Raw genomic sequence first — 57,671 nt, 5'->3', positions numbered from 1 at the left:
GTGCGCGGGGACTGCTCCGCAGCCGGGGAAGGCGCAGCCGTGGTCGCGGGCGATCAACGCCCTGCGCTGCTTCTTCGACACTGTTCTGCTCGTGCGGCCCAGGTTCAGCGGCACACCATCGTCCATGACGATGGGGGTGAGGTGGCAGTCGCAGGCGAGTCGTCGTGCGGTGGCGATCGAGAGCGGTCCCAGGTGGGGCATCCGTGCGATGTCTTTGTCGCCGAACAGGTCCGGATCGCCGTCCGAGCCCGTCCACTCGTGATCCGCTCCGGTACGGGCGAGATCGCTGGCGTTCACATGCAAGGAGAGGTGCGGTCGTTCCCCGCCTTCGATGGGTGCGTCTCCGGAGTCGAGGTAGCGGCGCAGGATTTCGGCGAATGCGTCCGCCCGCTGCCTGGCTGGCGTTCGGGCGCCGGCGGGGTCGTCCATCGGATTCCGCGGCTTCGTCAACGACGACAGCGCGGTCAACAGCATCTCACCGGTCACCGCGTCGAGATCGCCCTTGACGGCGACGCGTCCGTTCAAGGTTTTCGACGCGTGGAATTCGTTGCGTTCGGTGTCCTCGCTGGGTGGCAGTTCGTCGGATTCGAAGATCCGCTCGAGCCGGGAGATGCAGGTGCGCACGGTCATGGTGGTTGCAGTGGATCCGGTAGCGCTGTCCAGCAACACTTTTCGACACGCATCCAACGCCTCGATCGGCATGCCCTGCGGTGGAGTCTCACAGAACTTCCCGATCAACGCGGCATGCTCGGCCGAAATATCGCCTACGTTGTACGCGTCGGCGATCTCGGGTTGCCGGCCGAGCATCCGGCCCAACGCGAGGATTCGTCCCGCGGTCGACACTTCCAACAGGCTGTTCGCGGCCAGCCACATCTTCACGCTTCGAAACCCGAGGGTGTCGAACGAAACTGCCCGCTCGTCGATTTCGGCGACCATCGCGACCCGCAATGCTTCGAGGCGTTCGATCTCGCGGGTGACGTCGATCGTGTTCTGCAGCAACGCGATTTCGGTGAGAAGGCGCACGTCGTCAGGCTGCAGCGCGGTGGCTGCGATTCCCGAATTGTTGAGTCCCCCCGGATTCATGCCCCGACTTTAGTTCGAACCTATGTTCGAGTCAAGGCCTGAGAATCAGTGGCTTCCCGGGATTGGCGAACCTTCAGGACGGATGTCGTATCGAGGTTCGCGGGGCTGCCGGTCGAGCTTGTGGGTTGCAAATCCGAGATGGGTAGGCCGTGCTCGTCGACGAGGGTGGAGTGCTCCTCGGTCGATGTGAAGGCGTGCCGTTCACCCCACTGGCGCAACGCAACGACGACGGTGAACAAGTCCCGCCCGGCGGGAGTGAGTGTGTAGATGTGCCGCCTGCCTGACGGGGCAGGTTTCCGTTCGACGATGCCGTTTTGGACGAGTCGCCGTAGTCGGTCCGTAAGGATGTTGCGCGCGATTCCAGTGGACTGCTGGAAGTCGCCGAATGCTCGTGCGCCGTCCATGGCATCGCGAACGATCAGCAAGCTCCAGCGGTCGCCGACGATGTCGAGCGTTCGTGCAACCGGACATGCCGGGTCGGTCCAATCGGTGTCGGCAGTCATCGGTTCGGTCATCGCGGGCTCCCACAACGGTTGCAGTTTGAAACCATTATGCCGTAGCGTCCAAACGGTTGCATATTGCTACTGATTTGGAGGCTCGGCATTGATGTCTCTCGGTCGACGCCTGCTGTTCGCCACGGTCTGCGCGGTTTCCGTCGCAACCATCTATTCGGCCCAGCCCGTCCTCACTCAGATCGGCAACGACCTCGATGTATCGGGTGCTGCCCTGGGGTGGATCGTCACTGCGGGGCAGCTCGGCTACCTGGCAGGGTTGGTCCTTCTCGTCCCGTTGGGGGACATGATGGACCGGCGCAAACTCATCGTCGGGCACCTGCTCCTCACTGCGGTGGGTGTCGTGATTGCGGCAAGCGCCACTCGCGCGTGGGTGATGCTTGCCGGGGTAGCCGTCGCCGGCCTGTTCGCTGTCGTGGTGCAGACGACGGTCGCCTATGCCGCGGCTGTGTCGGCGCCGCAGGAACGCGGACGCACGTTGGGCTTGGTGACTTCCGGGGTCGTCATCGGCATTCTCGGTGCGCGGGTCGTTGGTGGCGCTCTGGCTGCGGTCTGGGGCTGGCGCAGTGTTTACGTCGTTTGGGCAGTCCTTCTCATCGTGCTGGCGTTCCTCGTTCTGAGGCTCCTACCGACCGACGCGCGTGCTGATCGTGCCGAGTATCGGCAGGTGCTGAATGCGTCGCGCAGGCTGTTCGGCGAACAACTGTTCCTCTCGCGGGGGCTGATCGCCCTCTTCTTGTTCGCCTCCTTCGGCGCGCTCTGGAGCGGCTTGGCGCTGCCTCTCGAGGCATCGCCGTGGCATCTCAGTACTGCCCAGGTCGGCTTGTTCGGGATCGCCGGGTTGGCGGGTGCACTGGGCGCAGGCAGGGCGGGGCGTTGGGCGGATGACGGTTTCGCGAGCACGGTCACTGGGGCGGCACTCGTACTCTTGGCTGTCTCGTGGCTGGCAACGGCGCAGGGATCGTGGTCGTTGTGGCTGCTCGTCGTCGGCGTGATCGTGCTCGATTTCGCCGTGCAAGCCGTACATGTCAGCAACCAGCACCTACTCACCGCGGGGCATCCGGATCGGACCAGCAGCGTCATCGGCAGCTACATGCTCTTCTACTCCGTGGGCTCGGCGCTCGGCGCAGTCACCACCACCGCCGTGTACTCCGTCGCCGGATGGGCCGGGTCCAGCGTTCTCGGCGCTGCGTTCGCGATCGGTGCGCTGGTGGTTTGGGCGACCAGTCGCCGCGTGGCGCAACCCTCCGTGATTACCGCGGAGTCGGCTGTGCGGGTTCCACCTCGCGCGCCGCTCGGACGCCGACCCAAGCCCCGGACAGTGTGAACCCCAGTAGGCAGGCGGCACCGATTCCGCCGAGCATCGTGAGCATCGACTCCGGCATCGGGACCAGCGCGCCGAGGCCGGCGACGATCGACAGTCCGCCGCCGATGTCGGTCCACGGTCTGCTCGCTCGATGCGCGGCAGTCCAGGTCTCGTCGCTGTGCATCGTCGTCGGAGTGCGAATGCCTGCGTACGAGTTTCGGCCCAGTCGGCCGCTCGCTGCCGCCCGTGAGGTCCACGCGATCGCAATCCCGGCGATCACGAACGTCAGGCACAGGGCTATCCGCAAGCCGATCGAGTCCATGCCCCCACGCTAGGCGAAGTGCCGTCGAATCGGGCGATTCGACGCAGGGCGGTGGTCAGGACTCCGCCGGGAGCTTCGTGAAGTCGGCAGGTCGCCCCTCGGTGAACGCTGCGAGCGCCTCCGCGTTCGCCGGCCCGCCCAGCATCTCGCGGAAGCACGCGTTCTCCCGTTCCCGCGCGTCCGCGATCGCGGCGCGCAGCGGTTCGGTCATCGTACGTTTGACCGCGACGAGGCTCGAGATCGGCTTGGAAGCAAGGGTTTCCGCGTGTTCGCGGGCTGTCTTCACGAGCTCGTCGGGCTCGCACACCTGCCAGGCCAACCCCATCACCTTGGCCTGTTCGGCGTCGATCCACTCCGAACTCATCAACGCCCACGCCGCGTTCTGACGGCCGATCAGTGCCGGCATCAGGTAGCTCGCCGCGGCCTCGGGGACGACGCCGAGGTTGGTGAACGGATACCGGAGGCGGGCGGTGCTGGACATGAACGTCAGGTCCGCGAACCCCAGGATCGTCGCGCCGGCGCCCAGCGCGACCCCGTTGACAGCACAGATCAGCGGCTTGGGGAAGGCGGCCAGCGCGTCGACGAGGCCGTTGAAGCCCTGCTTGCCGCGCTGGTAGTTCGGATCGGTGTTGAGCGCCTGCATCTCCCGGAGGTCGGTGCCGGCGCTGAAGGCGCGACCGTTGCCGGTGAGCAGCACGACCGCGACGTTCGGGTCGTCGGCCGCGTCCAGGAAGGCCTCGGTGGCGGCGTCGTACAGGACTTCGTTGAACGCGTTGAGCGCCTCGGGACGGTCGAGCGTGATGGTGCGGACGCGGGCGCTGTCCTCGACAAGGATGCTCATGCTCGAAGACTAGAACGAATTCCAGGCTGTGGGGAAGGTCTTCTCGCAGTGTCGGCCGTTTGCTCAAAAAGTGATATCACTTTAATATCTGTTTCGACGGAGCGTGAGGAGCTCCGCTGACGAGGAGGCGCGATGACGGCGGTAACCGAACCGACCCCCGGTGGTGCGATCGAGGCGACCGGGGTGGTGGAGCGTCTGGGCTGGTCGGCCAACGGGTGGCCCGTCGCGATCGGTGGGTTGCTCGCGGTGCTCGCGGGTGCCGGGGTCATCGCGGCCGGGGTGCTGTTGTGGTCGGATGTGAACATCCCGCTGATCGTGGCCGGAGCGCTGGTCGTCGTCGCGGCGCTGGTCTCCCTCGTCGGACTCGTGCTCGTCGAACCCGGCCAGGCTCGGGTCCTGCAGCTTCTGCAGGGCTCGTATGCCGGCACGCTTCGGGAGGACGGACTGCGCTGGATCAATCCGCTCAACACCCGGCGGGCCATCTCCACGCGAATCCGTAACCACGACACTGGTAAGGCCAAGGTGAACGACGCCGACGGCAACCCGATCGAGATCTCCGCGGTCATCGTGTGGCAGGTGCGCGACACCGCCCGTGCGACGTTCGACGTGGACGACTTCGAAGAGTTCGTGGCCGTCCAGACCGAGGCCGCGGTGCGGCACATCGCCGGCAGCTACCCGTACGACGGCGACGGCACGTCGATCTCGTTGCGGCAGAACGCCGACGAGATCACCTCCCGGCTGTCGGACGAGGTGGGGGAGCGGGTGCGCTCGGCGGGTGTGCAGGTGATCGAGTCTCGCATCAACCAGCTCGCGTACGCCCCGGAGATCGCGCAGGCGATGCTGCGGCGGCAGCAGGCCGGTGCCGTCATCGCTGCCCGCGAGCAGATCGTCCACGGCGCGGTCGGCATGGTCGCGTCGGCGCTCGAGCGGCTCGAACGCGAGCACACCGTCGAACTCGACGAGGAGCGCAAGGCCGCGATGGTGTCGAATCTGCTGGTGGTTCTGTGTGGCGACCAGAGCGCCCAGCCGATCGTCAACACCGGCACCCTCTACCAGTAGGCTGAGCCGTCATGGTCGAACGCAAGAAGGTGCTGTTGCGCCTCGACCCCGCGGTGCACGATGCGCTCGCGCGCTGGGCCTCCGACGAATTGCGAAGCACCAACGCACAGATCGAGTTCCTGCTGCGGCGCGCGCTCGACGATGCGGGACGGGCGCCGTCGAACGCGGAGCGGATGCGTGGTCCGGGGCGTCCCCGTAAGGACGAGGAATAGCGATGGGGCCCGGCGGTGAAAACCGCCGGGCCCCAGTCGTATCCGATCAGTTGCGAGCGAACCGCGCCGGTTCGCTGCCGGGTACCTCGGCGACCTGGCCACGGGCGACGAGGTGCCGCAGGTGAGCGGCGGCCTCGGACAGTGCCATGCCCTTGGCCATGGGGTGGAACTTGTCCCACGGCCGGTACCACTTCATCCGCTCGGCCACCTGCCACACCGTGATCTCGTCGTCGGCGAACGCGCCGTAGAGGTGGTCGAGGCGCTCCTCGTGGTGCTCGATCAGTTCGCCGGCGCGACCCGCGACGTCGACGATGGGAACACCGTGCGCGCCCAGACCTCGGGTGACATCCATCTTCTGCACCCGCCGCAGCGAATCCATGAACTCGGCGAGAGCGTCACGCTCCTCGAGCGGGTACACGAAGTTGCCGACGTGCGGGGTGGTCTTCTGCAGCACGTGGTCGCCGGTGAACATCACGTTGGCGTCCTCTAGGTAGAAGCACACGTGTCCGGGTGTGTGGCCCGGTGTGTACACCGCCCGCAGGTTCCGTCCGGTCAGCGCGATCAGCTCGTCGTCGACGAGGATCCGGTCCGGGGCCGATTCCGGTCCGACCGGAGAGTCACCCTGCGCGGCCTTCTGGAACGCCTCTCGGTCCGCGGCCGGGGCGCCGGCCCGTTCCAGGTTGGACAGCTGGAAGTCCATCCACTCCTCGTCCCGACCCGACGACATCTTCTCGAACATGTCGTGGTCGGCCTCGTGCATCGCGATCCAGGCGCCCGACGCTTCCCGGACCCGACCGCACAGCCCCGTGTGGTCGGGATGGAAATGGGTGAGCACGACGCCCTCGATCTCGGACACCGAGTGCCCCACCGATTCGAGGCCCGCGGTCAGTCCGTCCCAGCCCTCGTCGCCGTCCCAGCCGGCGTCGACGAGGATCAGCCCGCCCGGCGACTCCATGGCGTAGACGAGCGTGCTGCCCAGCGGATTGTGGGACATGGGGACCGTAATTTGGAAGATGCCATCTCCGATGGCCGAAGCATCACTCATGCGCGCAACCTCGTTGACTAGTTGAAACCCGTTCTAACTATGTCTCCATAGTTACCCCGTGGCGCGCGGCCGCGGTGAGGCAGGTCCCACTCGACGGAAAACCGGGCTAGGCGACCAGGTCGGCGTACTCGGGATGGGACTGGACGTACTTCGCGACGTACGAGCACGACGGCACGATCTTGAGGCCCTGCTCGCGGGTGGTGTCGAGGGCCGCCTTGACGACCTGCCCGGCGATGCCCTGACCGCGGAAGTCCGGTTCGGTGACGGTGTGCCCGAAGTCGCGGACCCCGTGCGCCTCGACGTAGTCGGCGTAGCCGGCGAGGGCGTCGTCGACGTAGATCTCGAAGCGGCTCTGGCCCGCGTTGTGCTCGATTCTGTTCGCCACGGCCGGGCTCCTTTCGTTTTGCGTACGATCGCACGTTACCTCGGTACAAAGCCGGATCCCGCCCGGTCTATTCCCGCTGGACCGGCTTGGCCGAACACCACTTCGACGCCGCGTGTCGGTGAGATACTGATGGCGACCGACAGCGCAGCAGCGTGGCTCTTCCGTCTGAAGTTCTTCAGTTCGAGGAATCGAGGTCGTGCGGTGGACGACAAACAGTTGAACGGTTCGGAATTCGACGAACTCGGCCCCATCGACTACGCGGTGGTGGAGTTCCCGGAGGGACGTAATCCGGACGGCTCCGCGTTGCCGATCCTGATCGACCTGGTGGAACGGGGCATCATCCGCGTTCTCGATCTGGTGTTCGTCCGCAAGGACGCCGACGGCTCGGTGGTCGGCCTCGCGATCGAGGACTTCGGCTTCGGGGGCGAGATCGACATCACGCTGTTCGCGGAGGCGTCGTCGGGGTTGCTCGACCGCTCCGACCTGGACGAGGCCGCTGTTGCGCTCGAACCCGGCCGATCCGGGGCAATTCTGGTCTACGAGAACCTGTGGGCGGCACCCTTCGCGACGGCGCTGCGGCGTCAGGGCGCGCAACTCGTGGCGTCCGGCCGCATTCCGGTGCAGGGCGTTCTGTCGGCGCTCGATGCGCTCGACGCTTCCAGCTGACAATCGAGGAGCAATCATGCCGGGACTTCTCCGAGGGGTGGCCCGCACCGCCGTGGTCGCAGGCACCGCCACCGCGGTCTCCAACCGGGTGTCGCGCAGGCAGGGCCAGCGGTGGGCCGCGCAGCAACCCGAGCCCCAGTACGAGCCCGCGCCACGGTACGAGGCGGCCCCTCCACCACCCCCACCTCCGCCGCCGGCGCCTGCCGGAGGCGTCGACCGGATCAGCGCGCTCAAACAGCTCGGCGAACTCAAGGCGCAGGGCGTCCTCACCGAGGAGGAGTTCGCCGCGGAGAAGGCCAGAATTCTGGCGTCGTAACCGGCACCGAGGAGGAGTCGAGGTATGGACAGCTTCTGGAGCGTCGTCGCGGTGATCCTCGCCTGCTTCATCTTCGGCGCGTACCTCATCGTGCTGTTCGCGGTGTTCGCCGATCTGTTCCGCGACCACAAGACGTCGGGTGTCGCGAAGGCGTTGTGGATCCTCTTCCTGATCTTCGTCCCGTTCGCGTCGACCCTGGTCTACGTGATCTTGAAGGGCGACGAGATGGCGCACCGGGCGCGGCACGACTTCGAGCGGGTCGAACACGCCGAGCAGCAGTACGTCGAGCGGATCACGCGGGGATCCCGGGCCCACCAGATTCATGAGGCGAAGCAGATGCTGGACGCCGGACTCATCGACGACGCCGAGTTCCAGGAACGGAAGCAGCGGGCGCTCAGCTGAGTCGTCCTGCCGGGTTCGGCCCGTTCCGCCTGGAATAGTGCATGGGCATGGAATCTGTTGTGGCGCTGACGGTGGACGACGCTGGTGAGTTATTGACGCTGCAGCGTGCGGCCTACGTGAGCGAGGCGCAGGCTCATGACGATCTGCGCCTTCCTCCGTTGACCCAGTCGTTGGACGAACTCGTCGACGAATTGTCTCAGCCGACTGTGGCCGCTACGGGGCTGCGTGATGCGGGAGGCCGCCTCGTTGCGGCTGTTCGTGTGTGCGTCGGACCTGAGGATGAGTGCACCGCTGAACTCGGCCGGTTGGTGGTGGCCCCGGACCTGCAGGGGCGTGGGCGGGGGTCGCGACTGCTCCGAGTGGCAGAGGACCGGCTTCCAGCACAGGTCAGGTCGCTACGGCTGTTCACGGGCGAGCGCAGCGCCGGGAACCTGCGGCTGTACAACCGGTTCGGCTACCGGGAAACCCACCGAACGCCGACACCCGGTGGATACGAGCTTGTGCATCTCACGAAAGAGATTGCCCAAACACCGAAGCCGGTGGGCTGAGCTACCTACGTCGGCGACGACTCGTACGGCGGTGTCTCGGTGGCGATCCGGCCGACGTCGCTGCTGCTGGCGCTCGTGTATCCCGTCGCGGGTGCTGTGCTCGGCTGGCTGTCGGCGCTCGTCGCGATCCGGTTCGGTTGGAAGCTCTCACGTGGAGACTCGTAGATCTGCTGAATCAGGGTGTTCCCCGATGCGCCGAATCGGCTCCGGCCGCGATGATCGAAGGATGAACATTGCGGACTGGTGGCCGAAGCTCAGCGGTGAGGTGCAGGACTGGCTGGTCGAGCACAACGGCGAGCCGTTGGATCCGCGGGTGAGAGCCGAGATCGAGGCCGTGAACGACGGTGTGCTGGAACCCGGCTGGTCGTCCGGAGAGTCGGTCGACGGGCAGTCGGAGCTGACCGACGAGGCCGTCGACTGGATCGACACATGGGCGAACGGGGAGAACCGCGACCGCTGACGACCGTAATGTCCGGGTCGGGCGCGTCCGATCGGCGGTGGTGTGCCGGTGGGTTAGGTTGCCGCGATGAGGACTCTCGCGTCGGCGTCGGTCGTGTCCGTCTTGTGTGGGGTATCGGTTTGGCTCTTCGTGGCGCCGCAGCTGGTGAGCTCGGGGATGGTCGAACCTGGTCCGCTCATCGGGTTGATGGTGGTGATTCCGACGCCGATCGGGTTGATCGCCGCACTGGCCGGGGCAGTGGCCGGCATCGTCCTTCTGGTGCGCAGGCGCCGGCAGGCCGGCGTCGGTGCCCTGTTGATGACGCTCGGACAGTTCGTGACTGTGGGTCTTGGCGTGTGGATCGTCGTGTGGGCATTCGGGTTCGGCACGACCGGGTGGGAACTGATCGCACTGCCCTCGTCGCTGCTCGTCGGCCAGCTCGTCGTCGGGGCGGGGCTGCTCACCACCGTCGTCACCGGCCGCCGACGGTTGCGTGCGCGGCGAGCGGCCGTCGAGCAGTGAATCAGGTTGTCGAGGAGGCCTCGTCGGACTCCGTCGTCTTCTCGGTGTCGTCGCTGTCGACCCCGCCACGGGTCGGTCGTGCCAGGATCTCGAGCACCAGGAGCGCGAGCACCGCGCCGAGGACGATCCAGAACACGACCAGGCCGGTGGGGTAGCGCCAGAAGACCAGGAGCAGTGCGGCGATACCGATGATCGTGCAGCGCAGCGGGACCCGGAGCTGGTGCGCCCATCGCTCGACGCTGTTCGGGGTGTGGCCGTGGACGGGGCGGTTGACCACGGTGACGGCACGGCCGAAACCTCGGCGCACTGCCATGGCCGACGAGGATCCGCCGACGAGGTACGCGCCGATCGCAACCACCAGGGCCACGACCGCGACGGCGCGCAGGCTCGTACGCAGCGGCACCAGCACGGTGTCGACCACGGCTGCCGCGGCATCGGGCGACAGGACGTCGGCCGGGATGTCGTCGAGGTAGATCGCCCGGGCCACCAGTACCGCGAGTGCGAGGACGAGCATGCCCAGCGCCACCGACAGTCCGGCGAGGGACAGCGTGCGCAGGCGCCGTCCGCTCGGTGCGAGCGCGACCGCCCCGGCGATGCACGCAATGCCCAGCCACGGGAGTATCGCGGACGCCTTGTCGAGCGCGTTGACCGCGCGCTGGGCCTTCACCAGATTCGGGGACTTGAACAGTACGAACTGTTTGTCGACCGACGGGATGTTCTGGGCGATCGTGAAACCGCGGTCGGTCAATGCGGTCTTCACGTTGTCGATGATCGTTGCCAGCGAGATGCTCACGGTGCCGCTCTGATCGACCTCCACGGAACTGATCCCGTAGTTGCCGGTGACCACCGACACCAGTGCGCTGTGGGCACGGCGGTTCGCCTGGATCCACAGATCCTCGAACTGTTGCGACTGGACGAACGTCGCAACCGTGTCCTCGACGAAGCCCTTCGCCTGACTCGCGAGGACGGGCGAGAGCCCCACCACGAGTTGGCTCACGCGAGGCGCGTTCTCGGCGAGGTTCGCGCCCTGCGAGATCGCGGTGAGCGCCTCCGCCGTAAGCGATTCGATATCGACACGGGCGAAGATCTCGTCGGTGATCTGGTTGGTGACCTCGGCCTGGACCGCCGGATCTTCGCCGAGTGGCGCGACGGTGGTGATGTACCGGTCGGTGTCGAGGATCTGGCTGCGCACGAAGCGGGACGTCACCGACACGATCGCCAGCACGGCGACGAGTACGAGCAGTACGGTCACACCGATCCAGCGCAGGGTGTGCCGCGGCGGGCGAGCGGGTGCCACAGCGGCGGAACCCGGTTCGGCGACCTGGGCGCGCAGCGTCGATACCTCGCCGCGGAGGCGTTGCAGTTCCGCCCGCTCGTCGTTGTCGAGCGGGCCACCGGCGGTGTCGTGCGTCATGGTTGGGAAGTCTCCTCGGGATTCCAGGTGGCCACCGCCCATATCACCACGGCGTTCAGCGCGATGATCGAGATCGCCCACATCGGGTAGTTCGGCAACCACAGGAAGTTGACGAGAATCGACAGTCCGCAGATCACCATTGCGGACACCCGCGCCCAGGTCCTGCCGGTGAACAGTGCGGCGCCGGCGGCCGCGACGAACACGCCGAGCACGACGTGGACCCATCCCCATCCGGTCTCGCCCAACTGGAATCGGTAGTCGGCGTCGAGGTCCAGAACCTTGTCCCCGGCGACCGCGGACAGCCCCTGGAACGCCTCGAGCAGGCCGACCGTGACGAGCAGGACCGCGCCTCCGAGCGCCGTTCCCTTTGCCACGGCCTGTTCGACCACCGTGTCGCCGGCAAACGAGTCGCCGGGTGTGTGGTCGTCGGGCGAGCGCTCGGACATGGCTGCCCCTTCCGTCGGCGCCGAAGTATCCACGGAACCTGATTGTGCTCCGATCCGGAGCAGCCGGGACCGAGTTTGCCGAGGTTGCCGGGTCCGTCAGCGGCGGATGGGACCCTCGGCGACCGCGAGAAGGTCCGTCATTCGGCACCTTTCGGTTCGTGGTCGGACGGGCCGAACGAGTTAGGCGCGTCGTCGTCGAACTCGTCGTCCGGCGGATCGTCGACGATGCGGGCGCCGCCGAACCGGGCGGCGAAGGCGGCGTCGACGGAGGTCGCGAAGCGACTCAGTTGGTCGAGGGCATCCGCGAGATGGCGCGGCACGAATGGATTGGCGGACACGTCGACCGACGCGTTCAACCGGTCCTCGTCGAGCGTGAACCGGATCGCGGGCCAGCGCCGGGTGAGGTCGCAGATCATTTCCGCGGCGCGGGTCCGGCCGGTGATCGAGTGCAGCAACGGCATCCACGCCCGCACCAGTGGCTGCTCGGGATGCGCGATCACGAACACCGGATGGTCGTCGAGTGTGAGGACGACGTCGCCGTCCTGGTCGAGTCGGGGTGTGAACCCGAGCGCCAGTTCGACGGCCCGCGCGATCAGGTCGCGTAGTTGTTGCGGATCGTCGGGCACGATCGCAACAGTGTCGTCCACGGGTGGGTGCCCGGGCTCGTCGGTCGCTGTCTCCAGAAGATCGGTCCCGGCGAGCGTGCCGACGATCTCCGGCCGCAGGAAACTTGGATGCGGCACGCTCCACACCTCGCGCAGCGTCGTCACCGTCAGGGCGGCGCATTGGTCGGCCCACCGCTGCTCACGGTCGGTGAAGAACGCCGACGACCCCTCGTCGGGATCCTCGTCGGGCCCGTGGGTCGGTGCGGACCAGCCCAGATTGCGCAGGATGTTCTCGGCCGCGGGTGCCAGCTGGTGGCGCGGTGCGAGGTAGCCGTTGGACGACACCTCCCCGCGCAGCATGACGTCGTCCCAGACGAGGAACTGCACCCACGGGGCGAAACCCTCCACCGTGGATTCCTCGGCCCACTCGAGGACGAGGACGTCGTCGTTGCGCATCGCGGCGAGGTGGTCGGCGAGCCGGCGCTGGAAGAGGTTCCAGGACCGGTCGATTGCTGCGTCGAAGGTTTCGGAATCGAACATGTGCCCCCTGTCATTCCGGATGGAGCCTCACTGCGGGGCCGGAATCGGGCGTCCGCGTGATGTCGTGATCAAGGTAGCGCGGACCCCCGACAGGATCGGGGACGGCAACTCCGGCGTGTGGTTGCTCAGCCCGCGAGCAGCGCCGCGGCACCGGCGGGAAGTTCGGCGCCGGTGCGCCGGAAGACCTCGGCGGGCCGTCCGGCGCCTCCGCTCCGGGTTCGACCGGTGGTCTCCAGCGCGTCGACGACGAGCCGTCGGAACGTGTCCTTCGGAAGCGAACGGCCGTAGACCGCCTCGTACAGCCGGCGGAGTTCGAGCACGGTGAACTCGTCGGGCAGCAGCCCCGACGGATCGACGTGCCGGGCGTAGCGGGCCCGCAGGTCGTCGACCGCGCGGGACACCATCGCGGCGTGGTCGAAGGCCAGCGGCTCGTCGGCCGTCCGGTCCTCGATGTGAACGAGCCGGACGTCGTGGGGGAGCCGGTCGCTCGGAAGCGCCGCCCCGTGCGCCATCGACAGCACCCACCCGCGGTCGTCGCGGTCGGGTGCGTCGAACATCGCGAGTTGGTGGAAGTCGGTTCCGGTGAGCCCGGCCTTCGTATTCAGTGCCCGCTCGGCGGCGTCGGACAGGCGTTCGCCCGGATGCAGGAACGTGCCCGGAAGCGCGAGCCCGCGCGGGCCGTCGACCACCACGACGCCGAGCCCGCGGTCGTCGACGGTGAGGACCGCGACGTCCACGGCGACCGACGGACGGGGGTAGTCGGTGAGGGGCTTCTGATTCACGCTTGCAGATTAGCGCACAGATGAGCTAATCTTTAGCGCAGAATTGATCTAAAGGGGGTTCCTGTGGAACTGAACGAGGTTCGCGCCGACCGGGTCGCGGGTGTGCTGCTGGCCACCGCGGCCGGTGACGCGCTCGGCGCGGGATACGAATTCACCACGCCGCGTCCGGATACCGTCATCGACATGATCGGTGGTGGAATCGGGCCCTTCGCACCGGGGGAGTGGACCGACGACACGTCGATGGCCCTCGCCGTCGCCGAGGTGGCCGCCACCGGCCTCGATATCTCGACCGAACCGGGCCTGGATGCCGTGGCCGCCCAGTTCGTTCGGTGGTACGACGCGGATCCCGCGGACATCGGGAATCAGACGCGCGCGGTGCTGTCCGCGCGGCCGGAGAGCGCCGCCGCGATGCGGGCCCGAGCGTCGGCGGTGCCGGGCCGCAAGGGCGGCAACGGCTCGCTCATGCGCACGGCGCCGGTGGCCCTGGCGTTCCTCGACGACGAGGCGCGCTGTCTCGGTACGGCACGGGCGATCGGAGTACTCACCCACGACGACCAGCGGGCCGTCGAGGCGTGCGAGATGTGGACCTACGCCATCCGGCACGCGGTGCTGCACGGCACGTTCGACGGCGTCCGCGGCTATCTCGAGGTGGCCGAGCAAGGCACCCGCGAGTACTGGTCCCCGCTGCTCGACGTCGCCGAACGCGGCACGCCCGCCGAGTTCCCGAACAACGGCTGGGTGGTCGACGCGCTGCTCACGGCATGGTGGGCAATCACTGGTACCCCGGAGTCCGGGCCCGAGCAGTTGCCCGCGGCGCTCGAGCGTGCGGTCCGCGCCGGCCACGACACCGACACCACCGCCGCGATCGCGGGCGGGCTGCTGGGCGCCCGGTGGGGCGCGTCCGCGGTGCCGGAACGCTGGCGCGGGATGCTGCACGGCTGGCCGGGTTACCGCGGCGAGGACCTCGTCCGGATCGGCCTCGACATCGCGTCACGAACGGCCGTGACCAACACCGTGAACGGAGAATCCGCATGACCATCATCGACGTTGCCGAGGGCGACATCACCACCTTCCGCGTCGACGCGATCGTCAACGCCGCCAACTCCACGCTGCTCGGTGGCGGCGGGGTGGACGGCGCCATCCACCGCCGCGGCGGTCCGGCGATCCTCGACGAATGCCGGACACTGCGGTCGACGACGCTGCCCGACGGCCTCGCGGAGGGGGCGGCGGTCGCGACGACTGCCGGAAACCTGCACGCGTCGTGGGTGATCCACACCGTCGGCCCGCGCTTCTCCCGACACGAGGACCGCTCCGCCGTGCTGCGCTCCTGCTACACCCGCAGTCTCGCGGTCGCGGACGGACTCGGTGCGACGACCGTGGCGTTCCCGCTGATCTCGGCGGGTGCGTTCGGTTGGCCGACGGAAGATGCTGTGAAGCAAGCAGTCTCGGCGATCCGGACGGCGCGGACCGCGGTCGATGTGGTCACGCTCGTCGCGTTCGAATCCCACGTCGCGAACCTGATGCGGCGCGCCGTGGGGTGAGCGGCGCTCACGCGTCGCTGCGGACGCCCTCGTAGTAGCCGCGGATGTGGTCGACGATCCGCTGCTGCGCGAGGGCGGCGTCGCCGTTCGTGACGGCGTCGACCAGGCCGCGGTGCTCGTGCCGCAGCCGCGTGCACGTGCTGGGCCAGGCGATGCGGTCCACGCCGCCCACCACGTACGACTCGATCGAGGCGCGCAGCCCGGCCATCATCGCGGCGATCACCTGGTTGCCGGCGGCGTCGGCCATCGCGACGTGGAACTGGGCGTCGAGCACGAGGAACTCGTCGGAGGTCAGGGACGGTTCGTCCATCGAGTCGAGCAGTTCGACGGCGGTGGACAGGTCGACCGTCGGCTGGTCGGCGAGCGTCCGCATCACCTCCGACTCGAGCACGAGGCGGGTCTGCACGACGTCGGAGACCGGGAACCCGTGCGCCGCGACCTGCATGCGCATCAGCATCGTCATGCCGCCGGTGGGGCGGGAGACGATCATGGCGCCCGCGTTGGGCCCGGATCCGGTCTGCGCCTTGAGGAGCCCGAGGGCCTCCATGACGCGCAGCGCCTCCCGGACGGACGACCTGCCGACGCCGAGATCGGCGGCGAGGGTCCGTTCGCCCGGGAGGCGCTGACCGGGGGAGAGCTCGCCCGAGACCATCATCTCCTCGACCTTGCTGAGCACGTGCTCCCACGCGCGCGGGTGCGCGGTGATCACGAGGTCGGCGGGAGTGGGTTCGGACGACATGACACGTCAGCCTAGGCGGTGTCGATCGTGCGCGGTCACGGCAGCATCCAGCTGAGAACCGGCGTGGACTGCAGGTAGACCAGCGTGCACAGGATCACCAGCATGCCGAGGCTGTACCCGATGACCTTCCGCAGCAGGATCGGCTCGCTGCCCGCCTGCCCCACAGCGGTTGCCGCAATGGTGAGGTTCTGCGGGCTCACCAGCTTGCCCACGACGCCGCCGGAGGTGTTGGCGGCCACCAGCAGGGTCGGGTCGATGCCGGCTGTCTGTCCGGCGGTCTGCTGCAGCTTCGCGAACAGGGCGTTCGCCGACGTGTCGGACCCGGTGACCGCGGTACCGATCCAGCCGAGGATCGGGGAGAAGAAGGCGAAGGCGGCGCCGGTCGCGGCGAGCCACGTGCCGATCGCGACGGTCTGGCCGGACTGGTTCATCACGTAACTCAGGCCGAGGACGGTCGCGACGGTCGCGATCGCGAGTCGCATCTTCACCAGCGTCACGCCGAGGGTCACCGCCGACATCCGCGGCGTGAGGGGGAAGCGTCCGTTGTCCGTCCACAGCGCGTAGACGATCGTGACGATGACGCCGCAGATCAGCAGCAGGCTGCCGGGGTTGGACAGCCACGAGAAGGTGTAGACCGCGCTCGACGCGGGGTCGCCGCTGCCGGTCAGCAGGTTGCCGTACAGGCCGGGCCACTCCACCTTGTGGTCGGTGCCGGACAGCCACTTCGGGATGTCGACGCCGAGCGTCCACAGCTTGGCGATGCCGAAGACGACGACCACGAGGAGATAGGGGAACAGTGCCATGAACACGCGCGACGGACCGAGGCGCTCGGCCTCGACGTGCGAGCGCTGGTCGTCGGGGGTCTTCGGTGCCCAGAAGCGCAGCATGATCACCGCGGCGGCCAGGCCGGCGAGCGCGGCGACGACGTCGGTCAGTTCGTACGAGAAGTGCGCCGAGCACCAGAACTGCGCGAGCGCGAAGACGGCGCCGGTGACGAGGGCGATCGGCCAGACCTGCTTCATGCCGCGGCGGCCGTCGACCAGAAACAGCAGCAGCAGCGGCACGAACAGGGCCAGGATCGGGGTCTGGCGTCCGACGACGGCCGCGATCTCCGTCGGGGGGATGTCGGTGAGATTGCCCGCGGTGGTGATCGGAATCGCCATGGCGCCGAAGGCGACCGGGGCGGTGTTGGCGACCAGGACGGTTACCGCGGCGCGGATCGCGGGCATGCCGAGTGCGATCAGCATGGCGCCGGTGATCGCGACGGGCGCGCCGAAACCGGCGAGGGCCTCCAGCATGCCGCCGAAGCAGAAGGCGATCAGCATGGCCTGCACGCGCATGTCGCCGCGGCCGATCGAGTTGAACACCCGGCGCAGGTCCTCGAAGCGTCCGCTGACGACGGTCAGTTCGTAGAACCAGATCGCGGTGACAACGATCCACATCACCGGGAACAGTCCGAACGCGATGCCCTGCAGCGCGGACAGTCCGGTGAGGGAAGCGGGCATGTCGAAGCCGATGATCGCGACCAGGGCCGCGGCGGCGAGGGCGCCCAGGCCGGCGTACCAGGCCTTGAGCTTGAAGCCCGCCAGCAGCACGAAGAACGTGGCCAGCGGGACGAGGCCGACCAGCGCCGAGGCGGTGAGGCTGCCGCCGACGGCGTCGGTCGCGGGGGTGAAGGTCACCGCGAGGATCTCGGTTTCCACATGAAACTCCTGGATTGCGCCGCGGGGATGACGGCGTTCGGGGGCAGGCCGGATATGACCGCTGTGTGGTCAGACCACAGGACCGTACACCATGACCGCGATCACATTCGAGGCCTGCACGAAACTTGGTGCAGATATTTTTCTTAGCTTGCATAACGGCCCTGACCATGCGTTACTGTGGTCAGACCACACCGACGATCGCCTGGAGAATCGCATGCGAATCGCGCTGTTCGCGACGTGCATGGGGGACACGATGTTCCCGAATGCCGCCAAGTCCACCGCGCTGCTGTTGACCCGGCTGGGGCACGAGGTCGTGTTCCCGCCCGGGCAGACGTGCTGCGGCCAGATGCACGTCAACACCGGCTACCAGCCCGACGCGCTCCCGCTGGTCGCGAACTACGCCGACAACTTCGGCGACACCTCGATCGACGCGGTCGTCGCGCCGTCGGGGTCGTGCGTCGGGTCGGTGCGGCACCAGCACGAGATCGTCGCCTCCCGCTACGGCAGCGCCGCGCTGTGCGGACAGGTCGAGACCGTGAAGGCGAAGACGTACGAGCTGTCGGAGCTGCTCGTCGACGTCCTCGGCGTCACCGACGTCGGCGCGTACTACCCGCACCGCGTCACCTACCACCCCACCTGCCACTCGCTGCGGATGCTCGGTGTGGGCGACAAGCCGCTGCAGCTGCTGCGCGCGGTCCGCGAGATCGACCTCGTCGAGCTGCCCGAGGCCGACTCGTGCTGCGGCTTCGGTGGCACGTTCGCGATCAAGAACGCCGAGACGTCGACGGCAATGCTGGCGGACAAGATCCGCAACATCGGCGACACCGGCGCCGAATACTGTTGCGCCAGCGACTCATCCTGTCTCATGCACATCGGCGGCGGGATGTCGCGGTTGCAGATGGGCACCCGGACGGTGCATCTCGCCGAGATCCTCGCGTCGGTCGAGTCGAACGTGGAGGTGAGCGCATGAGCGGCATCGCACTCGGTCTGCCGGCCTTCCCGCCGCGCGCACCCAGGGGCGTCGGCTTCCTGCGCGGCACCGAGAAGTTCCCGGCGGCCGCGCACCACGAACTCGCGAACACGCAGCTGCGCAGCAACATCGGCAAGGCCACCCACACGATTCGGGCCAAGCGCCTCGCCGTCACCGGGGAGCTGCCGGACTGGGAAGAGCTGCGCGACGCCGGATCCGCGATCAAGACCGACGTGATGAACCGGCTGCCGGAACTGCTCGAACAGCTCGAGGCGGCGGTCGTCGCGCGCGGCGGCGTCGTGCACTGGGCCGCGGATGCGAACGAGGCCAACGAGATCGTCACCCGACTCGTGCGCGAGACCGGGTCCGACGAGGTCATCAAGGTCAAGTCGATGGCCACGCAGGAGATCGAGCTCAACGAGCACCTCGAGGCCAACGGCATCCACGCGTACGAGACCGACCTGGCGGAGCTCATCGTCCAGCTCGGCCACGACAAGCCGTCGCACATCCTGGTGCCGGCGATCCACCGCAACCGCTCGGAGATCCGGGAGATCTTCCTGCGCGAGATGGACGGCGTCGATCCCGCACTCGACGACCAGCCCAAGCACCTCGCGGCCGCCGCGCGGAAGTTCCTACGGCACAAGTTCATGACCGTGCCCGTCGCGATCTCCGGCGCCAACTTCGGCATCGCGGAGACCGGGACGCTCGGCGTCGTCGAGTCCGAGGGCAACGGTCGGATGTGCCTGACGCTGCCGCAGACGCTGATCACGGTGATGGGCATCGAGAAAGTGATCCCCACATACCGGGATCTCGAGGTGTTCCTGCAGCTGTTGCCGCGCTCGTCCACCGGTGAGCGGATGAATCCGTACACGTCGATGTGGACCGGTGTCACCCCCGACGACGGCCCGCAGAACTTCCACCTGGTGCTCCTCGACAACGGCCGCACCGCCGCGCTCGCCGACAGCATCGGTCGGCAGGCGCTCAACTGCATCCGCTGCTCGGCGTGCCTCAACGTGTGCCCGGTGTACGAGCGGACCGGAGGCCACGCCTACGGCTCGACCTATCCGGGTCCGATCGGTGCGGTGCTCACCCCGCAGCTCGCGGGCATGGACGGCAAGGACGACCCGAACTCGACGCTGCCGTTCGCGTCCAGCCTGTGCGGTGCGTGCTTCGACGCGTGCCCCGTGAAGATCGACATCCCGTCGCTGCTCGTCGAGCTGCGGCACCAGAAGGTGGAGAAGTCCGGCTTCGGCGCAGAGGCCGCCGCGATGAAGGCGGCGTCGGTGGTGATGTCGTCGGCCAAGCGATTCACGTTGGCGCAGAAGGCCGCCGGACTCGGACGTGTCGTGGCGGGGAAGAAGGGCAAGATCTCGACGCTGCCACCGCCGTTGAGTGGATGGACCGATGCCCGGGACATCCCGGCGCCGCCGAAGCAGACGTTACGGCAGTGGTGGGATTCCGCAGAGGGCCGCGCGGCCATCGCCGACGCACGGAAGGACGGTCAGCGATGAGCTCGCGTGACGTGATCATGGGACGCATCCGCGACGCGCTGACGCTGGCGCCGCCGACCGAGGTCGAGATTCCTCGGGCCTATCGGACCGGTCGCACGATGCCCGACGCCGAGCGTGTGGAGTTGCTGGTCGATCGGCTGGTGGACTACAAGGCCGTGGTGCATCGCAGCTCGGTCGCGGAGTTGCCCGACGTGCTCGCCCGCGTCTTGAGTGAGGCCGGTGTGAGGTATGTCGGTGTGCCTGCCGGACTGGATGATTCGTGGCTGGCGCGGTTCGACGGTGCGGTGGTCGTGGATTCGCCGTCGGTGCCCGCGCCCGAGCTGGGGGCCCTGGACGGTGTCGTCACGGCGTCGGCGGTGTCGTGCGCGGAGACCGGCACCATCTTCCTCGACGGCAGCCCCGATCAGGGCCGCCGCGCGTTGACTCTGGTGCCGGACCTGCACGTGTGTGTCGTGACCGTCGACAGCATCGAGGTGGGCGTGCCCGAGGCCATGGCGCGACTGGTGCCGGAGCGGCCCACCACGATGATCAGCGGGCCCTCGGCGACCTCGGACATCGAGCTCGAGCGGGTCGAGGGCGTCCACGGGCCGCGGAACCTGCATGTGGTGATCGTGGGCTGACCAGACGGACCTGCCTTGAATGGCCTGCTTCGAATCGGGCGAATCCTGCAGATATGTCGGTGCCAGATGTTCTCATGGGTTCTCGCCTATCGAACCGTCTGAGGAGTTGCATGCCGATCGAATCGACTGTCGCTGTAGTCGCGACCGGAATCGAGGAGGCACCGTCGGCGTTCGCGCGACTCCTCGACGACCTCGTACTTCTCGCACAGTGGCGCAGGATTCGTGGGCGAGAGGGGGAGGCGCTGCTCTCGGTCGACATCGAGGATGGTGCACCGGAGGAGCTTCAGGATCTGGCTCTGCGAATCGCTGCGATCAGGCCTGCGGATGTACCGGGGGAACTGTCCGAGATAAGCGCAGCGGATGAGCTGGAGCAGCTGATCGAGACGTTCGACGATCGTGAGAGAGGAGTGCTCCGCGGGCGCTTCATGGCGGTCGAACCAATGACATTGCAGGAACTCGGCAACCAATTCGGGGTCACCCGTGAGCGGGCCCGACAGATCGAGGTCAAGGTCAAGAAGCGGCTGATCGGTGAGTTCGGGTTCGGGACGGCAGTCGGTAATCTCCTGGCGAGCATGAGAATCGAGATTCAGCCCGTCGCTCCACTCGACAGGCTCATTGCACTGAGCCCTGAGCTGTCCTCGGACGTTCCCAGTCTTGGCGTGCCCCTCTGGCTTGCGCTCGATCGTCTCGACGACTACTTCGAGGTCACCGACGGGTGGGCAGCGGCACCTGGCGTCGACGAGGCACGTGACCGCACCCGCAGCCTGTTGGAAGAGTTCGCTTCGGATCACGGTGTGGTCGAGTTTGCGGTATTCGCCGAATCGTCTGGACAGCCACACGACGAGATGGTGCGGTGGCTCGAATGGTGCGGCTACCAGCTCATCGAATCGCGGATCATCACCAGGCTCCGCAACGCGGGCGATCATGCCGCGTCCATCCTCGAAGTCGTCGGCGAACCCATGCCCGTCGATGACATCGTCGCGCGGATGAACGTCGATCGGAACGCTCGGTCGGTCGCCAACGTGCTCGGGTCGGACGATCGCTTCGTACGAACCGACCGAGCGCTGTGGGCGCTGGCGGAATGGGGTGTCGAGGAATACACCACCATTCGGAACATGATGGCGCGGGCTATCGATGCCAACGATGGACAGATCTCGCTCGTCGACCTCGTCGAACAGGTTGCCGGGCGGTACGACGTGTCCCCGGCCAGCGTGCAGACCTACGCGGCGAGCGGTGAGTTCGAACTCAAGCAGGGAGTCGTCCGCCGCCGTAGAGGGCCAGGGACCGTGCAGAAGACACCGGCTCGGACGCGCCGGCTATATCGGCACGGCGACGTCTGGAGACTGGCCGTGAAGGTCACCCATGAGCACCTTCGAGGTTCGGGGTTCACGGTCCCGGCAGCCCTCGCCGGGCTGGTCGGCTGCGGATACGGCGAGTCCGTCAGTTACCGAAGCAGGCTCGGGGACCAGTTGATTCGGTGGAAGAGCAATCAGCCCATCAGTGCGACGATACGTCGGTTCCTCGAGGACCTCGGTTCCGCAGAGGGGGACTGGGTATACCTCGAGTTCCATCCGGATCGCCGCTTCGATGTGGTCCGTAGCAAAGTGGTCGGACGTGACGCCGATCCGCTGCGCAGAGCCCTGGCCTTGGTGGGCCGACCAGACGCCGACACGATCCCCGACATCGGGGTTGCCTCGGCGCTTGCCGACGCGGTCGGTCTCGACAGCGAGGATCGGCCGCGGCGGATCCTGAGTGCGTATCGGGCGCGCGGAGAGGAGGAGATCACGGAGCTGCTCGAGCGGGCATGGGTCGGCGGTGCTTGATCAGCCTCCCCGTGAGCGGTGTGTGATAGTTCTAGGCCGAAAGTTGTGGATGCGATGACGCCGATCGAGGCGCCGGTAGGGGGCACGAATTGCTGACACTGCACCGCGCTGAGAGTGCCGCCACGCTTGCGGAGGCGCTCGCTCAGGTGCTGGTCAGGCCACTTGCCGACCCGTTCCAGCGCGAGGTGATCGCGGTCCCGGCCAAGGGCGTCGAACGCTGGCTCACGCAGCGCCTGTCACACGTGCTGGGTGCGGGTGATTCCGGCCACGACGGCGTCGCCGCCAACATCGATTTCCCGTCGCCCACCCGGCTGATCGACCAGGCGCTCGCAGCCGCCACCGGGTACGACGTCGACGACGACTCCTGGCACCCGTCGCGGATGCTGTGGACGCTGCTGCAGGTGATCGACGACTGCCTGGCCGAGCCGTGGTGCACCGTCCTCGCCCGACATCTCGGTCACGGTGCCGACGACCATCGCGCCGGCCGCCGCTACGGCACCGCCGCGCACCTAGCCGACCTGTTCCGCGCCTACGGCTCGCAGCGCCCGGCGATGCTCGTCGACTGGGCCGCCGGCCGCGACACCGACGGCACGTCGCCGCTCGACGACGATCTGCTGTGGCAGGCCCAGCTGTGGCGGCGACTGCGTGACCGGATCGGCAGCCCCAGCCCCGCTGAGCGCCTCGATGGCGCCTGCGCGCGGCTGCGCGACGAGCCGTCCCTCCTCGACCTGCCCGAACGACTGTCACTGTTCGGTCCGACGCGGCTGGGTACCGACCAGATCGCGGTGCTGTCCGCAATCGGCGCCAATCGCGATGTGCACGTATGGATTCCGCATCCGAGCATCGAGATGTGGGGTGAGCTCGCCGACACCGACCCGCCGCGTCGCAGGGCCGACGACGTGCGCGCGCTCGACGTCGCGCACCCACTGCTGGCGAGTCTCGCCCGCGACGTGCGCGAGCTGCAGTCGCGGCTCGGCGCCGTCGGGATGGTCGACGTGCACCACCCGGGGCCGTCGCGCCCGTCGACGCTGCTCGGGCAGCTGCAGTCCGACATCGCCGCGGACCGGCAGCCGTCGTCGTGGCCGGTCGACGACACCGTCGAGATCCACTCCTGCCACGGCCCGGCCCGGCAGGTGGAGGCGCTGCGGGAACGGCTGCTGCACCTGTTCCAGGACGACCCGACGCTCGAACCGCGCGACGTCGTAGTGATGTGCCCGGACGTCGAGACGTACGCACCGCTGGTTCGCGCCGCGTTCGGGCAGGGCGTCCAGGGCCCGCTCACCCATCCCGGTCACCGGCTGCGGGTGCGACTGGCGGATCGTGCACTGCACCAGACCAATCCGGTCCTCGGGGTGGTCGCGACACTCCTCGACCTCGCGGACTCCCGCGTCACCGTCAGCCAGGTCCTCGATCTGGCCGCGACCGCACCGGTGCGCCGACGGTTCCGGTTCGACGACGACAACCTCGAACGCATGCGGGAGTGGACCGTCGCCGCGGGTGCGCGGTGGGGGATCGGCCGTCGCGAGCGCGGCGCGTTCGGGCTCGGCGAGTTCGAACAGAACACCCTCAAGTCCGCGCTCGACCGAATCCTGCTGGGCGCCGCGGCCGACGATGCCGACGGCGAATGGCTCTCGCTCGCTCTGCCGCTCGACGACGTCGAGAGCAACGACATCGACCTCACCGGACGCATCGCCGAGTACGTGGACCGGCTCGACGTCTCGCTGCGCGGACTCACCGGACCGCAGTCGGCCGAGCAGTGGTCGGCGGCGCTGGCCCGGGCGCTGGACCTGCTCGTGGACGTCACCGAGGCCGACGCGTGGCAGCTGGGGCAGGCGCGCCGCGAGCTGGCCGCGGCCGTCGAGCACGGCGGGGACACGCTGCTGCGGCTCGCGGACGTGCGGGCGATGCTGCGCTCGCGGCTCGCGGGCCGGCCCACCCGCGCCAATTTCCGTACCGGCGAGCTGACGGTGTGCACGATGGTGCCGATGCGCTCGGTGCCGCACCGGGTGGTGGTGCTGCTCGGGCTCGACGACGACGTCTTCCCCCGCGGCACCGACGTCGATGGCGACGACGTGCTGGCGCGCGATCCGCTACTGGGGGAACGAGATCCGCGCAGCGAGGACCGGCAGCTGCTGCTGGACGCGATCATGTCCGCCAGCGAGCGGTTGTTGCTGTTCTACACCGGCAACGACCCGATCAACGGCAAGGAGTTGCCGCCCGCGGTGCCGCTGAGTGAGCTACGGGACGTCCTCGTCGCGATGAGCGGATCGGACGCCGCCGTGACGCGACACCCGTTGCAGCCGTTCGACCCACGCAACTTCGACGCGGCCGCGCCCAAGAGCTTCGATGCCGCGGCGCTCGCGGGCGCGCGAGCGATACAGCAGCCATTGACCGCGGTCCCGGAATTCCTGCCCGAGCCGTTGCCACCCCGGGAACCTGGTGACGTGGGCCTTGCCGATCTGGTGGCCTTCCTCGGAAATCCGACCCAGGGCTTCCTCAAGCAGCGGCTTGGCTTCAGGGTGCCCGACCTCGACGAGGACGTCGCCGACGCCCTTGACCTCGAGCTGGAGCCGTTGGCGCGGTGGGGGATCGGCGATCGCATGCTCACCACGCGGCTCGCCGGCGTAGACGGATCCGTGATTCGTGGGGCGGAATGGCGACGCGGAAGCCTGCCCCCCGCAAACTTGGGCCAGGCGGTGCTGCGAAAGGTTGAGGACCAGGTCGAGCCCCTCGTTCGGGTCGCGGCGCCCTTTTATATCGCGAGTGCCGAGAGTGTCGACATCGCGATTGATCTCGGAGCTGGTCGTCGTTTGGTTGGAACCGTCAGCGGCATCCGCGATGGGATTCTCGTTCGAACTCTGTTCTCGAAGCTCTCTGCGAAGTATCGGATCTCGTCATGGGTCGAGCTGCTGGCAGTCGCCGCGACCGGACGCTTCGATCGGGTATCTGCGGTCACGACGGGACGTGGCGGGGGTTCGACGCCGGTACTGAGGTCCACGCTCACCGCCCCATCGAACCCTGTTGAGGTGCTGCGAGCTCTCGTTGCGATGCGCGATCGTGGAATGTCAGAGCCGCTTCCAGTGGCGACAGCCGCGAGTGAGGCCTATGCGAAGAAGCGTAAGGCAGGGCGGTCATTCGATGTGGCCATTGGTGATGCTCAACGGGCCTGGGATGGGGGATTCGACGATAAGAAGAACCTGCAGGTGCAGTTCGTTTACGGAGCGGACCCTACGCTCGACCAACTCACCGCCCTATCCACTCCAGAGTTGGCGGGTTCGTCTTGGTTCGACGCCGAAGCCGCCGTCCTGTGGGGTCCGCTGTTGGACGCCGAAACGCTGGGAGAGCCGTGACAATCGAGACCATGTCGACCAGTACCGCGTTCGACTTGCGCGGCGATCTGCCGACTGGGACCACGGTCCTGGAGGCCAGTGCCGGCACTGGGAAGACCTACACCATCGTCGGTCTCGCGACTCGATACGTGGCCGAGGCCGGCGTCAGCCTATCTGAACTGCTGTTGGTCACGTTCAGCCGTGCCGCGACGAAAGAGCTTCGGGAGCGTACCCGTGCGCGCTTCGTCTCCGTGGCACAGGCACTGGCAGACCCGATATCCGCACGCTGCAGCACAGACAACCTCGTTGCGCAGCTCGCAGACACCACCGACGACGAGGTGGCGTTGCGGCGGCGACGCCTTCGGCAGGCGCTGTCGGAATTCGATGCAGGCACCATCGTCACGACCCACAGCTATTGTCAGCGGATGCTCGATGGACTCGGCATCGGGGGTGATCGTGACCCTTGTGCCGTCCTCGTGGAAGAAGCCACCGACCTGCGCGATGAGGTAGTCGCGGACCTGTATGTGCGGGACTTCGCTCGCCGTGAGAATCGCCAGCTGGACCCGTCGGCGGCGTGGAGCGCTGCCAAGGAAGGGATCTTCGACCGCTCAGCCGATCTGGTGCCTGAAGGCGTCGACGGCACGCGGGCCGGGGACGCGGTCGCGTTCGCCGCGGCAGCACGGGCGGAACTGAACCGGCGCAAGCGCGCTGCCGGCATCCGGGACTTCGACGACCTCCCCGAATTGCTGCACGACGTCCTAACAGACCCTGACCACGGGGAGGCCGCCTGTCGGCGGGTACGAGAGCTGTACCGGGTGGTGCTCGTGGACGAGTTCCAGGACACCGATCCCCGGCAATGGGGCATCTTGCGCACCGCGTTCCACGGGCACTGCACGCTAATCGTGGTCGGCGACCCCAAGCAGGCGATCTACGGGTTCCGTGGCGCCGAGGTGCGCGCTTACCTTGCGGCGGTCGAGGAAGCAGACCACTACTACGAGCTGGCGACGAATTGGCGCAGCGACGCCGGCCTGCTCGACGCACTACACCGACTGCACGGCGGTGTGGCCCTCGGAGACCCCCGCATCGTCGTTCACCCCGTGACGGCGAGTAGTGGGGGCTCCCGGATCAGCGGTACCGCTCCGGTGCGCTTACGTTACCTGTCGCGCACTGGAGCCGGAAAGCTGAACAAATCTGGATATCCGTCCGTCGGCGCACAGCGGGACCGAGTGGCTGCCGACGTCGCAGCTGACATCGTGCGACTGCTCGATGGTGAAGTCACGATTGACATCGACGGGATCCGGCGGCCTGTCGAACCGGGAGACATCGCTGTTCTGTCTCGAACCAACAAGAGCAACGAACTGGTGCAAGCCGAACTGGCCAAGCGGGGGGTACCGGCGGTCCTGACCGGTGGGACCAGTGTTTTCGCGACTGACGCTGCCCACGACTGGCTGCGAGTGCTGCAGGCGCTCGAGCAGCCACACCGCGGCGATCGTGTGCGTCTGGCTTCCCTCACCTCGCTGTTCGGTAGGACCGTAATGGACCTGGGTGTCCGCGGCGAAGAGGTGGTGACCGTCGTCGGTGGGCAGTTGCGGGAGCTTGCTGCCATACTCACCGAATCCGGGTTCGCCGCGATGTTCGAGCGACTTGCGGTGCATGGCAGGCTGGAGGAGCGGTTGCTGGGCCGTATAGGGGGTGAACGGCTCCTGACTGATCTGCGTCACCTCGCGCAGGTACTCGGCAGCGAGGCAGTGCTCGCGTCCCGCGGGTTGACCGCACTCACTGTGTGGTTGGCGGGCCGGATCAACGATCCGAAGTCCGGTGGCGACGGTCGAAGTCGGCGCCTCGATCGTGAAGCTGCATCGGTCCAGCTCTCGACGATCCACACCAGCAAAGGGCTCGAGTACCCCATTGTTTACGTGCCCTTCGGGTGGGACGCCGCCAAACCGCCCAACTCGACTCGTCTGGTGCTCCACGACGACGATGACCGGCGCATCCTCGACGTCGGCGGTGACGGCAGCCCCGGTTACCGGGACCGCAAACGCCGCGCCGATGAGGAGTCGGCTGGGGAGGACTTGCGCCTGCAGTACGTTGCGATGACCCGGGCGAAATGCCAGGTGGTGTTGTGGTGGGCGCCGTCGTACTCGACCAACAGTGCACCGCTGCACCGCTTGCTGTTCGGGCGAGAATCCGGGGGTCCCGAGCTTCCGGCCGCCGTTGGGGTCGCCGAGGATCCCGGCGTGGCGGAACGACTCGTTCGCTGGTTCGGCGACACTGCCGCGATCTCCGTCGAAGCGGTCGGGGACGATTCGATACCGCAGCTGTCTTGGACGGCGCCGCCGGACGCGTCCGGCTCGCTCGGGGTGGCGGTGTTCGGCCGGGACCTGGACAGCGAATGGCGGCGCACGTCGTACACGGCCCTCACCGCGTCCGCACACGGGCATCCGGGCGTCACCAGCGAGGCCGAGGAACCCGAGATCGAGGACGAGCCGGAGGAGCCCGCGCTGATCGCCGCCGCGCCCGTCGAGGGCATCCCATCGACGATGAATGCCATGCCCTACGGCGCCGTGTTCGGCACCCTGGTGCACGAGATCCTCGAACACGTCGACACTGCCGCCGACGACCTCGAGACCGAACTGGTGCGGCACTGCCGCGAGGCCGTCGCGGCGCGGATGTCGCAGGTCGATCCGGTGGCGCTGGCCGACGCGTTGCTGCCGGTGCTGCGGACCCCGCTCGCCGGTGGTGGCACCCTCGCCGACATCACCCCGCGAGACCGGCTGCCCGAGTTGGACTTCGAGCTCCCACTTGCCGGCGGCGACAGCCCGGCCGCGCTCACCGTGACGTTGCACCGGATCGTGGACCTGCTGCGCAAACACCTGCCGGCCGACGACGTCCTCGCTCCCTACGCGGATCGGCTCGCCACGCTGGATCCGACGCCGCTGCGCGGCTACCTCACCGGCAGCATCGACGCGGTGCTGCGCCGGTCGGGTGCGGACGGTCCGCGGTTCGTCGTCGTGGACTACAAGACCAACCGGATCGCGCCCGGCGAGGTGACGACCGCCGACTTCACCCGCGACGCGATGGCCGGGGAGATGATGCGCTCGCACTACCCGCTTCAGTCGCTGCTGTATGCCGTTGCGCTGCATCGGTATCTGCGCTGGCGGCTGCCCGGCTACGACCCTGCCACGCATCTGGGCGGGGTGCAGTACCTGTTCGTACGCGGCATGGTCGGTCCGGACACCCCGGACGGGGCAGGCGTGTTCGACTGGGATCCGCCTGCCGCGCTGGTGGTGGAGTTGTCGGATCTGCTGGCAGCGGCGACCAGTGAGGACGGGGCTGACGCATGAAGCAGGAGAGGTTGATTGCCAAGCGCGGCAAGGGCATTCTTCGGGAGTTCAATGAGGCCGGAGTGCTCGAGGCCGCTGACGTGCATGTCGCGCTGCGGCTCGCGGCGCTCGGCGGCGAGACCAGCGAACCAGTGCACTTGGCGACCGCGCTCGCGGTGCGCGCCGTGCGCTCCGGCTCGGTCTGCCTGGACCTGGACCGGATCCGTGAGGTGACTGTCGAGGTCAAGCCGGACGGCACCCAGATCGACCCGGCGACGCTGCCGTGGCCGGACGACGCCGTGGTCGCCGAGGGGCTGCGGTCCAGTCCGCTAGTCGTCGGCAGTGACCGCGGACCGTTGCGTCCGCTGAGGCTCGTCGAGCACCGGGACGGTGATCTGCTGTACCTGGACCGGTACTACCGGCAGGAACAGGCCGTGCGGCGGATCCTCGACGAGCGCGCACTCGGCTACCCAGACGTCGACGAAGAGCTGCTGCAGGCCGGGCTGGACGAGTTGTTCCGCGACGACCAAGATTCGTCACGGCCGTCGGACGCCCCGGACCGACAGCGGATCGCGGCCGCCGTCGCGGCCACAAACTGGACGTCAGTGATCGCCGGCGGACCGGGCACCGGCAAGACCCACACGGTCGCGCGGGTGCTCGCGCTGCTCGACCGGCAGCAGCCTGGGCTGCGGATCGGGTTGGCTGCGCCGACGGGGAAGGCCGCGGCGCGGCTGGAGGAGTCAGTGACGCAACAGGTCGACGCCGTTGGACTGGAGTCGGAACTGTCTGCGATGACACTGCACCGCATGCTCGGATGGCGGCCAGGGACTAGCCGGTTCCGTTACAACGAGACCAACCACCTACCCTACGACGTGATCGTGGTTGACGAGACTTCGATGGTTTCGTTGACGATGATGTGCAGATTGCTCGAAGCGGTGGGGCCGCAGGCACGACTGGTGCTCGTCGGCGACCCCGACCAGTTGGCGTCGGTTGATGCCGGTGCGGTGCTCGCCGACCTCGTGGCCCGTCCTGTCACCGGCTCCGCGAACCCGGTGCTTGCGCGCGTCGTAGGTAGGGACCTGGAGGCCACTGGCGGCTCTCGCGAGGCGGCACTCGGATCAGCCGAGCGGGATCGCCTGCGGAAGGGCGTGATTCGGCTCAGTAGGGGGCGGCGTTTCAGCAAAGTCATCGCAAACCTGGCAGATGCCGTGCGGGACGGCGAAGCGGAGCGGGCGCTCGAGATCCTCCGCGACGGTGGCGATCAGGTCTCGTTCGTCGAGTCGGGGGACCGTGACTCCTTGCGTGCGGACGTGATCGCGACGTCGGAGGAGGTGACTGCGGCCGCGCTCGCCGGGGATGCGGCCGGAGCACTCAAGGCATCAGAGAAGCACCGGTTGCTGTGTGCCAACCGCGACGGCCCGTTCGGGGCGTCGTGGTGGGCGCGTGACGCGATGACGTGGATCAGGGAGGCCACCGGACGCCGGCTTGACCCCGACCGCTGGTACGTCGGGCAGCCACTGCTGGTGACCGCGAACGCTCATGACATCGGGATCTACAACGGTGACACCGGCGTTGTCGTCGCTGACGATGCCGGTGGATTGAGAGCCGCGTTCGCTCGAGGCAAGGACCCTTACCTGCTGCACCTGAGCAACCTCGCATCGGTGCAGACCGTGTACGCCATGACGATCCACCGCAGCCAGGGAAGCCAATACGATCGGGTATCGGTAATCCTGCCGGAGGCAGGGTCGAATCTTCTCACCAGGGAACTGCTCTACACGGCCATCACCCGAGCCAAGAACCACGTGCGGATCGTCGGCTCAGAAGCCGCAGTCCGAGTGGGGATCAAGGGGCAGGTCCAGCGGGCGAGTGGCTTGCGGCGGAGTTGAAGACGGAATTGATCGTTGGAGCTTGAGTATGGGGGACGGATGACCACGACGGACCGGCAGCGGACGTTTGTGTTGTTGTGGGACGGCAGCGGCGACACGTATCCAGATGAGGAACGCGTGGAACACGAGGCACTCACCGCGAAAGGCCTGACTGCGCCCGTGACGTGGAGCTTCGGCCAGGGTTTCGGCAACCCGCGAGCCGGTGATCGTGTGTACCTGCACCGCACTGGCAAGAAGAATGGAATCGTCGCCAGCGGATGGCTCGTGTCCGACGAGGTTTTCTGGGGCCCACATTGGTCTGACGCCGATGCCGAAGCGCCCTACGTGTTTGCTGAATGGGACGTCCTCGTCGACACCGACCACCGGCTGCCGTATGAGTCGATGAAGTCGCTGATGCCGGAGTTCAAGTTCCCAATCCTCCACTCAGGCCGCGAGGTTCCGGCGCCGTCCGACAAGGCGCTGGCGGATGCGTGGGACGCACACATCGTCGATCTGTCCAGTCGGATGAGGAATCCCTGGCTTGGTGGACGCCCAGCGGCCGGGCCCCAGCGAGCCTCGGGCGCCTGCAAGCTCGAAGAACATACAACGCGCGTATACGGGGTGCCGGCTTTCGCGTCAACGGAGGCTGTAAAGGAAGAGGCGGCCTTGGTGTCCACGTACGTGAAATCTCTTCGCGATATAGGACATACGGTCACCGGCTATCGAATTCAGCACGCAGGGCCGGTTCGTCCCCTCAGAGTTGACGTGTACGACCAGACCGACCATGTTCTCTATGAGGCGAAGGCGTCCAGCAGCCGCGAGGCCGTTCGTATGGCGCTCGGACAGTTGCTGGACTATCGCCGGGCATTCGATATCCCGCCGGAATTGCGGGTGCTGCTGCCCGAACGCCCATCGGAGGATCTCGTGGACCTTCTGGCGGAGCACAAAGTGCGCTGCGTCTACCCGACTGGCGATGGTTCCTTCCAGTCGGAGTAGGCACGTAGCGGCCACATGCTATCTGTTCACGACGCCTCGAACCGCGCCTCGACATCGGCGGTGATACGGAGCTTCTCCGGGTTGAGTTCGATCGCGGATCGCTCGTTGTCCTGGACGGGCGCCGCCGCCAACGCCCGCATGACGGGCGGCCCAAAGTCGGGTCGCTGTCCCGCGTTGAGCATGCCCGGGTCGGCCAGGGCGACAGCCTCGATGCGTTTGCAGCCCAGGCTTCGGGTGTAACCCTTGGCCTTGGCGAGGGCGTCGCGGACCGCGAGATCCCGCACGCGCGAAAGCGCTTTCGCGTGGGCCGTGCGGGTGAGCCTCCACTCCAGGTGTGTGACGTTGACACCCTCGATCGCCGCCGCCCGGTCGACGAAGGTGGCGACGGCGTCGAGGTGGCGGAACGTCACGGAGGCGGTGGCTGTCGACCGGTAGTTCCACGGCAGTTTCTTGCCCTGCGGGTGGTACGGGCGGTAGCGGGAGTGCTGGACCTGATCGAACGACCACCGGCGGAGCGGGCCGGCGGGATCTTTGTCCAGCGCACGGATCAGCTCGGTGAGCGCAGCCGCCGCCGCGGTCGAGGCGTCGGACGCCTCGGCACGGGTGAGTCCGTCGAATTCGATGTTCAGATGGACCACACCGCGATTGGGCGTGACCGAGCGTTCGGCGTGGCCTGTGACGGTGATCGTGACGGGATTGGTCGGCATGAGGCCAGTGTCCCCGAGAACGGTGGTGACCCGGTGCGGAATGGGATGGCTCAGAGCGACGGAGCAGCGATACGCGCTGCGTTTCATGATCAGATTGGCAACACGGCGGCGAGGTTCACGGCAACGGATCGCTGTTCTGCTGCAATAGCGGAGTCTTCGCGCGAGTGTGGGGTTTGTTCAGCAGGGAGAAACGTATGACTTCAGGTGAAGGTCGTTCTGGTTCTGATCAACCTGCGACAGATCTCGGCGCCGAATACGTAGCGTTCTGGGACGCGTCGGTGGGATCCGTGCACGCACTCGTTCTGCTCGCTGACGAGGGGTGCTACCTGCGAAGGCGCGGCCGTTGGATTTCGATGGACCCAGACGAGTTCGACCACTGGCTGCAGTCGGCGAGCCCTGTGTCTGTGGCTGACTCCATTGTGGAGGCGTTCGATAGCGTGAGCTCGTTGGCATTGTCGGCTGAGGCTATGAAACGGCACGTGCTCCTGCAGGAGGGCCCCAGGTGGTCGGTTGCGCGTGATGGATTCGATTCGGTGGGAACGGCAGGCTTGGCCGACGTGTCGGATTCCCAGGCCGGACTGGGATTCCCGGCCATGCCCTCAACCGGCGACGAGTGCGGGCAGATCGGTATCGACGCCGAGCATGCGGCGTCCGACGAAGGCACCTCGTATGGGTTCGTCGATGCTGACGGCGAGGTGTTGAGGACGTGGATACCGTTCGCCGAGAACACAATTTCTTCATCCCTGGTGATCTCGGAGGGTCTTGCCCTCTACCTCGATCGGCAGCGCGCATTGGCCGTCGAAGGACTGGATGTCCTCGGCGAGCTACGGTCAGTCTGCTCGCACGTTGCGCTCGACCATCTGGCCGCGGCCGCGCGCTACCTGCACACCGAAATAGTCCGCTGCACGGATTCATCGGTGATCTCCGGGAACACCCCGACGGACATGCGCGGTGCGGACGAGGTCGATCCCGTGAGTGACGAATGCCGCGACCTCGAAGACCTCGAGCTATACGTGGTCGCGACCGACCCCGAGCGAAGCATCCTCGCGCGGCGGATCTGGGAGCGTCTGCGGTACGACGCGGTGTTGACGGTCTTGGCACACGAGGCGGAGTCGACACCGGACGACATCGCAGTACTCGAATCGGCGCTGGACGGGTTTCTGGGCGCTGGGCTGGAAGGCGAAGCGATCAGATCCGCGGAGGAGTTACTCGCTTCTGCAACTGTTCTCGTACCTTCGCCCACTCTCGGAGTACTGGACGATTTCGACGGGGCAGTGCAAGCGATCGACCGTGCCCGCACTGTGTTCGAGGATCTGTCTCGCCCGGACCTCGCTGCAGACGCCATACTTGCGCTCGGTGAAGCATGTTTGGCGGCCGGCTGGCATGAGCGTGCCGAGGAGGCTCTGTGCGAGGCATCCAGCCAGTACACGGAGTGGTTGGGGGTCGAGCAGGTGGCGGCGTGCGCGCAGCGACTCGGAGAGCTGTATCAACAGTCAGGGCGATACGAGGCGGCTGAGCAAGAAGTCCTGCGGGCGCGGGGGCAGTTCGCAGGCATTGCAGATCTGATCTCAGTGGCAGATTGCGATCATGCGCTCACCGCGATACATGAGTCGCTCGATCGCTACTCTGATGCCGAGGATTCGGCCTTGCGCGCGAGGGCGATCTACGCGGAGAACGGGTGTACTGAGAGAGTTGCTGACGCGGATCACAACCTCGGAGTCGCCTATCGGGCAATGGAACGGATCGACGAAGCGGAAGACGCCTTCCGGCGAGCGCTCGCCGGATACGAGGAAGCAGGCTGCGAAGAACGAGTGGCCGGGCAACATCTCGACCTGGGTGCGTTGTACTTCGTTCAAGGTCGACTGGACGAGGCGGAGTGTGAGTTCCTGCTTGCACGTGAGCGATTCGTCGGAGACGAGCTGTCGCTCTTCCCCGGGTACAACCTTGACGTAGCCAAGTGTGACCGCAACTTGGGGATTGTCTATATGGAGATGTTCCGAAACGAGGATGCGGCCGAGTCGTTCACCGGTGCGCGCGAGGTGTTTCAGCACTGGGGCACGAAAGGCGGTGTCGCAGACTGTGACCTCAAGCTCGGCATCGTCCTTGGTGCGATGGGTATGTCGGAGGCGGCCGAGAGTCATATTCTTGCTGCCCATGATGGCTATCGAGATCTGGGCGAGGCGGAACTGGTCGCGACGTGCCTGGTCAATCTCGGAGTAGCGCGGGGCAAGGTCGATGACTACAGGGGCGCGGAGCAGGCGTACCTCGAAGCGCGTAGAGACTTTTCGATGCTCGGGATGCCGGAGAATGTCGCTGAGATGGATCTGAAGCTCGGAGTCGTGTATGCGGGGGCAGGCTTCCTTGATGAGGCGCGTGGCGCGTTCCTCCGATCTCGCGGAGTGTTCGAAGCGCTTGGCATGAGAGAGCGTGCTGCGGATTGCACGCACAACCTCGGCTTGGTCTGGAGGCCATCCGAGATGGAGGCATTCGCCTTCTCGGATGTAGAACCCTCACCACTCTTTCCGGAGTAGCGCCGACGCCTGACACAGTCGCCCCGACAGTGCTTTGATGGGTGCCGGTTTCGGTCTCGGCGCAACGCCTGGCTGGGGTGAGGTCTCCAGCTTGTAGAAGCGTCACGCCACCCGACGAATAATCCTGTGTAGCTGTGTGAGGCGAGATGCAGAGTGCTGTCCACTCCGCACGGCTCTGCAGGAATTGCGTCAGAACAGCGTCGGCTCCGCCCGGGCGCCGCTGCGGGCCTCCTGCACGCGGGCATTCCAGCGCTGGACCAACCACATCTCGATCAGCTCCGGGTCGGTGCCCACCTGCATCGCCCAGGCGCTGAGCAGTTGCAGGTAGCGGTCGTAGCGGCGGAGGGTGAACCCACTGACCGACGGCTCCTCGAGCCAGCCCTCGTGGATGAGCGTCGAGACCCCGTGCTGGTCGATCAGTTGGGCGCGGACGCCGTCGCGCCGCACGCCGACCGCCCACATGAACAGCGCCATCAGTGGCACCCCGACACCGGGCATGTCCGGCCAGCCCGACCACGCGTCGCCCGACGGCTCGGGGATCCGCTTGTCCTTGGCACACCGGTCCAGCACGTTCTTGATCTTGGCAAGCGGTTCCCGCTCGGCGTACGGGTTGAAGACGTCGGGCAGGCGGCGGGTTGCCCGACGGCTGCGATGCGCGCTGCGCCAGGCCGCGCACAGGAACAGCAGACCGAGCGCATCGTGCTCGGAGTCGATCAGTTCGCTGCCGAGTTGTAGGTCGTTGCGCTGGACGACGGCGACACCGCGGTCGACCACCCGACCGTCGAGATCCCGTCCGTGCAGGACGATCCCGTGCTCGTGCTCGCGCAGGTGGTGGTTCCACCAGTCGAGGTCGACCGGTGCGCTGTCGTCGAGCACGTGCAGCGGATAGGCGCGGGCACGGCACCACTGCGCGCAGGCCTCCGGTGGCGTGAACCCGTCGTCGAGCAGATGCATGTGGCGATGATTGCACCAGGTACCGACAGCGGCGGCGCGCGACACGGTGGCACCCCGGACGATGCGGGCATACCTTTGACGGTGAGGGCTCGATCGCGAGTGGCTACGCGAGGCGACCGGGCCCTCGCAGGTGACCGCTGATGGCTGCATTGGGTGTGTTGGCGCTGGTAGTGGGCGTGCTGCTGATCGTGATCGAGGCGCACGTCCCGACCTACGGTGTGCTAGGCGTTGCCGGAACCCTGCTTGCCGGAACCGGGGCGTGGCTGCTGTTCACGTCCGGCGGACTCGGACTCGAGATTGCGCTGCCGGTGACGCTCGGTGTGGGTGTGGTCGGACTCGGCGCGGTCGCCGTCACCGGTCGGAAGGTGCTGAGCGCGCGGCGAGAACCCGTGCGGACCGGCGCGCAGTCACTCGTCGGATCCGAGGCGCTGGTCCGGAGCTGGGACGGCCACCAGGGGCAGGTGGAGCTGGGCGGCGAATTGTGGCGCGCGCGAATGGAGTTCGGTTATACCGAGACGCCGGGCGCGGGGGAGTCCGTCGTCGTCGAGGGGGTGCGTGGGCTCACGCTGAGCGTGCGTCGTCGTGAACCGTGGGAGTTGCCATGTTGACCACCATCATTCTGGCCGTCATCGTCGTCGCACTGCTCGCGGTGATCGTCGCGTCGGCCGCGGTTCGGGTGCTGCGCGAGTACGAGCGCGGTGTGCTGTTCCGGCTCGGCCGGCTCGTTGACCTGCGCGGACCGGGGCTGGTGCTGCTGATCCCGGCGGTGGACCGGATGGTGCGGGTGAGCCTGCGGACGGTGACGCTGAACGTGCCGATGCAGGAGGTGATCACGCGGGACAACGTGCCGGTGAAGGTCACCGCCGTCGCGTACTTCCGGGTGGTGGACGCGGACCGAGCGATCGTCGGGGTGGAGGACTACTTCGCGGCGACGTCGCAGATCGCACAGACGACGCTGCGGTCGATTCTCGGCAAGGCGGAATTGGATGCCCTGCTGGCCGAGCGCGAACGCCTCAACGAGGACCTGCAGAAGGTGATCGACCAGCAGACCGAGCCGTGGGGCGTGAAGGTCACCACCGTGGAGATCAAGGACGTCGAGATTCCGCGGGACATGCAGCGGGCCATTGCGCGGCAGGCGGAGGCCGAGCGCGAGCGGCGCGCCAAGATCATCAATGCGGAGGCAGAATTCCAGGCGTCCGCGAAGCTCGCCGAGGCCGCGGACATCATCAGCCGCAACCCGACCACTCTGCAGCTGCGTTACCTGCAGACGCTGGGGGAGTTGGGTGGGGAGAGCACGTCGACGGTGGTGTTCCCGGTGCCGATCGATCTGGTGCGGCCGTTCCTGGCCGGGGATTCGGTGCTGGCTCCGTCGACGAGCAGCGAGCGGCCCGCGTTGCGGGGGCGGAGTGACATGGAGTCGCTCATCGCCGGCTGGACGTCGGTGCGGGCCGACGCCCAGCCGGTCGAGAAGTAGCGAGCGTCAGTTCGACGGCTTCCCGACGGGGATGGTCTCCCCGAGGTCGCCGGCGTCGTGTCCATCGCCGCACGCGCAATCGTCGCCGCAGCCGCCAAAGGGGATGCCCGCCGCTACCACGGCACCTTGCTGAATTCTGTCGGGTCGTACAAGAGATTGTGCTTGGTAACTCCGCTTGTGCATGCCCATACGCTCTCGGCCCCATCATCAGTCTTGGCTCGCCGCAACACCATCGACCGCTGACACTGTGGACATGTTCCTGCCGGAGTCGATCTGTAGATCTCGCCATCAGGAGCTTTCTCAAAGACGAACCCGAAGAGGTGAAACGCGCCCGACCGATCGACACCCCACCTGATTAGCATCACGAAGCCTCCACAAACCGCTGGTATCAGCATGGCAAGGGTGAGCCAGATTCCCCAAGACGCATGGTTGAAGTTCAGATTTAGAACCGACCCAAGAAGCCCTACTGTTGTCGCGACTGTCGCGAGCCAGTTGTCGGGTAGCCAGGACTTCGTCGTGGCGCGTCGTGACATCTCCATGGCGCGGTAGCCGAAACTGTCCGGAGCGTAAAAGTCGCCGCCGACGATGGTGCCCGAGACGTCGATGTCGCCTCCTGCCTGCAAGCCGGGGCCACTAATCACCGTCTGAGATTGGGGCGCATACGAAGATCCAGTTGAGCCGCGACACACCGGGCAAAACGGGAATTGGGGCGAAGCCTGCGGCTTGCAGTTGCATGGTTCGATCATCTCTGGCTCCTCAATGTCACGGTTTCAGAGAAGCGTGTCATTCACTACCGACAAGTCGGTTTAACAGTTCATCTTCGATTCGAACGACTGGCGATAGCGCGCCCCAGATTGGCGGTGAGTCGTCGCTAAACGAGGGGAAGCGAAGCGTGATTTGCGCCTTGAGCGCTCGCCGAGGCCTGGGGCCAGAGATTGGACGGCCCTACCGGCGCAGAGGGCGTCACGCCCAATCCGTCGATGATCTTCGACAGAGATGAGCTTCGAGGTCGATGATGGAGAATGCGCGGGCGCCCCGGTTGGCCGCTCCGCGGAGTTGGTTGAAGCTCCCCGGGTAGGGCGGTGCGTGCGTTGACTGACTGACCGATGACGAACTACTCCCTCGGATCTTTGGATCAAGGAAGTGACCTGAACGGATCCGAATGGGCGTCGGTGACGTCAACAACGCCGTGCCTCGGGCAGTCAGCGACCGCTTGCCGGCTGGACGTTGATGCAGGCCGACGCCCAGCCGGCCGAGACGTAACGATCAGTTCGACGGCTTCCCGACGGGGATGGTCTCCCCGAGATCGCCTGCGTCGTGTCCGTCACCGCAGGTGCAGTCGTCGCCGCAGCCGCCGCAGCCACCAGCGTAGGAGTCGTCGTCGGCGTCGCAGTCGAGGACGCCACCGAGCTTGGCGGCGAAGTCGTCGTCGAGGTCGTGGGTGAGCTCGTGGATCTCGTCGACCAGGTTGATCAGGTGCTGCGGCGCGAACGGGTCGGCGTCGACCAGCGTCGAGACCAGCAGGTGACCGTCCTCGATCGTGAAGCGCAGGCGCGGCCACTCGGCGGACAGCTCCGGCAGGTTCTGCACGGCGGCGGCGCCGTCACCGAGCTCCGAGAGAATCGACGCCCACACGTGCAGCTGCGGACCGTCCTCGGCGACCGTGACGTAGAGCCCGAAGCCGTGGACCGGGATCGCGATGTCGCCGTCCTCGTCGACCTCCGGCGCGCTGCCGAGGAGTTCAGTCAGCGTGCGGAGGGACAGGGCCTGCAGCTGCTCGCGGCTGTCCGTCGCAATCGCGAAGGCGCCATCGAGCTGCAGCGGCTGGTCGGTGGTGTCGTGGTCGGTCATCATTCCCCTATCCGGCGCCGGCCGGATTCACGGTTCGGGCGCTGCAAAGTCGGTGTTCGGTGGGTGTTAACGGTATCGCGCGACCACAGTTGGGCATGCATCGGCGGTGACCGCGACGAAGGCGTGATGCTGTACACATTTCGCGGACTGATCGGTATGGTCGGGCGGATGTCGGATCGATCGAGGGGATAACCGTGGCTCGGACGGGCAGCTACACGCTCGCGGACTATCTCGATCCGACAGAGGGCCAGCTACGCGATGAATGGCGGTCGGTAGTCAGTCGGAGCGTCATTCCGAAAGGTGCGGGGAGACAAGTCAACTTCGTTCCCAGTGAGGTGGTGCTCGCGCTGTGCGCGTCCTTGCTGGTCGACCACTCGCGATTTGGGAGTGGCAGCGCGCACCGCGCAGGGTTTCCGGTCCAACACCTTGCCGCGCTGTACAAGCGGCGTCCAACGAGCATCCTCGCGAAGATGGCGAACCTCGATGGAACTCGGACGAACGGTGGACGGCTCGAACTCGAAGTTTCGGCTCGAATGTCTTCCGATAGTGAGCTTCTCAGGGATGTCTATCTGAGAATCTTGCGAGGTGCACGGTCCGAAGGGATCGGAACCGATCTGCTCCCAGACTTCCTCCAGCTCGAAGAGGGAGATGACCTCGTGTTCCTCGGTCAGGAAGAACTGGTAGAGAGCGAGGTCGAGCGTGCGCTCCAATCGCAGCTTGAGAAGTGGGCGCGGGAGAACACGGATGTTCCGTCTGAAGTCACGCAGAAGCTCCTGATATCCACTGCGCGCATCGGCCAGCATCGATTCGCGGGTCAGGTCCTGGCGAACCACGGGCACCGGTGCGTCTTCTGCGGTTTGAGTGGATATATCGGCGGACGGAAGCGACCGCGCTTGCTGACGGCGAGCCACATAAAGCCTTGGAGGAGCAGTTCGAATCGTGAACGGCTGGACTTCCGGAACGGGTTGAGTGCTTGCCCAACGCATGACGTGGCGTTCGACACCGGGCTGATCACCGTCGGCGCAGATCTAACGATCAGTCGCACCGCGGGTATTGACCGGGAAATGGCGATCGAGCCCCCACTGCGCTTTGCACTGGGCAGCCCGCCGTTGGCCCCGAAACTCCTGCTTCCGGACACCGCAGAAAGACCCGACATTGCCTACTTGGAGTGGCATCGGTCCGAGGTGTTCGTCGACATTTGATGGGCGCGCGATGGGGATCGGTTGGGGCGGGAACGGGGCAGCCCGGAACGGGTTAATGCCGACTCGCGCGTGGGCCACCACACTTCTTGCAGATCGACCAGACACCGGCGCGGGGGCCGCCGGTGACTTCTTCGCGGACGAGCAGACGCCCGCAGGGACACGTCTCTGCATATTCGCTGCTACCCGGCACATACGAGGTTTTCCGGCGGAGCAGTGCGCGCCGAGTCGCCGGGGCAAGCTGGCGGTTCACGGTCCTCAGAATTTGTCCGGGATCAGCCGAGAGCAGCGCGTTGGATGCGGTCCACAGGGTGTCGCCGACGACGGCCGTGGATTCCCGGACCGGGCTGCACGGCCGCAGGAACACGGACGAATATCGAAGCGGAGCCAAGACCTCCGGTAGATCGCCGTTGGCCCGGGGGCGGTACCAGATGGACACCGCGACATCGCCGGCTACATCGGCCACCGCCTCGATGATGGGGCGTGCAGCCTTGGGATCGAGATCGGCGGACCAGATGTCGATCGAGTCTCGTGCGGACCCGATGTCGGAGATCAGCCGCTCCAGATCTGGCTCGTGCGTCGTCGGCGAGTATGACAGGGAGACAGCGTCTTTCCATCTCACGAAGTCGGCTTCGACGAGTGCCCGCCTGGTGAAGTCGTGGACGGCATCGGTACCCGTCCTGCTGCGATGAATGTGGCCGAGATCGGCAACGAGGATCAGCTGGTCGCGCGCCCGGCTGGCTGCCACGTTGATCAGCCGTGCTCCGTCGCTGCCGGAGTACCCCTGCGCGAACCACCGGTGAAGCTTCATCCCGCCACCGGCGGTGTCCACGGCGTCGAACAGAACGACGTCGGCTTCGCCGCCCTGGAACCGGTGCACGGTCGACGCGGCGCGGCTGTTGTCGGCCGGATCCATCAGCGCAGCAAGGAGTGCGGCCTGACTGGCAAACGGGCTGACGAGTGCCACGGAACCGTCCATACCTACGGTCGTCAGGAGTGCCGCCGCAAGTTGCGCATGCATCGGGTTGTATCGCGAATGGAGCCCGTGCTTGCGCGCGGCCCTGGTCGCGAGCGCGGAACTGTCGAGAATGATGATTGGCGCATCACTCAATGTGAAGGTCGAACGGCGGCGCGGATGCACCGAATCGGCGGTGGCGAGCCGGTGCTCCGGGTAGAAGCCGTCGCTGACGGCCTCGGCGATCTGTAGCTGCATTCGATATTGGACGTCGAGGACCGCCAAGTTCGGCACGGGTAGCCCCTTGCGTACGGCCGCGTCGATCCCGGCGCTTTCGAACGGGCTGCGGCGCAGCCACAGCTTGGCGTGCGGATCCTCGGCCACCGAGACAGGCGGGAGCTGCCGGAAGTCGCCGGCGATGATCGTGTGACCGCGTCCGAGCCCGGCAACGAGCATCGCCATGACGGCCGACACCATGCTGCCTTCATCGATGATGACAACGTCGAAGGCGGCGCCGGCAAGGGTGTCCAGAACCGATTGGTGTGTGGTGGCCGCAACGAGACGCGCATCCCGGCACACCTGACGACGGACGTCCGACAGGATCGATCCCAGCTCCTTCGACATCTCCCGATTGCGTGTGATCTGAGCTTCGAGGCTGCGCACACGGTTGTCGTCGACGGACTCGGTGCTGTCCGGAGAGTTGGTGATCCGACGCAGTGTGGACCGGAGCTCGCGGGTTTCGCCTTCGAGCTCGAGACGGCGCGCTGCCACGGCCTCCCCGCGCATGGCGGTGACTTCGTCAGTCAGTACCGGGACCGGACATCCGATCAGGGCGTCGATGGTCGGTTCGCCGACCCGGACCACGGTGCCGACTGCGAAGTCATCTGCTCTGCTGAGGAATCCAGCCAGGGCCACGTCCACCGCCGCGTTTGTCGGGGCGGTGAGAAGCACGCGCTTCCCCCGGGCGAGTAGCTCGCGGATCAGGACCGACAGTGTGGTCGTCTTGCCGGTTCCAGGTGGTCCCCACAGCCAGGTCAGCCCCTCTCGGAGACCGTGGTGCACGGCATTGCTCTGCGCGGTGTTGAGCTCGGTGATCTTAGGTGTGCCGGCAGAATCCAGGCCGACGCCACGGCCAGGTAGCACGACATCGAGCGCGGCGCGGCTGTCAAAACGGCCTACGTCTTGGAGCAGTTCGTTGAGGCGCCTCCGTTGGCGGGCGAGTAGCCAGGACAGGTGGCACCGCAGCGTCGCGTTTGTGATGTCCGGGCAGCTACTCGACACTGACAGACTGATCGACGTGCCGTACACGGCGACGACCTCGACTTCGTACTCCTCGACGTCCTTGAACTTCGTGATCAATGTGGCGGTCTGCCCCTCGCTCGTCGGGGCATCACCTTGCATCTCGAAGTGCAATACCTTGCGGGCATCGGTAACGGTGACCGAGGTCCCGGAGGTCAACGCGACGTCGTGGGTCGACTTCGTTCGGGTCACCTCGTTGTGCTCGGCCGCGAGCGCACGGGCCGCCTCGGCCGCTACCTGCTCCCACTCCGGATCCGCTGGAACGGACCAACCGTCGGAGGGAGCGTTCGTATCCAGGTTCGCGGCTGCACGAAGTCGAGCAATCTCTCGAATGTCGCTGCGGGTCAGTGCGGACGACTGCATCGGCGGTGCGGCGGCGCGAGACCCGGTGATCGTCGATTCGTCTGCCGATGACGGTGCGACCCAGCCGATCGGCAGCCACCGAGACTGTGCTTCGTCGAGGGTGGCAAGCGAATGCTCATGGCATGCCAGGAACACATGACTGTCGTCGATCCGGCGCAAACCCACCTGTTCCAGCCGCAGGAGAAGGTCGGACCTGTTGACTGGGCCGTCCGCGAAGGCCGCCTTGAGAGCAGGCACGAGCCGGGACGGGTAGCTGTTCATGCGGTCGACCTACCTGTGATTCGTTGTGCTGGAGAGTCTCAGCAGATGTATAGCTGACCGCTGTGACATCACCGACCTCAGGCGCGGTCAACCCGGGTACCACGACGTTCACCGTGCGTGTCTTTCCACGTCATCCGGCGATTGGACGAGCCATGAGAGGCATGCCGGTCGTGGTTGCGGCCCGCTCTGAGCGGCCCTCGGAAAGTGGGTAGATCGAAACCGGGTTGCCCGGACTTCAAGTGGCAACCTGGCGGAGTGCATTCCGGCGTGCCGCCGTTCGACAGGTTCGGATCAGACATGATGTCGTCGTGATGAACGACGCGTACGAGCGACTTGCTGCGGCGGTGGAGCGTGCCAAGGATGGTTCTCCGTTGGCGCGAGTACCAACGCATTCTGCTCGACGAGTTCCAGGACACCGACCCACTGCAGCTGGAGCTGGCGGAAGCCATCGTGGCGGGGGCGTCTGGGCGCCTGTTCACGGTGGGCGATCCGAAGCAGTCGATCTACCGATTCCGTCGTGCCGATATTGCCACCTACATGGCGGCTCGCGACGCGCATGAGGGACGGGACGAGACGGCGATCGTTCGGCTGACGACGAACTTTCGTTCGAGTAGGCCGGTATTGGACTGGGTGAACGCGGTGTTCGAGCAGCTCATGGTCGCCGAACATCACACGCAGTCTGGTTATACGCCGCTCGATCCGGCGCCCGGGCGTCCGCAGTGGGACAGCAGCTGGGGGCCGCAGCCATTTGTGTTCTGCAATCCCACGGAGCTCGAGGACGCCCGGCTGTCGCCGGCGAATGCACTGCGGTCGGCGGAAGCGCAAGATGTGGCGCGGGTGACCGCCACGGCGCTCGATCAGAAATGGTGCAAAGAAGTCGGAGGACCCGATAGAACGTTCGAGCATGTCCCTCTGAATCTGAGTGACGTCTGCATCCTCATTCCGGCCCGGGCGTCGTTGCCCTACCGCGAGGACGCACTCGACAACGCGGGAATCGAGTTCCGGGCGGAGGCGTCCTCGCTGGTGTACTCCAAGCAGGAGATTCACGATCTACTGCTCACCCCCGGTCGCTATCCAATCACGCCGATGCGGCCGCGTTGGTTGCTGCGCTGCGCACCCCGCTGTTCGGGTGCGGCGACGATGACCTGTTGCGATGGAAGTCTGGGGGTGGAGCATGGCGAATCCACGCAGAACCGCCGGCAGGATTGGCGGAGTCCCGGTCGCACGAGGCCTCGCATACCTTCGGCAGGTGTGGCAGGAGCTGCCGGGAATGAATCCCGGAATGCTGTTGAGCCGCCTGGCGGCGGGCAGGCGGATGTTCGAGGTATCGATGGGCAGCCCGAGACACCGTGACGTCTGGCGCCGCCTGCGTTTCGTGATTGATCAGGCGCATGCCTGGTATCGGACAGACGGTGGAAACCTGCGTGACTATCTGGCGTGGGCGACGGCGCAGCAGGAGGACGACGCCCGCGTGACGGAGGCGGTGTTGCCGGAGGTGGGCGTCAACGCCGTTCGGATCATGACGATGCATGCGGCGAAGGGACTGCAGTTCCCGATGGTGGTGATCGCCGGGATGAGTGGGGGCTTCAAGAACTCAGGTGAGGCAGCTCTGTGGGATGCCGATGGTGAACTGCACGTCAATCTGTGCAAGGAGGTGAAGCTGCTTGGCTACGGATCAGCAGCGCAGACGGAAGCAGCGCACATCGCCGCCGAACGGGTCCGTCTGCTGTACGTGGCCTGTACTCGTGCCGAGAGCTTCCTGGCGGTGTCGGGCTACCAGCCGGACAAGGGCAACGGATGGGGGACGGTACTCGCGCCGGCACTGGAAAGCGTACCGAACACGCCGCCGGAACTGCTCGACGGAGCCGGGAGGGACGACTACCCAACGGCAACCGCGCCGTATCCCGTGCCATGGGAGGCGTGGCGAGCCGAGACCTTGCGGGTGGCAGCATCATCGTCGGTGGCATCGTCGGTGCCGGCCACCGACATTGCGCATGGTGGGTCGAGACTGGGAACCGAAATCCTCGGGATGATTCAGAACGACGGCAAGGTTCCCACCGCCACGTCCGGCGAGACCGTCCGAGCCTCGATGAACGCACTCGAGAGCGGGACCGTGTTCGGTACCGCGGTGCATGCGCTTCTGGAGTCGATCGACCTGACGATCCCGCTCGCGACCGAGTTCAATGCGCAAGCTGCGACGGTCGTGAAGGCTGCGGGCCTGTCGGACCTCACAGGGTTCGTCGCCGTTGCGAAATCGGCGCTGAACTCGGCGCCCGTGAAACGTGCTGCAACCCGTGAGCACTGGCAGGAAATGCAACTGGCCGGGTCGCTACCCGACAGCGATACCGTGGTCGAGGGCGTCGCGGACCTTGTGTACCGCGAGGACGACCAGTCGCTAGTGATCATCGACTACAAGACGGACGTCGCAGTGTCGGAACAGACCCTTGAGGCCTACTGGGCGCAGCTCTCTGTGTACGCCGACCTACTTACGCGAGTCGCGGGGGAGCGGGTCAGCGCGCTCGTGCTGTTGTTCCTGCGGAGCGAGGGAGCGGAGGTGCTGGAGCGCCGCTTCGATACTCGTCCGGACACCCGGAGCCTTGACCTTGTCGGAGATGGCGGAGGCCCCGGGTAGTCCGGAGTTGGTTCGTAGGGCGCTGTGATTCCGCTACGTTCCCGGCCCCACGAGCTGCATCAGCTCGGTGTAGTTGGTGACGACGTTGTACGTGACGTTCTGGTCGTTCTTCTTGTTGAGTGAGTCGAAGAACTTACGGGCGCACTCGATCTTCGCTTTCTCGGCTCCCTTGAGTTGGAGGCTCGATAGTGAGCCCTTGGTTTCGGCGACAAAATAGACGTGTTTGACGCTGCCCTCGGTGAACGCGATGGCCCAGTCGGGGTTGTAGTCGCCGACCGGGGTCGGGATGAAGAAGCCTCGCGGCAGCTTTGCGTAGACCGCGACCTCGTTGCTGGTGTCGATCTCGTTCACAAAGTCGCGTTCGATCTTGGAGTCGGTGACGATGTAGTCGTAGATGTGCTTCTTCAGTTTGCTGCCGGCGCGGGTGAAATCCTGCTTCGTCTGGTTCTCCGTGAAGATTGCCGAGTCGAATCGAGCTTCCAGCGTGTCGTAGGTCAAGTGTTGGACAATCGCGGTGGCCTTCTGCTCGTTGACCAGCCGAGCAGTCTCGGTAATGAACTGCTCCGGGTTGAGCCGGAACTTGACGAAGGTCGCCGGCGTAACGCCGGCGAGGATGGCAGCCACAGTCCGTCGGGTGAGTTGAGTCTTTTCGGTGATTTCGCCGAGAAGGTCGTACTTGACCTGTGATCCGGCTGTAGCCGTCTCGGTTTCGGTGCGCGTGTCCGAGACCGAGAACCCGGTGCCGTTGGTGAGGTCGTCGGCGTCGAGGGCGTCGTGTTGGGCACCTTCGTGGATGACGTACTGCATCGCGGCGACGTTGAGGTGCGTGTCGAGGGATCGGATGCACTCACGGATCAGCTCGTTCGAGTCGAACTCGACCTGGTAGACGGCCTTGTGGTTGATCCGGTTCCATAGTGCCTGGAACTCTTTCCGGGCGAAGTTGGCCTCATTGAGGGGGATCTTCTTCGGCTTGCGGTCGTTCTCCGGAACTGGAACGTCGAGGTAGAGCATGTCCACCAGCGGCCAGACGGAATCGATGACCGGCGCCAGTATCTCTGAGGTCGGCACAGCGAGGGTGCCGGCGGCCTTGTCGTCCTTGTACTTGGTGGTGACGAGTCCGTCTTCGTCGACGTAGCCGTTCTGCACCAAGTGGAAGTAGATCGCTTTGGCGAGTTTCTCCTCGACGACGGATTCGCCCGCCTGGGTGTGGATCGTCTTGCCTGTGAAGAACTCCTCGCTTGCCGCGCGTGGCCGTGCTGACAGGGATTCGGCGATTTCCTTTTGTAGCCCGGTGACGAAGTCGGTGTAGGACTCGTCGGTGACGACAGTGAGTTCGTTGATGTCGTGCACGGTGGCGGGGTGATCCATGCGCTCGCCGTGCTGGTTGACCGCCAGGCGCAGGCCGCGGCCGATCTCCTGGCGGCGGGAGACGGTGTTGTCGCTCTTCTTGAGCATGCCCATCACGAATACGTTGGGGTTGTCCCAGCCCTCGCGCAGTGCAGAGTGGGAGAAGATGAAGCGCACCGGCTCGTCGAACGACAGCAGGCGTTCCTTCTTCCTGAGGATCAGATCGTAGGCGTCGGTGTCGGTGGACTGCCCCTTGTCGTCACCGCGGCCGCTGACCTTGCCGTCGATCTGACGCTTGGTCTTCTTGTCGATGGAGAAGTAGCCCCCGTGCACAGACCTGACGTCGTCACGGCGCAGATACTCCTGGCGCGCGGCAGTCGATTCATCGAGTGCGAGTTCCGCGAGCACCTCGTCGCGGATGGTCGCGTACTCTTCTTCGAACCAACGGGCGTAGTCGCCTAGGGTGTCCTCGCGGTCGTAGTCGCGGTATTTCGCGACCTCGTCGATGAAGAACAGCGAGAGCACCTTGATGCCCCGACTGAACAGCTCCCGCTCCTTGTCGAAGTGCGCGCGGATCACCTCGCGAATTTGGATGCGCCGCTTCGCTTCCTCCGTCACGTCCTCGGTGACCTGCCCGGCCATGACAACGTCGCCGTTACTCAGTTCAACGACGTCACGGTTGGCGTCGATGTCGGTGATGAACAGGCCCTTGTAGGCCTCGATACCGTTGGAGATGTCATGCAGGTTGGCGCCGACATCGAGGCGCTTGACCTGTCGCTTGATCGGCCCACCCTTGGTCTGCACCTCAAGCTCGACCCGCGCCCGGGGCTTGGCGCCCTTGGCGATCTCGATCGCATCCAGGTACAGGTACGCGGTCGAGCCGGCCAGCCCCTTGACGGTGATACCGCGGACCGCGATCTTCTTGACCAGCTTCTGGTTGTAGGCATCGACGGCGTCTAGCCGGTGAACCTTGGTGTGCTCGACCTTGTGGGTGGCCGAGTAGCGCAGCATCATCAGCGCGTTGAAGCGCGACAGCGCCTCCAACGACTTGGCAGCACCGACCTTCTGCGGCTCGTCGATGATGACGATCGGACGGTTCGCACTGATCACATCGATGGGACGACGAGACTGGAAGTCATCGAGCACGTCGTAGATGCGGCGGTTGTCCTTGCCGGTGGCGTTGAACGCCTGGATATTGATGATCATCACCTGCACCTCGGCATCGGAGCTGAACCGCTCGATCTCGTGCAGCTGCGAGGAGTTGTAGACGAACGAGCGAGGCTTCGTTCCATAGATCTGCTGGAAGTGCTCGGCTGTCACCTTGAACGACTTCTGCACGCCCTCACGGATCGCAATCGAGGGAACCACGATGATGTACTTCGACCAGCCGTACCGCTTGTGCAGCTCCATGATCGTCTTGATGTAGACGTACGTCTTGCCCGTACCGGTTTCCATCTCGACATCGAGATTCGGCGCCCCTGGCGCGGCCTTGCTATCCGAAATCTTGGCCGACCGTGGCAGGTTCCGGGACTGCTGGACCTTGTGGACGTTCTCCAGCAGCTGGGCACCGGTGAGGGCGATCTCGGCATTGCGAAGACCGGAATCTGGTGTCGAGTTCTCCTCGAACAGTGAGGGATTCGAGACGGGCTTCACCTTGCCGGGGTCGATCCGGTAGGAGATGCCGTCGTGTTTGGGCTGCCCGGCGAACACCTCGACCACCGAGTCGACGGCGTCGGTCTGGTACTGCTGGACCTTGAACTGAAGCTTCATGAGATCAGATAGCCTTCACGTCCGTGGCCGGCGATACCTCACGGAAGATCTGCTCCGCGTTGATGCGGGCGTCGTCCGATGCGAAGCTGGAGTCACGGAAGACTGCACGTAGAGGCTCACGCTTGGCGATGGTCCGCACGAGTTCGGGGCTGACCTCCGAGTCGAAGCACGCGATCAGCGCACCGTACTCGACCACGAACACGTCATGGCCGTCGGTCTGTTCGACCTCAACAGGCATGGTCAGCTCAAGACCCCAGTCGAGCAGCACTTGGAACAGCAGGTCTTCAGACGATCGGCCAGGCTTAGTGCTGCTCTCCAATTGGCCGAGTGCGAGCTGATCGGTCTCGTCTGGGGAGCGCAGCACGTCAGTCATGTTGGTGGTATCGACCTCGAACACCCGAAATCCGAAGTCCATGTGCTCATTCGCGAGTCCCGCCTGTGCGGCTGCCAACTGGCCCGCCCTGCGGATCCGCGCCTTGGCCACATCTGCGATCGTCGCATAGCCCGCCTTCGCCGCAGGCGTTGAAATGCCAACCACCTCCGGGTACTGAATGGCAATGAACTTCCGTGCACCATCATCGTCCAAGTTGAGGCGCATGACGGCTTCTGCCGTGGTGCCAGACCCCGCGAAGAAGTCAAGCACGGTGCAATCCTTCGCGCCCGCGGCCCCGTACCTGATTAGCCGGGAGAGGAGCGACACGGGCTTGGGGTAGTCGAAGATCTTCTTCCCCCCAAGGATTTTTGCCACCTCCTCGCTGCCGTCCTTCGTCGTGCCAGCATCAAGGAGCAGTGAACTCGGTGTACGTGTGTCGCCTCGTTGAATTCTCTCGTTGAGGTAGAGTTTGCGCTTGGGTGCGCTGTCGCCCTTAAGTCCGAACTTGACCCGGCCATCGTCGATCAGGTCCTGCATCGAACGAGGGTTGATGGCCCACGATCGACCAGCCGGAGGCCAAAATCCCTGACCTGTATCGGGATTCACGACCTCATAGTTCGTGTCACCTCCAGGCTTATTCGCGTCAAGGGGAACGAGTTTCCATGGACCCCGTGGATCGCCGTCGGGATTCGAGTACTCGGTCGATCGAAGCGGCTCACCCCAAAAGGTAAGTTGCTCGCGGTTTCGAGCGTATGCCAGAACATAGTTGTGGTTCGCCGAGATTTCTTGGTCATCCGAAATAGAAGTTCGGGACTGCCAGACAATCGTGGCAACGAAGTTTGCAGTGCCGAAAATCTCGTCCATCAGGACACGAAGATTCGCACCTTCGTGGTCGCCAATGGTGACAAACATCACTCCGTCGTCGGACAGAAGGTTACGGGCGAGGCGCAGTCGTGGGTACATCATCGTCAGCCAGTCGGAGTGGAAGCGACCGTTAGTGAGCGGGTTGGTATTTAGCCTCCCTCGCTCGTCGAGCTCGCCCGAACGCGAAAGGTAGTCAGAGGCAGACGTGGAAAAATCGTCCTCGTAAACGAGGTCAGATCCTGTGTTGTAGGGAGGGTCAGCGAAGATGACCTTTATCTTTCCGAGGTACGACTCCTGTAGTAGCTTCAAGGCCTCGAGATTGTCGCCCTCGATGAAGAGATTCTTAGTGGTGTCGAAGTCGACGGATTCCTTGCGTACGGGTCGGAGTGTCTTAGCGATGGGGGCGTTGGCTGCGAAGGCAGCGGCGCGCTTGCCGGGCCAGTCGAGCTGGTAGCGCTCCTGAGGGCCGTCGACGACATGGTCGGAGAGTTCCTGGCGGAGGAGGTCGAAGTCGATGGCTCGCTTCGGATTACCGTCGCCGTCGACGGTCTCGGTGACTACGCTGGGGAACAGTTTCGCGAGTTTGTCGATGTTCGCATCGGTCAAGTCGGGGGAGGTCATGCGCAGTTTCTCCACGGGTTAGTTCTGCCTCTTCATCTCAATGAGTTCAACTCTGTTTGCTTCTTCTTCAGGGTCCGGCGCAGCGCCACCTTGCGGTTGAACTGCGGCTCGGTGCGGAGCTTGCGCTCCAGCGTCGCGATCTCGCGTTCGAGCGTTCGCGCGGTGTCCAGTCTGGCTGAGACCTCCGAGTTGTCCTCACCCGGCCGCGTCGCCACCGGCATCAACGGCTCCAGGAGCGCGGTGTAGAGGGCAGGCAGGGTGATCGCGGTTGGTAGCGGTCGGCGATCAGTGCCGGCAGGCTGCCAGTCGGTCCAGTAGTAGGTACTGAGTTTCGGTGCACCAGAGCCGAGTTGTTTGTGCGAGGCGATCATCCGGGTGTGCTCGTCCTCGCCGTGGCCGCGGCTGATTTCGAAGACGATCGGGAACGGGATGGCCTTGTCGATCGCGGTCAACACTGACTCCGTGACGTCGGTGCCTTTCGTGTCGATCCGGAACACCTGGATCTCCGAGACTGCGTCGCTGCCGGGCAGGTTGACGGTGGATTCAGCGAGCTTGTACGCCCAGGTGATGCGTCGCACTTCGGAGACAAACTTCTCCCGCACCGCCGCGGGGACGGTGCCGTGCTCGTAGAACTTCTCCTTCGGGATTCGGCTGCCAAACTGCGCGGCGTCGGGCCAGCGGTATAGGAAGTTGGCGGCGAGCTCACTCATCGGGTGATGCCCCCTGCGTAGTGTCGACGATCGCGATAAAGGCGATGAGCTCGAAATCCTCGAGTCCGGCGATCGTCTGCGTGAGTGCAGTTGTGTGGCCACCGGTGAACAGGCTGTCGATGTCGCGTTCCTCGGTGACGTCGATCATCGAGTAGATCGCGTCGGTGAGCAGTTCGGAGTACCGCTCCATGTTCGCGCCCTCACCGGTGGCTGCGTTGAAGGTGCGGACTGCGTCAGCGACGGGTTGATCGTGGGGGCGGCATCCGGTCCGGATGAGGTCGAGCAGATGTTTGGCCTCGGTGTGGTCGGCGATGACGGTGCCGTTGTCGCCGAGGTAGACGAGGTAGTGCGGGTGCAGGCGATTGCCACGGTTGATGTTCTCGTCGGCGTTCACGTTCCGTAGTGCGAAGATTACGCCCGGTTTCAGCCCCTTGGCCGGGTCTGCGGGTACCACGGCGTGCAGGCCCTTCGGTGCGGCCGCCAGGTCGCCGTACTCCTTGATATAGCCGAGCAGGTCCATGCGGAAGTCGTTGAGTCCCAAATCGGTGATCGAGACTCCGCTTCGCACATCCTCCAACTCGATGACATCGTCCTGCAGCTTGCGGAGCTGCTCCTTACGGAAGGCGGCATCGGAATCTTCGAGGGTGAGGATATTGTCGTCGGCGGTACCGGCGAGGTCGGCGATGACCATCCGGTTCTCGACCCGCTCCTTGAGGTTGATGTACTCGTCGAGGGAGATGTCGGGCCAGAAGTTCACCAGCTGAATGTGGTTGTTCGTCGATCCGATGCGGTCGACCCGGCCGAACCGCTGGATGATCCGCACCGGATTCCAGTGGATGTCGTAGTTGACCAGGTAGTCGCAGTCCTGAAGATTCTGACCCTCGCTGATCACATCGGTGCCGATCAGGACGTCGATCTCGATCGTTGCCTTCGGCATGGTCAGGTGCCGTTGCTTCGACCGCGGCGAGAACAGGGTGAGGACTGACTGGAAGTCGTATCCGGTGCCGATCGTGGTCTTCGCCCCGTTCCCGCCGCCGGTGACGAGCCCGAGTTCCATACCGGCGGGGCTCAGCGCGGGGCCGAGCTCGCGGTAGAGGTAGTTGGCGGTGTCAGCGAACGCGGAGAAGATCAACACCTTGCGGTTCCCGTCGTTGATCGGGTTCGCAGCCTTGTCCGCGATGAGGTCCTTCAAGGCGCGCAGTTTCAGATCGTGTTCGGGCGTGATCTTGTGCATCTCGGTGACCAGTCGGTGCAGCGTCTCGCGGTCGTTCCACAGATCTCGCTGCCAGGAGTCGACGTCGATGTCCTGGAGATCGATCTTGATCTTGTTCCCGAACACGAGCGCCTCGGCGTCTGCCGTGTCCTCGTCGTCGACCTCGAGATTGTCCAGGTCGATGTCCATATCGGTGAGCGCGCCGTGGCGCCCATCGAGCCGGCTGAGAGTTCGATCGACGGTCCCCTCGATCTTCGTCAGCGTCAGCCGGAACGCCTCGACCGAGCTCTCGAGGCGTTTGAGCAGGTTGACCGTCATGAGCTTCTTCACGCCCTGCTCACGCCCACGCTGCCCCAGATTTGGCTTCCCGCCGGCCGTGCCGACGTTGTAAAGGTCCTCGTACTTCTGGAGGCGACTGGGAAACACGTACGCCAACGGCGTGTACACGGCCAGCGTGAGCTGCTGCAGCTGCTCGAAGATCTCGTTGAACGTCGGGACATCGGCAACATCCGTGAGCGGCTGCCGAATCGACTTGGGCGGCAGACGTTTCGGGAACACGCCGATCTCGGTGGTGTCGTAGAACGCCTGAATGTGTTTGCGGGAGCGGGCGATCGTCACGGCGTCGAGCAACTCGAAGAAGTCAAAGTCGAGCATCTTCAGGATGCGGTCCGTCGTGCGGTCCTCGGCATCGAGCTTCGACCACGCATTGAACACCGTCTGCGCGTCCTTGAACACCTTCTCGACGGTCGTCGAAATGTTGAGGTGCTTGGCAAGGTTGTCCGACTCGCCTTCGTATGCGAGCTGGAGCTGGTTCTTGAGGTCGCTGAACTTGTTGTTCACCGGGGTGGCCGAGAGCATGAGGACCTTCGTCTTCACACCCTCGCGGATCACCTGCCGCATCAGCCGCTGGTAGCGGGATTCCTTCTCATCGGAGAAGTCGGCGTTGCGGAAGTTGTGCGACTCGTCGATCACGACTAGGTCGTAGGTGCCCCAGTTGATCCGGTCCAGCCGCAGCCCCATCGACTCGCCCCGGGTGCGGGACAGGTCGGTGTGGGCGAGCACGTCGTAGTTGAACCGGTCGCCGGCGAAGACGTTGGTGGTCAAGTTCGCGTTATAGTTCGTCCAGTTCTCGGCGAGCTTCTTCGGGCACAGCACGAGTACCGACTTGTTTCTCAGCTCGTAGTACTTGATGACTGCGAGCGCGGTGAATGTCTTACCGAGGCCGACACTATCGGCGAGGATGCAGCCGTTGTAGGTCTCGAGCTTGTTGATGATCCCGGTCGCCGCATCCTTCTGGAAGTTGTAGAGCGCGTTCCAGACCTGCGTGTCCTGGTAGCCGGTGCGGTCGTTGGGCAGTACATCCTCGTTGATGTCGTCGAGGAACTCGGCGAACAGGTTGTAGAGGATCAGGAAGTAGATGCGGGCCGGAGAGTTCTCGGCATACACGCTCGAAATATGTTCGTGGACAGCCTGAGTCACATCCTGGAGCTGATCGTGACTGTTCCAGATCTGATCGAACAACTGAATGCACTGGGCCGTCATCGGAGCATCGTCGATGCGTTGAACCATGTTGGAAACGGCGTTGCCGCGGGCGTAGCCGAGGTCGGCGGTTGTGAAGCCCTGAAGCGGCATGTACGCGGCCGTGTCATCGACCACCGCGAACTGCTGCATCGGGTTCCCGGTCGAGTTCGACCGGAATGTCACCTTCCGGCGCACCCAATCTGCGCATTCCTTCGCGATCGCTCGTTGAGTGAGCTTGTTCCGTAGCCGGATCTCGAACTCCGAGCTGTACAGACTCGACTCACCACCACGCGCCTGAGGAATGAAGAACTCTCGACGTTCCTTCGGGATCCTGTCAGTGGCCGTGCTCGTCACGAATGACGGAGACGTGAAGATGAACTCCAGTTCCTCCACTTGCTCGAGCTCCTTGCGCAGAGCCTCGAAGGCGAAGATCGAGAAGGTCGATGCCGCAATCCGAACCTTCGAGCCGGGCGTGATCTCGGACTTCAGATCATCCCCGAGCAATTCGTTGATGTTGTCGATGATGCGCATGCTGCCTCGATTCGCAAAGGGTCGCGGAGCGACACCGGCAGTGGGGTTCTGCAGAGATTTCCATTGCCCTGGCCGATTTGGCTGGGACAAAACCGAACGGATTGGTCGACGCCGCCTACAACAGGAGATGGATGACCTGCGGGTGACCTACCGATTGCGTCCGCCATACCTCGAGTTGGCGAGAATTTCGTGTCCCTAACGCAAGTGCGTGGGACACGACTGTCCGGTTGTTCTCCATCCCACCGCCCGTGGTCGATCGGTCCCCCGCGGCCGACGGCGGTCGCGCTTATGTCGCTGATCCTAGCAACGGAGATGGCGTCATCTGCGGTAGGCGCCGATGCCGCAACAAACGGTGTCGGACCCCCATGCGGGACCCTATTCGGCATCTGGCCTCGCTCGATTGGGACGGACGGTGTTGTGGTCGCAAGGGCGGTCCCGAGGTTCCTCGATGGCGCCATGTGACTATTGGTAGCTACGACTGGCGGTTTGAGTTCGGGAGGGACTAGTGGAAGCGCATCCGCGCAGGTTGAAGACGGTGTTCCGGAGCGATGTGCGATTGGTCGTACCGCTGTTCCAACGCCCGTACGTCTGGGATGAGGACGAACAGTGGGCACCGTTGTGGGAAGACGTCGTCGCGACGTTCGACCGCCGCGAGGACGGCGAAACGCCTCCGCACTTCCTCGGCGCGATCGTGCTCGAACAGAAGCGGGGCGCACTGGGCAGCCTCGAAGTTCGGGAAGTGATCGATGGTCAGCAGCGGCTCACGACGCTGCAGATTCTCATCGCGGCACTGCGAGATGCATACATGGCGGCGGGGATCAAGACACGACTGTCGAGTCGCCTCGCCAAGACCCTGAAGAACGACGCGGACTATGTCGACGGCCCCGACGAAGAGTTCAAATTGTGGCCGACCAACCGTGATCGAGCCGCCTATGCCGACGTAATGCGTGGCGCGTATCGAGACAGCACACGTGATCCGGCGCTTCCGAGGATCGCGTCGGCTTACGTGTTCTTCCGTGAACAGATTGACGCTTTCGGGTCCGCGTGTGGGGACGGCGACGTCGAGGCAGTTTTGGACGGACTCGCCGAGGTCATGCTCGAGCACCTGGAGCTGGTTGTGATCGACCTCGGGATCGACGACAACGCGCAGGTGATCTTCGAGACGCTCAACGCCCGTGGAACGGCCCTGCGCGCGTCCGACCTGATCAAGAACGCACTGTTCCGGACGCTGCAGGACAGTGGTCGACCGGTCGAACAACTCTACGAGAAGTACTGGGAGCCGCTGGAACTCGAGCGGTGGCAGAAGAACGTGCGGCAGGGCCGGCTGGTACGCCCGCGGCTGGACGTCTATGTGGGGTTCTTCCTTACCCTGTTCCTCCAGCGGGAGATTCAATCCCACCAGCTTTTCGCGGTCTCTCGAAGCCATTTCGGGGGCGATGCGGACCTCGCCGAGGGATTCCTCAGTGATTTGGCCCGATACGCGGAGATCTACGATGAGCTCGAAACGGGAGGGATTGGTACCGCTCCTGAGCGGCGGATTCTGACTCGCCTCGAGATCGTCGACACGCAGACGATCACACCCATCTTGCTGTGGTTGTTCGCGCACACCGCAGGCAGCGAGCGTCAACGCGCACTCGAACTGCTCGAGGCATATCTGGTGCGCCGCGCGGTGTGCCGGCTCACCGCGAAGAACTACAACCGGCTGTTCCTCGAACTGCTCCGCCAGCTCTCCGCCGGCGGTGCCGCACACGAAGTGATCGAAGGGTTCTTGGGGCAGCAGGACTCCGAATCGGGACTCTGGCCGAGCGACAACGACCTGACTGAATCGTTGAGAACCCTTCCGCTCTACCGACTGTTCAAACGCGATCGGCTTCAGCGGCTTCTCCTGGCGTTCGAGCACCACCTCACGACCGATCGAACCGAACCGATGCCGGCAAGCTCGAAGCTGTCCGTCGAGCACCTGATGCCGCAGAGCTGGCACGAGCACTGGCCGCTGCCAACTGATCGAACCGCGGCCGAAACCGAGGAAGAGCGACGCGACGGTCTGCTTCATACGATCGGGAACCTCACCCTGATCACCGGAAAACTCAACTCCAGCCTGTCCAACGCTGCATGGAGAAGGAAACGGGAGCACCTGCTCGCCCATTCCGCGTTGACGCTCAATAGATCTCTGCCGGTGGAGTGGGGCGTGACTCAGGTCGAACACCGATCTGAGGCGCTGGCGCAGGCTGCCGTGGCGATCTGGCCGCGTCCCACCGCAGTCGAGGGTGAGCCCAGACGCATCCGTGATGTGGAGCGTGACCTCACTCCCGACCGTGACCAACCGCCCATACGGACACAACCGACAGACCAATCAACTCGTAGTTCGTCCGCCCCCATTCGACGCGATATCGGGCAGCACATCGTCAATGCATTCGCGGAACTCGAGGATGGCGACTTCCTCACAATCGGAGAGATTCGCAAAGTTCCATCGCCCCAGTACCCAGTCAATGATCTCCCATCGGCGGGGGCCATCAGCGCACGACTGTTCCCAGGCAATGGGGGTCGGACAACGGTTCCTGGCGTTGTCGGAGTGATGGTCGATGGCCGCCGCGGGGCACGGAAGGTTGGATGACCTCCGAACCACGCGG

Annotated in this window: 47 protein-coding genes (1 of these 47 running past the window's edge); 27 read left to right on the top strand and 20 right to left on the bottom strand. The window is 65.5% G+C overall.

Going from position 1 to position 57,671, the window contains the following annotated elements:
- A protein-coding gene (locus LCL87_RS21295; protein WP_225023440.1) for an HNH endonuclease signature motif containing protein crosses the window boundary here: on the bottom strand, positions 1-1,083 show its 5' portion. The gene continues 219 nt to the left of window position 1, outside the view; the window shows 1,083 of its 1,302 coding nt (coding positions 1-1,083); its start codon is at positions 1,081-1,083; its stop codon lies off the left edge, out of view.
- A gap of 20 nt (positions 1,084-1,103) precedes the next feature.
- Positions 1,104-1,598, bottom strand: coding sequence for a winged helix-turn-helix transcriptional regulator (locus LCL87_RS21290; protein WP_225023439.1), 495 nt, complete (start codon positions 1,596-1,598; stop codon positions 1,104-1,106).
- A 91-nt stretch (positions 1,599-1,689) separates the two neighbouring features.
- On the opposite strand from LCL87_RS21290, the gene LCL87_RS21285 reads away from it, so the two are divergent.
- Positions 1,690-2,922: an MFS transporter gene (locus LCL87_RS21285; protein WP_225023438.1), complete on the top strand. Its 1,233-nt coding sequence runs from the start codon at positions 1,690-1,692 to the stop codon at positions 2,920-2,922.
- On the opposite strand, the gene LCL87_RS21280 is transcribed toward LCL87_RS21285, so the two are convergent.
- The gene (locus LCL87_RS21280; protein WP_225023437.1) at positions 2,849-3,223 is read right to left on the bottom strand and encodes an SdpI family protein; all 375 of its coding nucleotides are present in this window, start codon (positions 3,221-3,223) and stop codon (positions 2,849-2,851) included. The two genes, LCL87_RS21285 and LCL87_RS21280, sit on opposite strands and share 74 nt — an antisense overlap.
- A 55-nt stretch (positions 3,224-3,278) precedes the next feature.
- A complete protein-coding gene (locus LCL87_RS21275; protein ID WP_225023436.1) occupies positions 3,279-4,064 on the bottom strand; it encodes an enoyl-CoA hydratase-related protein in 786 nt (261 codons plus the stop codon).
- Positions 4,065-4,196: 132 nt separating this feature from the next.
- Between LCL87_RS21275 and LCL87_RS21270 the strand changes: the two genes are divergently transcribed.
- Positions 4,197-5,123, top strand: a complete 927-nt coding sequence (locus LCL87_RS21270; RefSeq protein WP_225023435.1) for an SPFH domain-containing protein — start codon at positions 4,197-4,199, stop codon at positions 5,121-5,123.
- Between the two features lie 11 nt (positions 5,124-5,134).
- On the top strand, positions 5,135-5,335 hold the full coding sequence (locus tag LCL87_RS21265; RefSeq protein WP_225023434.1) for a hypothetical protein: 201 nt from the start codon (positions 5,135-5,137) through the stop codon (positions 5,333-5,335).
- A gap of 46 nt (positions 5,336-5,381) precedes the next feature.
- On the opposite strand, the gene LCL87_RS21260 is transcribed toward LCL87_RS21265, so the two are convergent.
- Positions 5,382-6,380: an MBL fold metallo-hydrolase gene (locus tag LCL87_RS21260; protein ID WP_225023433.1), complete on the bottom strand. Its 999-nt coding sequence runs from the start codon at positions 6,378-6,380 to the stop codon at positions 5,382-5,384.
- Positions 6,381-6,486: 106 nt separating this feature from the next.
- Entirely contained in the window at positions 6,487-6,765 is a 279-nt protein-coding gene (locus tag LCL87_RS21255) for a GNAT family N-acetyltransferase (protein WP_225023432.1), read from the bottom strand.
- A gap of 216 nt (positions 6,766-6,981) precedes the next feature.
- On the opposite strand from LCL87_RS21255, the gene LCL87_RS21250 reads away from it, so the two are divergent.
- The 7 genes from LCL87_RS21250 (at position 6,982) to LCL87_RS21225 (ending at position 9,658) form a co-directional block, all read left to right on the top strand.
- Positions 6,982-7,431: a DUF6325 family protein gene (locus LCL87_RS21250; RefSeq protein WP_225023461.1), complete on the top strand. Its 450-nt coding sequence runs from the start codon at positions 6,982-6,984 to the stop codon at positions 7,429-7,431.
- A gap of 16 nt (positions 7,432-7,447) precedes the next feature.
- A complete protein-coding gene (locus LCL87_RS21245) occupies positions 7,448-7,747 on the top strand; it encodes an SHOCT domain-containing protein (RefSeq protein WP_225023431.1) in 300 nt (99 codons plus the stop codon).
- Between the two features lie 24 nt (positions 7,748-7,771).
- Positions 7,772-8,149 (top strand): SHOCT domain-containing protein, encoded by a 378-nt coding sequence (locus tag LCL87_RS21240; protein WP_225023430.1) that lies wholly within the window; start codon positions 7,772-7,774, stop codon positions 8,147-8,149.
- 47 nt (positions 8,150-8,196) lie between these two features.
- Positions 8,197-8,697: a GNAT family N-acetyltransferase gene (locus tag LCL87_RS21235; RefSeq protein ID WP_225023429.1), complete on the top strand. Its 501-nt coding sequence runs from the start codon at positions 8,197-8,199 to the stop codon at positions 8,695-8,697.
- 39 nt (positions 8,698-8,736) lie between these two features.
- Positions 8,737-8,862 (top strand): hypothetical protein, encoded by a 126-nt coding sequence (locus LCL87_RS25985; RefSeq protein ID WP_510850830.1) that lies wholly within the window; start codon positions 8,737-8,739, stop codon positions 8,860-8,862.
- A 61-nt stretch (positions 8,863-8,923) separates the two neighbouring features.
- Positions 8,924-9,157: a hypothetical protein gene (locus LCL87_RS21230; RefSeq protein WP_225023428.1), complete on the top strand. Its 234-nt coding sequence runs from the start codon at positions 8,924-8,926 to the stop codon at positions 9,155-9,157.
- 66 nt (positions 9,158-9,223) lie between these two features.
- Entirely contained in the window at positions 9,224-9,658 is a 435-nt protein-coding gene (locus LCL87_RS21225) for a hypothetical protein (RefSeq protein ID WP_225023427.1), read from the top strand.
- Between the two features lies 1 nt (position 9,659).
- Here the strand turns inward: LCL87_RS21225 and LCL87_RS21220 are convergent, their stop codons facing one another.
- The 4 genes from LCL87_RS21220 to LCL87_RS21205 form a co-directional block, all read right to left on the bottom strand.
- A complete protein-coding gene (locus LCL87_RS21220) occupies positions 9,660-11,072 on the bottom strand; it encodes a hypothetical protein (protein WP_225023426.1) in 1,413 nt (470 codons plus the stop codon).
- On the bottom strand, positions 11,069-11,518 hold the full coding sequence (locus LCL87_RS21215; protein ID WP_225023425.1) for a DUF7144 family membrane protein: 450 nt from the start codon (positions 11,516-11,518) through the stop codon (positions 11,069-11,071). Before LCL87_RS21215 ends, LCL87_RS21220 begins: the two co-directional genes overlap by 4 nt.
- Before the next feature lie 137 nt (positions 11,519-11,655).
- Positions 11,656-12,663, bottom strand: a complete 1,008-nt coding sequence (locus tag LCL87_RS21210; RefSeq protein ID WP_225023424.1) for a TY-Chap domain-containing protein — start codon at positions 12,661-12,663, stop codon at positions 11,656-11,658.
- Between the two features lie 125 nt (positions 12,664-12,788).
- Positions 12,789-13,445 (bottom strand): NUDIX hydrolase, encoded by a 657-nt coding sequence (locus tag LCL87_RS21205; RefSeq protein WP_225023423.1) that lies wholly within the window; start codon positions 13,443-13,445, stop codon positions 12,789-12,791.
- 63 nt (positions 13,446-13,508) lie between these two features.
- Between LCL87_RS21205 and LCL87_RS21200 the strand changes: the two genes are divergently transcribed.
- Entirely contained in the window at positions 13,509-14,480 is a 972-nt protein-coding gene (locus LCL87_RS21200) for an ADP-ribosylglycohydrolase family protein (RefSeq protein WP_225023422.1), read from the top strand.
- The gene (locus LCL87_RS21195) at positions 14,477-14,986 is read left to right on the top strand and encodes an O-acetyl-ADP-ribose deacetylase (protein ID WP_225023421.1); all 510 of its coding nucleotides are present in this window, start codon (positions 14,477-14,479) and stop codon (positions 14,984-14,986) included. The genes LCL87_RS21200 and LCL87_RS21195 overlap by 4 nt, the downstream gene beginning before the upstream one ends.
- A 7-nt stretch (positions 14,987-14,993) precedes the next feature.
- Here LCL87_RS21195 and LCL87_RS21190 read toward each other — a convergent pair whose 3' ends face one another.
- Together LCL87_RS21190 and LCL87_RS21185 are read right to left on the bottom strand one after the other, a co-directional pair.
- Positions 14,994-15,725, bottom strand: coding sequence for an FCD domain-containing protein (locus LCL87_RS21190; protein WP_225023420.1), 732 nt, complete (start codon positions 15,723-15,725; stop codon positions 14,994-14,996).
- A 35-nt stretch (positions 15,726-15,760) separates the two neighbouring features.
- On the bottom strand, positions 15,761-17,428 hold the full coding sequence (locus LCL87_RS21185) for an L-lactate permease (protein ID WP_225023419.1): 1,668 nt from the start codon (positions 17,426-17,428) through the stop codon (positions 15,761-15,763).
- A 214-nt stretch (positions 17,429-17,642) separates the two neighbouring features.
- Here LCL87_RS21185 and LCL87_RS21180 point away from each other — a divergent pair, with 214 nt between their 5' ends.
- The 8 genes from LCL87_RS21180 (at position 17,643) to LCL87_RS21145 (ending at position 31,865) form a co-directional block, all read left to right on the top strand.
- On the top strand, positions 17,643-18,398 hold the full coding sequence (locus LCL87_RS21180) for a (Fe-S)-binding protein (protein WP_225023418.1): 756 nt from the start codon (positions 17,643-17,645) through the stop codon (positions 18,396-18,398).
- Positions 18,395-19,909, top strand: a complete 1,515-nt coding sequence (locus LCL87_RS21175; RefSeq protein ID WP_225023417.1) for a LutB/LldF family L-lactate oxidation iron-sulfur protein — start codon at positions 18,395-18,397, stop codon at positions 19,907-19,909. Before LCL87_RS21180 ends, LCL87_RS21175 begins: the two co-directional genes overlap by 4 nt.
- On the top strand, positions 19,906-20,529 hold the full coding sequence (locus LCL87_RS21170; protein WP_225023416.1) for an LUD domain-containing protein: 624 nt from the start codon (positions 19,906-19,908) through the stop codon (positions 20,527-20,529). Before LCL87_RS21175 ends, LCL87_RS21170 begins: the two co-directional genes overlap by 4 nt.
- 110 nt (positions 20,530-20,639) lie before the next feature.
- Positions 20,640-22,352, top strand: a complete 1,713-nt coding sequence (locus LCL87_RS21165; RefSeq protein WP_225023415.1) for a sigma factor-like helix-turn-helix DNA-binding protein — start codon at positions 20,640-20,642, stop codon at positions 22,350-22,352.
- 89 nt (positions 22,353-22,441) lie between these two features.
- On the top strand, positions 22,442-25,702 hold the full coding sequence (gene recC, locus LCL87_RS21160; RefSeq protein ID WP_225023414.1) for an exodeoxyribonuclease V subunit gamma: 3,261 nt from the start codon (positions 22,442-22,444) through the stop codon (positions 25,700-25,702).
- Positions 25,703-25,713: 11 nt separating this feature from the next.
- On the top strand, positions 25,714-29,025 hold the full coding sequence (locus tag LCL87_RS21155) for a UvrD-helicase domain-containing protein (RefSeq protein WP_225023413.1): 3,312 nt from the start codon (positions 25,714-25,716) through the stop codon (positions 29,023-29,025).
- Entirely contained in the window at positions 29,022-30,890 is a 1,869-nt protein-coding gene (gene recD / locus LCL87_RS21150) for an exodeoxyribonuclease V subunit alpha (RefSeq protein ID WP_225023412.1), read from the top strand. The genes LCL87_RS21155 and recD overlap by 4 nt, the downstream gene beginning before the upstream one ends.
- Before the next feature lie 39 nt (positions 30,891-30,929).
- Positions 30,930-31,865, top strand: a complete 936-nt coding sequence (locus LCL87_RS21145; RefSeq protein ID WP_225023411.1) for a hypothetical protein — start codon at positions 30,930-30,932, stop codon at positions 31,863-31,865.
- Positions 31,866-31,891: 26 nt separating this feature from the next.
- Here LCL87_RS21145 and LCL87_RS21140 read toward each other — a convergent pair whose 3' ends face one another.
- Complete coding sequence (locus LCL87_RS21140; protein WP_225023410.1) at positions 31,892-32,572, bottom strand: SIMPL domain-containing protein; 681 nt, start codon at positions 32,570-32,572, stop codon at positions 31,892-31,894.
- Positions 32,573-32,925: 353 nt separating this feature from the next.
- On the opposite strand from LCL87_RS21140, the gene LCL87_RS21135 reads away from it, so the two are divergent.
- The gene (locus tag LCL87_RS21135) at positions 32,926-35,103 is read left to right on the top strand and encodes a tetratricopeptide repeat protein (RefSeq protein ID WP_225023409.1); all 2,178 of its coding nucleotides are present in this window, start codon (positions 32,926-32,928) and stop codon (positions 35,101-35,103) included.
- Between the two features lie 189 nt (positions 35,104-35,292).
- On the opposite strand, the gene LCL87_RS21130 is transcribed toward LCL87_RS21135, so the two are convergent.
- Positions 35,293-36,057, bottom strand: coding sequence for an 8-oxoguanine DNA glycosylase OGG fold protein (locus tag LCL87_RS21130; protein WP_225023408.1), 765 nt, complete (start codon positions 36,055-36,057; stop codon positions 35,293-35,295).
- Between the two features lie 140 nt (positions 36,058-36,197).
- Here LCL87_RS21130 and LCL87_RS21125 point away from each other — a divergent pair, with 140 nt between their 5' ends.
- A complete protein-coding gene (locus tag LCL87_RS21125) occupies positions 36,198-36,665 on the top strand; it encodes an NfeD family protein (protein ID WP_225023407.1) in 468 nt (155 codons plus the stop codon).
- Positions 36,662-37,531 carry a slipin family protein gene (locus LCL87_RS21120; RefSeq protein WP_225023460.1) on the top strand — a complete coding sequence of 290 codons (870 nt, stop codon included), beginning with the start codon at positions 36,662-36,664 and terminating at the stop codon, positions 37,529-37,531. The genes LCL87_RS21125 and LCL87_RS21120 overlap by 4 nt, the downstream gene beginning before the upstream one ends.
- 1,266 nt (positions 37,532-38,797) lie before the next feature.
- On the opposite strand, the gene LCL87_RS21115 is transcribed toward LCL87_RS21120, so the two are convergent.
- The gene (locus tag LCL87_RS21115; RefSeq protein WP_225023406.1) at positions 38,798-39,382 is read right to left on the bottom strand and encodes a T3SS (YopN, CesT) and YbjN peptide-binding chaperone 1; all 585 of its coding nucleotides are present in this window, start codon (positions 39,380-39,382) and stop codon (positions 38,798-38,800) included.
- A gap of 194 nt (positions 39,383-39,576) precedes the next feature.
- On the opposite strand from LCL87_RS21115, the gene LCL87_RS21110 reads away from it, so the two are divergent.
- Positions 39,577-40,584, top strand: coding sequence for an HNH endonuclease signature motif containing protein (locus tag LCL87_RS21110; RefSeq protein ID WP_225023405.1), 1,008 nt, complete (start codon positions 39,577-39,579; stop codon positions 40,582-40,584).
- A gap of 52 nt (positions 40,585-40,636) precedes the next feature.
- Here the strand turns inward: LCL87_RS21110 and LCL87_RS21105 are convergent, their stop codons facing one another.
- Positions 40,637-43,459: an AAA domain-containing protein gene (locus tag LCL87_RS21105; RefSeq protein ID WP_225023404.1), complete on the bottom strand. Its 2,823-nt coding sequence runs from the start codon at positions 43,457-43,459 to the stop codon at positions 40,637-40,639.
- 360 nt (positions 43,460-43,819) lie between these two features.
- Between LCL87_RS21105 and LCL87_RS21100 the strand changes: the two genes are divergently transcribed.
- Together LCL87_RS21100 and LCL87_RS21095 are read left to right on the top strand one after the other, a co-directional pair.
- Positions 43,820-44,812 (top strand): UvrD-helicase domain-containing protein, encoded by a 993-nt coding sequence (locus LCL87_RS21100; protein WP_225023403.1) that lies wholly within the window; start codon positions 43,820-43,822, stop codon positions 44,810-44,812.
- Positions 44,709-46,091 (top strand): PD-(D/E)XK nuclease family protein, encoded by a 1,383-nt coding sequence (locus tag LCL87_RS21095; RefSeq protein WP_225023402.1) that lies wholly within the window; start codon positions 44,709-44,711, stop codon positions 46,089-46,091. Before LCL87_RS21100 ends, LCL87_RS21095 begins: the two co-directional genes overlap by 104 nt.
- Before the next feature lie 33 nt (positions 46,092-46,124).
- Here the strand turns inward: LCL87_RS21095 and LCL87_RS21090 are convergent, their stop codons facing one another.
- From LCL87_RS21090 to LCL87_RS21075, 4 genes are read right to left on the bottom strand one after another with little or no spacing between them, the layout of a single operon-like run.
- Positions 46,125-49,208, bottom strand: coding sequence for a restriction endonuclease (locus LCL87_RS21090; protein WP_225023401.1), 3,084 nt, complete (start codon positions 49,206-49,208; stop codon positions 46,125-46,127).
- A 4-nt stretch (positions 49,209-49,212) separates the two neighbouring features.
- A complete protein-coding gene (locus tag LCL87_RS21085; protein WP_225023400.1) occupies positions 49,213-51,066 on the bottom strand; it encodes a site-specific DNA-methyltransferase in 1,854 nt (617 codons plus the stop codon).
- 32 nt (positions 51,067-51,098) lie between these two features.
- Complete coding sequence (locus LCL87_RS21080; RefSeq protein WP_225023399.1) at positions 51,099-51,776, bottom strand: DUF4391 domain-containing protein; 678 nt, start codon at positions 51,774-51,776, stop codon at positions 51,099-51,101.
- Positions 51,769-55,041, bottom strand: a complete 3,273-nt coding sequence (locus LCL87_RS21075; RefSeq protein WP_225023398.1) for a helicase-related protein — start codon at positions 55,039-55,041, stop codon at positions 51,769-51,771. Before LCL87_RS21075 ends, LCL87_RS21080 begins: the two co-directional genes overlap by 8 nt.
- 505 nt (positions 55,042-55,546) lie before the next feature.
- Here LCL87_RS21075 and LCL87_RS21070 point away from each other — a divergent pair.
- A complete protein-coding gene (locus LCL87_RS21070; RefSeq protein ID WP_225023397.1) occupies positions 55,547-57,655 on the top strand; it encodes a DUF262 domain-containing protein in 2,109 nt (702 codons plus the stop codon).
- Positions 57,656-57,671: the final 16 nt, after the last annotated feature.

The sequence above is a fragment of the Prescottella equi genome (assembly GCF_020171745.1).
GTDB classification, from domain to species: domain Bacteria; phylum Actinomycetota; class Actinomycetes; order Mycobacteriales; family Mycobacteriaceae; genus Prescottella; species Prescottella equi_A.
This window is presented reverse-complemented; position numbering and strand designations above follow the sequence as displayed.

What these genes read in the sequence shown, in the direction of transcription:
- LCL87_RS21225 (WP_225023427.1), top strand. Translation starts at nt 9,224, where the DNA reads ATGAGGACTCTCGCGTCGGCGTCGGTCGTGTCCGTCTTGTGTGGGGTA.
- recD (WP_225023412.1), top strand. Translation starts at nt 29,022, where the DNA reads ATGAAGCAGGAGAGGTTGATTGCCAAGCGCGGCAAGGGCATTCTTCGG.
- LCL87_RS21230 (WP_225023428.1), top strand. Translation starts at nt 8,924, where the DNA reads ATGAACATTGCGGACTGGTGGCCGAAGCTCAGCGGTGAGGTGCAGGAC.
- LCL87_RS21085 (WP_225023400.1), bottom strand. Translation starts at nt 51,066, where the DNA reads ATGACCTCCCCCGACTTGACCGATGCGAACATCGACAAACTCGCGAAA.
- LCL87_RS21235 (WP_225023429.1), top strand. Translation starts at nt 8,197, where the DNA reads ATGGAATCTGTTGTGGCGCTGACGGTGGACGACGCTGGTGAGTTATTG.
- LCL87_RS21175 (WP_225023417.1), top strand. Translation starts at nt 18,395, where the DNA reads ATGAGCGGCATCGCACTCGGTCTGCCGGCCTTCCCGCCGCGCGCACCC.
- LCL87_RS21140 (WP_225023410.1), bottom strand. Translation starts at nt 32,572, where the DNA reads ATGCCGACCAATCCCGTCACGATCACCGTCACAGGCCACGCCGAACGC.
- LCL87_RS21215 (WP_225023425.1), bottom strand. Translation starts at nt 11,518, where the DNA reads ATGTCCGAGCGCTCGCCCGACGACCACACACCCGGCGACTCGTTTGCC.
- LCL87_RS21285 (WP_225023438.1), top strand. Translation starts at nt 1,690, where the DNA reads ATGTCTCTCGGTCGACGCCTGCTGTTCGCCACGGTCTGCGCGGTTTCC.
- LCL87_RS21075 (WP_225023398.1), bottom strand. Translation starts at nt 55,041, where the DNA reads ATGCGCATCATCGACAACATCAACGAATTGCTCGGGGATGATCTGAAG.
- LCL87_RS21270 (WP_225023435.1), top strand. Translation starts at nt 4,197, where the DNA reads ATGACGGCGGTAACCGAACCGACCCCCGGTGGTGCGATCGAGGCGACC.
- LCL87_RS21125 (WP_225023407.1), top strand. Translation starts at nt 36,198, where the DNA reads ATGGCTGCATTGGGTGTGTTGGCGCTGGTAGTGGGCGTGCTGCTGATC.
- LCL87_RS21080 (WP_225023399.1), bottom strand. Translation starts at nt 51,776, where the DNA reads ATGAGTGAGCTCGCCGCCAACTTCCTATACCGCTGGCCCGACGCCGCG.
- LCL87_RS21220 (WP_225023426.1), bottom strand. Translation starts at nt 11,072, where the DNA reads ATGACGCACGACACCGCCGGTGGCCCGCTCGACAACGACGAGCGGGCG.
- LCL87_RS21240 (WP_225023430.1), top strand. Translation starts at nt 7,772, where the DNA reads ATGGACAGCTTCTGGAGCGTCGTCGCGGTGATCCTCGCCTGCTTCATC.
- LCL87_RS21275 (WP_225023436.1), bottom strand. Translation starts at nt 4,064, where the DNA reads ATGAGCATCCTTGTCGAGGACAGCGCCCGCGTCCGCACCATCACGCTC.
- LCL87_RS21155 (WP_225023413.1), top strand. Translation starts at nt 25,714, where the DNA reads ATGTCGACCAGTACCGCGTTCGACTTGCGCGGCGATCTGCCGACTGGG.
- LCL87_RS21210 (WP_225023424.1), bottom strand. Translation starts at nt 12,663, where the DNA reads ATGTTCGATTCCGAAACCTTCGACGCAGCAATCGACCGGTCCTGGAAC.
- LCL87_RS21190 (WP_225023420.1), bottom strand. Translation starts at nt 15,725, where the DNA reads ATGTCGTCCGAACCCACTCCCGCCGACCTCGTGATCACCGCGCACCCG.
- LCL87_RS21100 (WP_225023403.1), top strand. Translation starts at nt 43,820, where the DNA reads ATGGTTCTCCGTTGGCGCGAGTACCAACGCATTCTGCTCGACGAGTTC.
- LCL87_RS21165 (WP_225023415.1), top strand. Translation starts at nt 20,640, where the DNA reads ATGCCGATCGAATCGACTGTCGCTGTAGTCGCGACCGGAATCGAGGAG.
- LCL87_RS21265 (WP_225023434.1), top strand. Translation starts at nt 5,135, where the DNA reads ATGGTCGAACGCAAGAAGGTGCTGTTGCGCCTCGACCCCGCGGTGCAC.
- LCL87_RS21170 (WP_225023416.1), top strand. Translation starts at nt 19,906, where the DNA reads ATGAGCTCGCGTGACGTGATCATGGGACGCATCCGCGACGCGCTGACG.
- LCL87_RS21245 (WP_225023431.1), top strand. Translation starts at nt 7,448, where the DNA reads ATGCCGGGACTTCTCCGAGGGGTGGCCCGCACCGCCGTGGTCGCAGGC.
- LCL87_RS21280 (WP_225023437.1), bottom strand. Translation starts at nt 3,223, where the DNA reads ATGGACTCGATCGGCTTGCGGATAGCCCTGTGCCTGACGTTCGTGATC.
- LCL87_RS21195 (WP_225023421.1), top strand. Translation starts at nt 14,477, where the DNA reads ATGACCATCATCGACGTTGCCGAGGGCGACATCACCACCTTCCGCGTC.
- LCL87_RS21135 (WP_225023409.1), top strand. Translation starts at nt 32,926, where the DNA reads ATGGACCCAGACGAGTTCGACCACTGGCTGCAGTCGGCGAGCCCTGTG.
- LCL87_RS21180 (WP_225023418.1), top strand. Translation starts at nt 17,643, where the DNA reads ATGCGAATCGCGCTGTTCGCGACGTGCATGGGGGACACGATGTTCCCG.
- LCL87_RS21130 (WP_225023408.1), bottom strand. Translation starts at nt 36,057, where the DNA reads ATGCATCTGCTCGACGACGGGTTCACGCCACCGGAGGCCTGCGCGCAG.
- LCL87_RS21105 (WP_225023404.1), bottom strand. Translation starts at nt 43,459, where the DNA reads ATGAACAGCTACCCGTCCCGGCTCGTGCCTGCTCTCAAGGCGGCCTTC.
- LCL87_RS21145 (WP_225023411.1), top strand. Translation starts at nt 30,930, where the DNA reads ATGACCACGACGGACCGGCAGCGGACGTTTGTGTTGTTGTGGGACGGC.
- LCL87_RS21290 (WP_225023439.1), bottom strand. Translation starts at nt 1,598, where the DNA reads ATGACCGAACCGATGACTGCCGACACCGATTGGACCGACCCGGCATGT.
- LCL87_RS21090 (WP_225023401.1), bottom strand. Translation starts at nt 49,208, where the DNA reads ATGAAGCTTCAGTTCAAGGTCCAGCAGTACCAGACCGACGCCGTCGAC.
- LCL87_RS21115 (WP_225023406.1), bottom strand. Translation starts at nt 39,382, where the DNA reads ATGACCGACCACGACACCACCGACCAGCCGCTGCAGCTCGATGGCGCC.
- LCL87_RS21260 (WP_225023433.1), bottom strand. Translation starts at nt 6,380, where the DNA reads ATGAGTGATGCTTCGGCCATCGGAGATGGCATCTTCCAAATTACGGTC.